We start from the raw sequence: 57,671 nt of genomic DNA, 5'->3' as shown, positions 1-57,671 counted from the left end.
TTCGGCCTCGGAGATTTCGCCGACGGCGTTGGTGAACGCCAGCGCGTGTTTGAAGTTCTTGAACAGGAAAACTTTTTCCAGCTGCATGATGCCGTCGCGTACTTCGATGTTCCAGTCAGGGATCTGCTTGATCAGGATCGGCAGTTCTTCATCGCTGACTTGTGGCGCATCGGCGCGGCAGGCTTCGCAGTGGGCTTGGTTCAAAGTCGACATGGTGTATTCCTGAAAACGAGTGTGTTTTTTATTAAAGCGCGTGTGCCGCCAATGCCGTCACGCTAAAGCAAAGTGGCGGCGACGGACAGACGCAATTGTCAGCAAAAGTCGCGGTTCAGGCGGCTTTGGGTTTCGGCGGAAATTTCGGCGCGTGCAAGCCCAACTGCATGCCCTGACGAACCATGGCCATGATGTCTTCATGGGCCACGTCGAACAGGCGCTTGAGATTGGGCAGGACGAAGTACAGCGGCTGCAGGATGTCGATGCGATACGGCGTGCGCATGGCTTCCAGGGGATCGAAAACCTGATGTTCGGGCTCGTCCGACAGGCAATAAACGGTTTCTTTCGGCGAGGACAGAATTCCGCCACCGTAGATGCGCTTGCCCTGCGGGGTGTCGACCAGACCGAATTCGATGGTCATCCAGTACAGCCGCGCCAGATACACGCGCTCTTCCTTGGTCGCTTGCAGGCCGAGCTTGCCGTAGGTGTGGGTGAATTCAGCGAAGTACGGGTTGGTCAGCAACGGGCAATGACCAAAGATCTCGTGAAAGATGTCCGGCTCTTGCAGGTAGTCGAGTTCTTCGCGGGTACGTATGAAGGTGGCGACGGGGAATTGCTTGCTGGCAAGCAACTCGAAAAACGTCTGGAAAGGAATCAGCGCCGGCACCCGGGCAACTTGCCAGCCGGTGGTCTCGCGGAGGACTTTATTGATCTCGGCCAGTTGCGGGATGCGGTCGTGGGGCAGACCGAGTTTTTCGATACCGTCCAGGTATTCCTGGCACGCACGACCTTCAATCACCTTCAACTGGCGAGTGATCAGCGTGTTCCATACCGCATGTTCTTCGGCGGGGTAGTCGATAAAACCTTGCGCATCGGGCTCGCGAGCCACGTATTGCGTCTGCTTCATGCTGCTCTCCTGCTAGGAAATTCGTTTTTGTTATGTCCAGCGATGGCTAAAGGAATAACCCAGAGTTTGAAGGCGTGCAGCATGTCGAGCCGCGCATGCGTAGGAAATTTCGTCGAGTTTCGTAAAGTTATTGTTACGCTTTGTCGGGTAATGCGCATTTACGGTGATTGGCGGGTTTGAAAAGGGCAGGGGCTGTCACATAATCTTGACAACTATCTGCGTGCCAAGACAGAAAACTCTGCCTCGGGCGCGCCACAAGATCCTGTGGGAGCGAGCCTGCTCGCGAAAGCGGCCTGTCTGACACATCGATACTGAATGTGCTGGCGCCTTCGCGAGCAAGCTCGCTCCCACACGGGCATTGGTCAATTTCCCAATCTTGTCGGGCCTTTTTTTATGCGCATCAAAGTTCACTGCCAGAACCGCATCGGCATCCTGCGCGACATTCTCAATCTGCTGGTGGCGTACGGGATCAACGTTGCCCGCGGTGAAGTTGGCGGTGAGCATGGCAATGCGATCTATCTGCACTGCCCGAACCTGATCAACATCCAGTTCCAGGCGTTGCGCCCCAAGTTCGAGGCGATCGGCGGGGTGTTTGGGGTCAAGCGCGTCGGGCTGATGCCCAGCGAACGCCGGCACATGGAACTGAATGCGTTGCTCGGCGCGCTGGAGTTTCCGGTGTTGTCGATCGACATGGGCGGCTCGATCGTTGCGGCCAACCGCGCGGCGGCGCAGTTGCTCGGCGTGCGTGTCGATGAGGTGCCGGGGATTCCGCTGTCGCGCTACGCCGAGGATTTCGACCTGCCGGAACTGGTGCGCGCCAACAAGTCGCGGATCAACGGCATGCGGGTCAAGGTCAAGGGCGACATCTTTCTCGCCGACATCGCGCCGCTGCAATCGGAGCACGATGACAGCGAGGCCATGGCCGGCGCCGTATTGACTCTGCACCGCGCCGATCGGGTCGGCGAGCGCATCTACAACGTGCGCAAACAGGAGCTGCGCGGCTTCGACAGTATCTTCCAGAGCTCGAAAGTCATGGCCGCTGTGGTCCGCGAAGCGCGACGCATGGCGCCGCTGGATGCACCGCTATTAATAGAAGGCGAAACCGGCACCGGCAAGGAACTGCTGGCGCGCGCCTGCCATCTCGCCAGCCCGCGTGGACAGTCACCGTTGATGGCGCTCAATTGCGCCGGGTTGCCGGAGTCGATGGCCGAGACCGAGCTGTTCGGCTACGGCCCCGGCGCTTTCGAAGGCGCTCGCGCTGAGGGCAAGCTTGGCCTGCTGGAGTTGACCGCTGGCGGCACGCTGTTTCTCGATGGCGTCGGCGAGATGAGCCCGCGCTTGCAGGTCAAATTGCTGCGCTTTCTTCAGGACGGTTGCTTCCGTCGCGTCGGCAGTGATGAAGAGGTCTATCTCGATGTGCGGGTGATCTGCGCGACCCAGGTGGACTTGTCCGAATTGTGCGCGCGCGGCGAGTTTCGCCAGGATCTCTATCACCGCTTGAACGTGCTGTCGCTGCACATTCCGCCGCTGCGCGAATGCCTCGACGGTCTGACGCCGCTGGTTGAACACTTTCTCGACCAGGCCAGCCGGCAGATCGGTTGTCCGCTGCCGAAACTGGCCCCGGCGGCGATGGATCGCCTCAGCCATTACCACTGGCCGGGCAACGTGCGGCAGCTGGAGAACGTGCTGTTCCAGGCGGTTTCCCTGTGCGACGGCGGCACGGTCAAGGCCGAACATATTCGCCTGCCGGATTACGGCGTGCGTCAGCCGCTTGGCGATTTCTCCCTCGACGGAAGTCTGGACGAGATCGTCGGGCGTTTCGAGAAAGCGGTGCTGGAGCGGTTGTATTCCGAGCACCCGAGCAGTCGGCAGTTGGGCAAGCGGCTGGGGGTTTCGCACACGACGATTGCCAACAAGTTGCGTGAGTATGAGGTTGGCAAAACCTCCGGAAGCTAAGTAGAGCCTTTGTGGCGAGGGGATTTATCCCCGATGGGCTGCGCAGCGGCCCCGCTTTTCCTTCACTGCGACCTCATTTGCAGGCTTGGCGACTGCTGCGCAGCCGAACGGGGATAAATCCCCTCGCCACAGGATCGCCATCCCCGCCGAACTCAGGATTGCCACTAACCGGCATGACACCGCCGGTTTTTCGTCTTCGACCCATTTCAGATTCCCCCTCCGATCCCCTCAAGTCCCCTGTTTGCCGGGCCTTCGCCCGCCAATAAAAAGTTGGTCTGCAAATTGCTTATGGCTGAGCAGTACAGCGGTGGGCGGCAAACGTCCGGCATGCAGAGGAAACACTGTGGACAAGTACCTTTATGTGGCAATGACCGGCGCCAGCCAGAACGCACTGGCGCAGCGGGCGCATGCCAACAACCTGGCGAACATTTCCACCAACGGCTTTCAGCGCGACCTCGAGCAGGCGCGTTCGATGCCGGTATTCGGCGACAGCTTTCCGGCGCGCGCGTTTGCCATGAGCGAACGTCCTGCCACCGACTTCACGCCGGGCTCGCTGGTGCAGACCGGTCGTGAACTCGACGTCGCGGTATCCGGCAACGGTTTCATCGCCGTGCAAAACCCCAGCGGTGGTGAAAGCTACGTGCGTACCGGCAGCCTCAACATCGACGCCCTCGGCGTACTGCGCGCCGGCAACGGCATGCCGGTGATCGGTAACGGCGGCCCGATCGCCGTGCCGCCCGAGCAGCAGGTGGAAGTCGGCGAAGACGGCACCATCAGCATTCGCGCAATGGGCGAAGGCCCGCGCGTCATGGCCGAAGTCGACCGGATCAAGCTGGTCAACCCGGACATCAAGAACATGAACAAAGGCCTCGACGGTTCGATTTACACCAAGGACGGCCAGCCGGCGCAAGCCGACGCCAACGTCAAACTGGTCTCGGGTTTCCTCGAGTCGAGCAACGTCAATGCCGTGGAAGAAATGACTTCGGTGCTGGCCCTGGCCAAGCAGTTCGAGTTGCACGTCAAGATGATGAACACCGCCAAAGACGACGACCAGGCCATGGCTCGGGTCTTGCAGATCAGCTAATTATCAGAACGTCGCGCCGTAAAACAGGCGCACGAGGAGAATCGAATGCTTCCGGCTCTATGGGTTGCCAAAACCGGTCTGTCCGCCCAGGACACCAACCTGACCACCATTTCCAACAACCTGGCGAACGTCTCGACCACGGGTTTCAAACGTGACCGTGCCGAGTTCCAGGACTTGCTCTATCAGATCAAGCGTCAGCCAGGCGCCCAGTCGACCCAGGACAGCGAACTGCCGTCGGGTCTGCAAGTGGGTACCGGTGTGCGCATTGTCGGCACCCAGAAAAACTTCACCGCCGGCAGCCTGCAAACCACCGAGCAGCCGCTGGACATGGCCATCGACGGTCGCGGTTTCTTCCAGATCCTGCAGCCGGACGGCACCACGTCCTACACCCGTGACGGTACTTTCCACCTCGACTCCAATGGCCAGATCGTCAACGCCAGCGGTTTCGCGCTGGAGCCGGCGATCATCATTCCGAACGATGCGCAGACCTTCACTGTCGGCCGTGACGGCACCGTGTCGATCACCATCGCCGGCAACCCGGCCTCGCAAGTGATCGGCAACCTGCAGACCGCCGACTTCATCAACCCGGCCGGCCTGCAAGCCGTGGGCAACAACCTGTTCCTGGAAACCGCTGCTTCCGGCGCGCCACAGATCGGCACCCCGGGCCTCAACGGTTTCGGTACCACGCTGCAGAACACCTTGGAAACGTCCAACGTCAGCACCGTTGAAGAGATGGTCAACATGATCACCACTCAACGCGCCTACGAGATGAACTCCAAGGTGATCTCCACCGCCGACCAGATGCTCTCGTTCGTAACGCAGAATCTGTAATCCAGTCTTTGGGGCGGCCTGAGGTCGCCAGCAACACCGTGAGGTAGGGTCATGAAGCGCTTTGTATCTGTTCTGGCATTGAGTGGGGTCGTCTCGCTCGCGGGCTGCGTCGCCCCGACGCCCAAGCCCAATGACCCTTACTACGCCCCGGTGTTGCCGCGCACACCGTTGCCGGCGGCGGCCAATAACGGCTCGATCTATCAGGCCGGCTTCGAGCAGAACCTGTACAGCGACCGCAAGGCGTTCCGGGTCGGTGACATCATCACCATCACCCTGAACGAGCGCACCCAGGCGAGCAAGAACGCCAACTCGCAGATGGACAAGAACAGCGATAACTCGATCGGTCTGACCTCGTTGTTCGGCTCCAGCCTGACCACCAACAACCCGATTGGTGGCGGTGACCTGAGCTTGAACGCTGGCTACAGCGCCGACCGTTCGACCAAGGGCGACGCCAAGTCCGGGCAGAGCAACAGCCTGACCGGTTCGATCACCGTGACCGTGGCCGACGTGCTGCCCAACGGCATCATCGCCGTGCGTGGCGAGAAGTGGCTGACGCTCAACACCGGTGACGAACTGGTGCGCATCGCCGGCATGGTCCGCGCCGATGACATCGCGACCGACAACACCGTGTCGTCGACCCGCGTCGCCGATGCGCGCATCACCTACTCGGGTACCGGCGCGTTTGCCGATACGAGTCAGCCAGGCTGGTTCGACCGTTTCTTCCTCAGCCCGCTGTTCCCTTTCTAGGTGGCGACTTTGAATTTCAAGAGCCTTATGGTGGCCGCGTTGTTGATGTCTGCGGCGTTCACCGCACACGCCGAGCGGCTGAAAGACATCGCCAGCATTTCCGGCGTGCGCTCCAACCAGTTGATCGGTTACGGCCTGGTGGTCGGGCTTAACGGCACCGGTGACCAGACGACGCAGACTCCGTTCACCCTGCAGACCTTCAACAACATGCTCTCGCAGTTCGGCATCAAGGTGCCGCCGGGATCAGGCAACGTGCAGTTGAAGAACGTCGCGGCGGTGTCGGTGAGTGCCGATCTGCCAGCGTTTGCCAAGCCAGGTCAGCAGGTCGACATCACCGTGTCTTCGATCGGTAACTCCAAGAGCCTGCGTGGCGGCACCTTGCTGCTGACGCCGCTCAAGGGTATCGACGGCAACGTCTATGCGATCGCTCAGGGCAACCTCGTGGTTGGCGGTTTCGACGCTGAAGGCCGTGATGGTTCGAAGATTACCGTCAACGTTCCGTCGGCCGGTCGCATCCCTGGCGGTGCGTCGGTGGAACGTGCGGTGCCGAGCGGTTTCAACCAGGGCAACAGCCTGACGCTGAACCTCAACCGTTCCGACTTCACCACCGCCAAGCGCATCGTCGACAAGGTCAACGACATGCTCGGCCCTGGCGTCGCCCAAGCCATCGACGGCGGTTCGGTGCGCGTGACTGCGCCACTGGATCCGAGCCAGCGCGTCGACTACCTGTCGATCCTGGAAAACCTCGAAATCGATCCGGGTCAGGCGGTGGCAAAAGTCATCATCAACTCGCGTACCGGCACCATCGTCATCGGCCAGAACGTGAAAGTGTCGCCAGCCGCCGTGACCCACGGCAGCCTGACCGTGACCATCACCGAAGACCCGATTGTCAGCCAGCCGGGCCCGCTGTCCAACGGCCAGACCGCTGTCGTACCGCGCTCGCGAGTGAATGCCGAACAGGAAGCCAAACCGATGTTCAAGTTCGGCCCGGGCACCACCCTCGACGAGATCGTCCGTGCGGTGAACCAGGTCGGCGCGGCACCGGGTGACCTGATGGCAATTCTCGAAGCTCTGAAGCAGGCCGGCGCATTGCAAGCCGACCTGATCGTGATCTGAGGCCGGCCACCATGGATATGCGCAAAAACGGTCTGGTCAGCAGCAGCGATTCGGGTTCCTACTCCGACCTCAATCGTCTGAACCAGCTCAAGGTCGGCGACAAGAACAGCGACGAAAACATGCGCAAGGTTGCGCAGGAATTCGAGTCGCTGTTCCTCGGCGAAATGCTCAAGTCGATGCGTTCGGCCACCGAAGCGCTCGGCCAGGACAACCCGCTGAACACGCCGGCGGCCAAGCAGTATCAGGAAATGTACGACCAGCAACTGGCGGTTTCCATGTCCCGCGAGGGCGGTGGTATCGGTCTGGCCGACGTGCTGATCCGCCAGATGTCGAAGAACAAACCGATGGCCCCGGGCGAGGCTGCAGCTGCGTCCGCCGCCAAGCAGCAGGAAGCGCTGGCCAAGGCCGCCGCCGTGCCGACGCCGATTGCCGCCGGCACCGCCGCCACCGGTCCGCTGTCCCGCGTCAACGGCGAGCGTCCGTTGTGGGCATCGCGCTCGGTGCATGCGCCGAACAACACCGATATTTCCCATCGCAACGACATGGCGCTGATCAACCAGCGGCGTCTGGCATTGCCGCCGAAACTGGCCGATCGCTTGCTCGCTGGTCTGGTGCCGTCGGCGCCGAGCGTGGCCAGTGCCACCACTGCGGCCGCAGCGACCAACGCCTTGCCGCAACGGGCTGCGACTACCGCCGTCACAGGCTCCGGCGCGTTGTACAACGGTGACTGGCTGGCCCGTGCCGAAGAGCAGAAAGCCGCTGGCGGGCAGATGCAGGTTTACGGCCGCGCCATGGCGCAGATTCCGTTGGCACCGGCGAAGAAGGCCTTCAGTTCCGCCGACGAATTCGTCAACACCATGCTGCCGATGGCCAAGGAAGCCGCTGACCGCATCGGCGTCGATCCGCGTTATCTGGTGGCGCAAGCGGCGCTGGAAACCGGTTGGGGCAAATCGGTCATGCGCGCCCAGGATGGCAGCAGCAGCCACAACCTGTTCGGCATCAAGGCGAGCAGCAACTGGAAGGGCGATTCGGCCCGCGCGATCACCAGCGAGTTCCGCAATGGCGCGATGGTCAAGGAGACGGCCGAGTTCCGTTCCTACGCCTCGTACAAGGACAGCTTCCACGATCTGGTGACGTTGCTGCAGAGCAACAATCGCTATCAAGAAGTGCTGAAGTCGGCCGATAACCCAGAACAGTTTGTACGCGAGTTGCAGAAGGCCGGTTACGCCACCGACCCGAACTACGCGACGAAGATTTCGCAAATTGCCAAGCAGATGAACAGTTTTGAAAACTACGCTGCGGCGGGTGTCTCCACCACGCCTTTATAAGGCACCAGGTAATAAGGTCTGAACCATGAGTTTGCTCAATATCGGGATGTCGGGACTGTCGGCCAGCCAGTCCTCTCTGGCTACGACAGGCAACAACATTGCCAACGTCGACACCGCCGGTTATTCACGTCAGCAAACCGTGCAGGGCACCAAGTCCTCGCAGCAGTACGGCAGCGTTTTCATCGGCACGGGCACGACCCTGGCCGACGTGCGCCGGGTGTACAACTCGTACCTGGAATCGCAGCTGCACACCGCGACTTCGCTGGACAGCGAATCGGCTGCGTTTCTCAAGCAGGCGACGCCGCTGGACGCCATGCTGTCGGACACCAACACCGGCCTGACCGGTGTGCTGCAGAAATTCTTCACCTCGATGCAGGGTGTATCGACGTCGGCCACCGATGACACTTCGCGTCAGTCGGTGCTGACCGGTGCACAGGCGCTGACCAGCCGCTTCAATACCCTGGCCAAGCAGCTCAACGACCAGAACACCACGATCAACGGCAGCCTCGGCGACATGACTGCCCAGGTGAACAAACTCGCCACGGCGATCGCCAATCTCAACCAGAAGATCGGTGAAATCTCCACCAGTGGCGGGGCGCCGAACGACCTGCTCGACAGCCGTAACGAAGCCGTGCGTCAGCTCTCCGAACTGACCGGTGCCCAGGTCGTCGAGCGCGGCACCAGCTTCGACATCTATGTCGGCAGCGGTCAGCCGCTGGTCATCGGCAATACCACCAACAGCCTGAGCATGGTCGCGAGCAAGACCGACCCGTCGCGCATGTCGATCCAGATGGATCGCGGTTCGAGCACCATCGACATCACTTCGGTGATCAGCGGTGGTGAAATCGGCGGTCTGCTGACCTATCGCAAGGAAGTCCTCGACCCGTCGCTCAACGAGCTCGGTCGCGTCGCTCTGGTGATTGCCGATCAGATCAACAGCCAGCAAGCCCAGGGCATCGACAAGAACGGTGACTTCGGCGCGGCGATTTTCAACAACATCAACAGTGCCGCCCTGATCAGTCAGCGCAGCATTGCGAAGGACGGCAACAGCGCCGGTTCGGGCAACCTCGATGTGACCATCAAGGACACCGGCAAGCTGACCACCAGCGATTATCAGGTGACCTTCACCAGCGCTACCGATTACACCGTCAAGCGTTCCGACGGCACCGATCTGGGCGCTTTCAGCACCACGACCAATCCGCCGCCAGTGATCGACGGCTTCACTCTGGCCTTGAATGGCGGCGCGTTGAGCGCGGGTGACTCGTTCAAAATCACGCCGACCCGCAACGCCGCGGCGAGCATTCAGACGGTCTTGACCGATCCGAAGAAAATCGCTGCGGCAGGTCCGCTGACTGGCGTCGCCAGCGCCAACGGTCTGGGCACTTACACCCAGCCGACGCTCAGCGACAAGATCGACATCTACAACCCGACCGCCCAGGCTGACATGCAGGCGGCGCTGAAGAATTCGACGCCGGTCAAACTGGTCTTCGGCGCGGCCAGCGGCGGCAGCCAGTCGTACAACCTGGTCGACGCCAAAGGCGCGACCATCGGCACCGGCACCATCGTCCCTGGCCAATCGAACACGCTGAACCTGAAAGTCGGCATCGTCGATGCCAGCGGCAACCCGGTGATGGACACTACCGTCACGCCGAACGTGCAGAAGACCTTCACCGTGCAGACCACCGTGGGCGGCACGCCGAAAACCGGCGAAACCTTCACGATGAACCTGACCGGCGCGGCGTCTTCGGACAACCGCAACGCCCAGGCACTGGTCGCGTTGCAAACGAAACAGACCGTGGACACCGGTTCGGCGAGCAAGGGCATCAGCCTGACCGACGCCTACAACACCCTGGTGACCAACGTCGGTACCAAGACCGCCCAAGGCAAGTCCGACAGCGCCGCGACCACGGCGATTCTGGAGAACGCCAAGGGTGCCCGCGATTCGCTTTCCGGGGTCAACCTGGACGAAGAAACCGGCAACCTGGTCAAGTACCAGCAGTACTACACAGCGTCTTCGCAGATCATCAAAGCTGCGCAGGAAACTTTCGCCACGCTGATCAACAGCCTTTAAGGAGTCGTAATTCATGCGCATTTCCACCGCCCAGTATTACGGAACGCAAGCTTCGGATTATCAGCGTAACTTCAACAAGGCCGTTGCCACCGCGAGCGAGGCGAGCAGCCTGCAGCGTATCAACACCGCCGCCGATGATCCGATCGGTGCCGGGCGCTTGCTGCAATTGGGCCAGCAGGCAGCGATGCTCGATCAGTACAAGACCAACGTCAACACCACCAAAAGTGCGTTGAACGTGCAGGAGTCCACGCTGGATTCGATCACCACGGCGTTGGCACGGGCCAAGGAACTTGCGCTGGCCGCGAACAACGGCACGATCACCGACAAGGACCGCCAGGCGTACGCCTCGGAGATGGGCGAGATCCAGCAACAAGTGCTGGGCCTGATGAACGCCAAGGATGCCAACGGCAACTATCTGTTCTCCGGTTCGAAAACCGATACCGCACCGTACTCGAAGAATTCTGACGGCACGTTCAGCTACAACGGCGACCAGACCACCATCGATCTGGGCATCGGCGACGGCATGACCGTGGGTACCAACACCACCGGTTGGGACGCGTTCCAGCAGACCATCAACACCGGCCGCACCAACACCAAAATGACCGCGCCAGCCGTCGATGACGGCCGTGTCGTGCTGTCCAACGGCACCGTCGGCACTGCCGCTACCTACGACGCCAAGTTCACTGCCGGGCAGCCGTACACCATCGATTTCGTCAGCAGCACCCAGCTGAAGATCACCGATGCTTTGGGCAACGACGTGACCGCCGAGGCCAGCCAAAATGGCCTGATCAGCAACAGCAGCGGCGCCAACCAGACTGTCAGTTTCCGCGGCGTCGACCTCAAGCTGAACGTCAACCTGAAGGCCGGCGATACCAATCCGGACGCCGTTATCACAGGGCACAGCTTCCAGCTGTCGGCCTCGCCGGACTCGTTCACCACCACGCGTAATCCGGGTAACCCGTCGACCAGCGTGATCACCGGTTCGACCATCACCGATCAGGCAGCCTACACCGCAGCTTTCCCGCAGGGCGGCGCGGTGCTCAAGTTCACCAGCGCCACCGATTTCGATCTGTATGCCGCGCCAGTGACCGCCGACAGCAAGCCGGTTTCCTCGGGCACGGTGGCCGGCGGTAACGCCACCGCTGCCGGTGTGACCTTCGCGCTGGGCAGCACGCCGGCCGCTGGCGATCAGTTCTCGATCCAGCCGAACAATCACCAGACCCAGAACGTGCTCGACACCCTGGGCCAGATGATCACCGCGCTGAATACGCCGGTTGACGGCGACCCGGTTGCCAAGCAGAAATTGCAGGGCGCGATGGAGGCGGGCCTCGGCAACATCGATGCTGCCGCCAATCAGATCGGCACCGCAGTCACCACCATTGGTGCCCGCGGCCAGGCGCTGGACATGCAGGCCATCACCAACGACAGCCTGACCACGGCGAACAGCACGACCCAGGGTTCGATCCGTGATTCCGATCCGGCTGAAGTCATGACCCGTCTGACCCTGCAACAGACCATGCTGCAAGCCGCGCAACTGGCGTTCAGCAAGATCAGTCAGTTGGGTCTGTTCAACAAGATCTGATGATTGGCGGGCGCGAGCGCGCCCGCCAACGTTGTGCCTCTGTTAATGATTTTTTGCGGTATCAAGGGCTCGTTTTTGCGAGCGGGCTCGTACCGCCTGTGAGCCCGCCGTGAATTCACTTCCTCTCGTCAGCATTGCCATCCCTGCGTTCAATCCGCGCTTTTTCGAGCGCACGCTGAACAGTGCCGTCAGCCAGACTTACAGCAATCTCGACATCGTCGTGTGCGATGACAGTCGTGGTGACGAGATCAAGGACATCGTCAGCCTGGTCATGGAGCAAACCGGGGCCCAGGTGCGCTACGTTCGCAATCCACAGACGCTGGGGCTGGTGGGCAACCTGAAAGCCTGCCTCGAACAGGCGCGCGGCGAGTTCATCAAATTCCTGTGTGACGATGACCTGCTGTATTCGGCCTGTATCGAACAGCAAGCCCATGAGTTACAGCGCGAAGAAGTCAGTCTGGTGATCGCTCAGCGGCTGCTGTGGGACGCCAACGACATCATTCTGCCGGCCCGTTTGGAAAACAGCTCGCTATCACCCGTAAGCGCCTTGCTCAAAGGTGACGATGTGCTGAGCATTTTCGAAAAATTCCCGGTCAACGTCCTCGGTGGCTTCAGCAGTGCGTTGTTCCGGCGTGCCGATGTCGCCGAACTGTTGCCCGCTCTGACTGAAGCAGGTGCATGCTTCGTCGCGACCCTGGATTTTGCCTTGTATGTGTGTCTGTTGCGGCGCGGCAACATGGTGACGTCGAACAATGTCCTGAGCGCCGAGCGACTTTACCCTGAGCGCCTGAGCGCGCAGCAACCGATGAAGGATGCTGCCGAGGTTGAGCGCGAGTGGCTTTCGCAAATGCTCAAAGTACGCAGCGGCGAGTCGGCGCCCGCAAAGGGCTGGGTTCGCTACGTGCGACTGACGAGCGCCGACGAGTCGCCTCGCGTTTGGGAAGAACTGCCGCTGAGCCGTACCCTTGGCACCAAGCAAAGCCGCCAGGAGCTGGGTGTGGGTGTCGACAGCTTCAGTTTCGGCGAGCTCTATGCGCAGTGGCTGGCGTGTCGGGTGCTGACCGAGACGCAGCGCCAATGGTTGCCGGAAACGCTTGCTGGCTGGCCGCAGCAGCCGAGGATCGTGCCGATCGTCATCGATGCGCAGGGTAGCCGCGACGGTCTCGAGCGCACCCTGCAAGCGCTCGCTGCACAGGACTATCCACCGGAGCTGGTGCTGGTACTGTCCGTAGCCTGTACCGAAGCAGTGTTGCAGGATCGCGTGTTCCACATGCCGTTGCAGGGTGACGGTCTGGAGCAGATCAATACGCTGTTGCCACAACTCGAAGGCGCCGACTGGTTCTATCTGCTGCAACCGGGAGACCGCCCGGTGGCACCGGCATTGCTGGTGATGGCCGATCGCATCGCGCATTCGCGGTCGCTGACGTGTCTGTACAGTGATGAAGGCAGCGTGCGCGCCGGCGAATCGGCGGAACCGGCGTTCAAACCGGACTTCAACCTCGACCTCATGCGCAGTTATCCATACGTCGGCCGAGCGCTGGCATTCCAGCGCGAACGCTTCCTCGCCCTCGGTGGATTTGCGCCAACGTTCGCCGAACTGGCGCCACACGACATGCTCTGGCGGATGGTCGAAAGCGATGGCCTGCAGGTTGTCGGTCATATCGCCGAGGTATTGCTGGAGTCGAAATTCGACCTGTCGCAATGGCTCACCGAGCCTGGCGTGGTGGAGCAAAGTCGGCGAATTCTCGAGGCGCATCTGCAGCGCCTCGGCATTGCTCATGAAATCCGCCAGAACGGGCTGCTCAATCGTGTCGACTACCGTCACGCGCAGCGCCCTCTGGTGTCGGTGATCATCGTCACTCAGGACCAGACTGCCGCCTTGCAGCGCTGTGTCGAAACGCTGCTGGAGAAAACCGCCTACACCGAGTACGAATTGCTCCTGGTCGATAACGGCAGCGAAAGCGCTGAAGCGCGGGCGTGGCTGGACGGCATGGCGCAGCTGGGCAGCGACCGGATTCGCGTGCTGCGGTATGCGCAAAAGGACAATGCCGCTGCTGTGCACAACTTCGCCGCGCGCCAGGCGCGCGGTGAGTACATGCTGATGCTCAATGCCTTTGCGGTGATTACTCAGGCCGACTGGCTCGACGAACTGCTCAATCACGCGCAACGTCCTGAAGTCGGGGTGGTTGGCGCCAAGCTGTTCAACCCGGACGGTGGCGTGCTGCACGCCGGTCTCATCCTGGGGCTGAATGGGCCGGCGGGACTGCCGTTCTACGGCCAGCCGATGCAGGCGGACGGGTATATGCACCGACTGCAAGCTGTGCATGATCTGAGCGCGGTCGGTGGCGACTGCATGATGATTCGCAAATCGGTATTCGAAGCGGCCGGCGGTCTTGATGAGCAGGATTTCAAGCAAACGCTCAGTGTCGTGGATCTGTGCCTGCGCATTGGTCGCGACGGTTATCTGGTGGTGATGAACCCGCACGCCGTGCTGGCGGTTGGTACGCAGCCAGTTATCGCGGCGACGGAGCAAGAGCAAGCGCAGCACGCCGAGGAGAAGGACACCTTCTATCAACGCTGGCTGCCACTGGTTGCGCGCGACCCGGCCTATAACGTCAACCTGACGTTGCAGGGCGTTGGCGCCAGCAACTTCAGCCTTGAACCGGGCCTGCGTACTGGCTGGAGCGCGTTCTCCAAGGCGCAACTGCCGAACGTGCTCGCGGTTCCGATCAATGCTTCTGCCATCGGTCACTACCGCATGAGTCAGCCAATGATCGAGCTGGAAGCGGCCAACCGGGTGGAGGGACGGGTCTGCTACGGCTTACCGTCGATCATCGATATCGAGCGTCAGTCCCCCGATGTGATCGTCCTGCAAGGGCGCTATTCGGAGCATGCCATTGATGAAATTCCGCCGCTGAAGAAGTTCTTCAATGCCCGACGGATTTTCGAACTCGACGACTATGTCATCGACGTTCCCCATCGCAATGCACATATCCGCAACATGCCGGGCAAGTCGGACATGGAGCGTATGGTGCGCCGAGCGATCGGCCTGTGCGATCGCGTGGTCGTTTCAACCGCGCCACTGGCCAACGCGCTGTCGGACATGCACCACGACATACGCGTGGTGCCGAACATGTTGGCTCAGGATTTGTGGGGACACCTGCGCAGCCAGCGTCGCACCTCGAAAAAGCCCCGTGTCGGCTGGGGGGGCGGCACCAGTCACCATGGCGATCTGGCAGTGATCGCCGACGTGGTGCGCGAACTGGCCAACGAAGTCGACTGGGTTTTCTTCGGCATGTGCCCGGATGATTTGCTGCCGTACATGCATGAGTTTCACGGAGTGATCCCGCTGGATGTCTATCCGGCAAAACTTGCCAGCCTGAACCTCGATCTGGCGCTGGCACCGCTGGAGTTCCACATCTTCAACGACTGCAAGAGCAATCTGCGGCTGCTCGAGTATGGCGCCTGTGGTTTTCCGGTGGTCTGCACCGATACCGAGGCCTATCGCGGCTACTTGCCGTGCACGCGGGTCAAGACCAACACGACCGATGAGTGGCTGCAAGCGATCCGCATGCATCTGGCTGACCCGGATGCCAGTTATCGCATGGGCGATGAACTGCGTGAGGTGGTGCTGCGAGACTATGTCTTGCGGGGGGATAACTTGCGCCATTGGGAGTATGGCTGGTTGGCGGATTGATCTTTCAGATGGGCGACCTATCGGGTCGCCTTTTTTTGGAGCCTTGGCGGCCTTTGGGCCGACCAGGCTTGGGGTTGTTTGGTGTGAATGTTCGGATGTTTCTCTGCGGCGGCTGGCGGTTTCGCGCTTACGGCGAGTCACCTTTTTCAAACGCCGGAGTGCCGGCCCAGCAAAAAGGTAACCCAAAACGCTTGCTCCTGCGTTCGGCCCTCGCAGGCTCGGGTCCCTTCGCTGCGGGATCGATCCGGGCGCAGCGGCTACGGTTTGCTTCGCTGCACCTCCTTCCGCTGTGTCTGGCTGCGCCAGACGGTCGCTGCGCTCCCACGCCCGGATCAATCCCTCCACTCAGCCTTCCGATGTAGCGGGTGACGCAAGATCAAGAGCACTCGAGCTGGCGCTCATTGTTGAGTGGTTAGAAGCGTCGCATGGCTTGGGATTTCGGTGGATTTGCCCCTCACCCCAGCCCTCTCCCCCTGGAGAGGGAGCCGATCTTTGGGCTTTTCAGAATTTGTGTTCGACTCGGTATTTCAGGTCGGCATAGCGCTCGCATCCACTGCGGTCAGTCCCCTCTCCCTCCGGGAGAGGGCTAGGGTGAGGGGCTTTTTTTTTTTGCTCCGGCCTGTTGTTCCTCGTTGTCAATGATTTTGAAGCTGGCGCGTTTCCTGCAAGTCCCCCTCAAATCGCCATAAAACGAGCGCTTGCGGTCATTGCACTTGCGCCCGGAACGGCAAAAGGTGTCGCCGCAAGGCCCGCAACGCTCAACAAAGCCATGCGCAGCCCGGTGAAGAACAAGAGGGGAGACGATGAAGGCAGTAATTTTGGCGGGTGGCCTCGGCACGCGGATCAGTGAAGAGTCGCACCTCAAGCCCAAGCCGATGATCGAGATCGGCGGCAAGCCAATTCTCTGGCACATCATGAAGCAGTATTCCGCCCATGGAATCCACGACTTCGTCATCTGCCTGGGCTACAAGGGCTATGCGATCAAGGACTTCTTCGCCAACTATTTCCTGCACACCTCCGACGTCACCTTCAACATGCGCGAGAACCGCATGGAGGTGCACCAGAATTACAGCGAGCCGTGGAGCGTCACGCTGGTCGACACCGGCGAAGAAACCATGACCGGTGGCCGGCTCTTGCGCACTGCGCCTTATCTCAAGGACGAGAAAGCCTTTTGTTTTACCTACGGCGACGGCGTCTCGGATATCGATATCGGCGCTTTGATCCGTTTTCATGAAGCGCACGGCAAGCTCGCGACCGTTACGGCCGTGCAGCCTCCAGGCCGTTACGGTGCGTTGCAACGCACAGGCCACCAAGTCATGGGCTTCACCGAGAAGCCGCGAGGTGACGGCGGCTGGATCAATGGCGGTTTTTTCGTCCTGTCACCGCAGGTGCTGCCTTACATCGCCGGCGATGCGACCAGTTGGGAAGCCGAGCCGTTGATGCAACTGGCTGAGTTGGAACAGCTGCATGCCTACGAACATTCCGGCTTTTGGCAGCCGATGGACACCCTGCGTGACAAGAACCATCTCGAAGCGCTGTGGCAGAGCGGGGAGGCCCCATGGAAGCAATGGGCCTGAGTGCGGAGTTCTGGCGTGGCAAACGCGTCCTGGTCACCGGACACACTGGATTCAAAGGCAGTTGGCTGACCCTGTGGCTGCAAAGCCTTGGTGCGCAAGTCAGCGGTTTTTCTCTGGATCCGTCGACCGAGCCAAGCCTGTTCGAACTGGCGCGCGTTCACGAAGGCATCAATGATCAACGCGGCGATCTGCGTGACCTCGGCGCCTTGCTGGAAATCATCGCCGAGACCGAGCCGGAAATAGTCCTGCATCTGGCGGCCCAGCCTCTGGTGCGCGAGGGCTATCGCGATCCACTCGGCACCTATTCAAGCAATGTCATGGGTACGCTGAACCTGCTAGAAGCGATTCGTCAGGTCGGCGGCGTGCGCGCCTGTGTGCTGGTCACCACCGACAAGGTCTACGCCAACAAGGAATGGCTGTGGCCGTACCGCGAAGATGAAGCCCTCGGTGGCCACGATCCTTACAGCAGCAGCAAAGCTTGCTGCGAATTGCTCGCGCAGTCCTATGCCGCGTCGTTCTTCCCGGTGGACAAACATGCCGAACACGGTCTGGCCCTGGCTACCGCACGCGCCGGCAATGTGCTGGGCGGTGGTGATTTTGCGCCAGAACGACTGATTCCCGACGTACTGAAAGCCTGGACCGCCGACGAGCCAGTGATCCTGCGTTACCCGCAAGCGGTGCGCCCGTGGCAGCACGCGCTGGAGCCGCTGGCCGGATATCTGCAACTGGCTGCTGCTCTCTACGAGTACGGCCCGGAATACGCCGGTGCGTGGAACTTCGGTCCCGGTGAGGCCGACATGTGCAGCGTCGGTGAAGTGGTCGAACTGCTCGCCAACCGTTGGCCGCAGGCCCGCGGTCTGCGCATCGAACCGAGTGAGCTGCACGAAGCCGGTCTGCTGCGTCTGGACAGCAGCCGCGCGCGGCAGGTGCTTGGATGGAAACCGCGCTGGACGCTGGAACAATGCCTGACGCAGACGCTTGGCTGGCATCTGGCGTGGCAACACGGCGATGACATGCGCGCCGTTACCTTGAACCAATTGAATTTGTACAGAGAGCGTTCATGAGCGATTACACCCTGCAGAAAACGCCATTGGAGGGCCTGTACCTCATCCAGCAGAAAGTCTTCTGCGATGAGCGCGGGCGGTTCGCCCGGCTGTTCTGCCAGAGTCGTCTGACCGTCCAGGGACGTCCTTTTGCGATCCGCCAGATCAATCATTCGCGCACGTTGGGCCAAGGTAGCGTACGCGGTCTGCATTTTCAGAAAGCCGGTTATGCCGAATCCAAGCTGATCACTTGTGTGCGTGGCGCGGTCTGGGATGTGGCGGTCGACCTGCGGCCGCAATCGCCAACGTATTTGCAGTGGCATGCGCAAGAACTGCGCGCCGATGATGGCCTCAGTTTTTTGATTCCCGCCGGTTTTGCCCACGGCTTCCAGTCACTGACCGATGAATCGGAAGTGCTGTACCTCACCGATGCCGATTACGCACCGGAGCATGAAGCGGGTTTGTCGGCCCTTGATCCGGCACTCGCGATCTCATGGCCGCTGCCCGTCAAGAATTTGTCAGCCAAGGATTCCAGTCATCCGCTGCTCGACAAACAGTTTCAGGGAGTCGAGCTTTGACGGCGACCACCACCACTGTGCTGGTCACTGGCGCCACCGGCTTCGTCGGTCGCCACTTGGTCAGCGCTTTGCTTTCCAAAGGCTTCAAAGTGCGTGCGGTTGCGCGCACCCTCGACTCGGCTCGCAGTTTGCCGTGGTTCGCGCAGGTGGAATTTGTCGCCGCCGATCTGCATGCGCCAGACTTTGATGTCGAGCGCTTGGTTGATGGCGTGGATGTCGTCGCGCATCTGGCCTGGAGCGGCTTGCCTAACTATCAGGCGCTGTTTCATTTCGAACGCAACCTGCCGGCCGATTACGCGTTTCTCAAGCGTGCGGTCGTGGCAGGGGTGAGCCAGGTGCTGGTCACCGGGACTTGCTTTGAATACGGCTTGCAAAGCGGCCCGTTGGCCGAGTCGGTCTTGCCCCAGCCTTGCACGCCTTACGGTCTGGCCAAGCACACCTTGCGCCTGTTCCTTGAAGCATTGCAGCGCGAGCAGGCGTTCACCCTGCAATGGGCGCGGTTGTTTTACCTTTATGGCGAAGGGCAGAACAGCAACAGCCTGCTGGCCAGCCTCGACCGCGCCATCGATGGCGGTGAGGCGCAGTTCAATATGTCGATGGGCGACCAGCTGCGTGATTATCTGCAGATTACCGAGGCGGCCGCGCAATTGGCTTCGCTGATCGGCCGGCCTGATGTCGACGGCGTCACCAACTGCTGCAGCGGCCAGCCGATTTCCGTACGCGCGCTGGTTGAACAGCGTGTCCGCGAACGCCAGTCGACGATCAAGTTGAACCTGGGCCATTACGGTTATTCCGCCCATGAGCCCATGGCGTTCTGGGGTGATGCTCAGCGAATCTCGCAACTGAAGGGGCAAGAACATGCTGCATGAGCTTTATCGCGCGACCGGACTGCCGGTATTGCAGAACCGCACGTTTGCCAGCGCCGAAGAGGCGCGGGCCTCTGGGTCTGCAGACATTGTTCTGGTACAGGACAGCCAAAGCGGGTTGATCTTCAACCAGGCCTTCGATGCCGACAAGCTGAGCTATGACGCCGACTATCAGAACGAACAGGCGCACTCGGTGCAGTTTCAGGCGCACCTCAATGCCGTCGAAGCGATCCTCGCCCGGCACTTCAAGGGCCAGACCCTGATTGAGGTCGGCTGCGGCAAAGGTTATTTCCTTGAGATGCTGCGGGGCAAAGATTACGCCATTACCGGGATCGACCCTTCGTATGAAGGTGACAATCCTGACGTGATCAAGGCACCCTTCACCCGCGAGCTGGGGTTGGCAGCGGATGCGATTGTGTTGCGCCATGTGTTGGAGCACATCAGCGATCCGTTGGCATTTCTCGCGCAAATGGCTGCAGCCAATCAGGGCGGGCAGATTTATATCGAAGTGCCGTGCTTTGACTGGATCGTCGAGCACAATGCCTGGTTCGACGTGTTCTATGAGCACGTCAATTACTTCCGTCTCGCCGACTTGCGCGCAATGTTCGGCACCGTGCTCGAGGCCGGGCATCTGTTCGGTGGCCAATACCTGTACATCGTTGCCGATCTCTCGACGCTGCAACGGGCGCCGGTCGAGACGCCGTCGTTGCTGAAGCTGTCGAACACCTTTACCGCCAGTCTCGATCGCGCCGTGCAGATCATTCAATCCGCGCCCGCACAGGGCTCGGCCATTTGGGGCGCTTCGTCCAAGGGCGTGATTTATTCATTGGCCTTGCAGCGCGCCGGCGTGGCGGTAGATCGCGTCGTCGACATCAACCCGGCCAAGCAGGGCCGTTACCTGCCCCTCAGTGGCGTGCGGGTGTCCTCGCCGCAAGAGGCCATGGATGCGCTGCCTGCAGGCGCCCATCTGTTTGTGATGAATTCCAACTACCTCGAAGAAATCAAGCGGATGACTGGCGCACGCTACGTCTATCACGCCGTCGACAGCGCTTCGTTTCAGTGACCCTTGAGATTATTAAGATGACCGAAAACAACATCCACAAAGCCTTCGAAGCCGAATGCCAACAAGAGATCGCGCGCCAGGGTGAGGACCAGAAAGTGGTAGCACTGGCCCGGGATTTCTTCAACGAATCGGCCCGCCATAAGTACAGCTACCACTTCTCCTGGATGGGCCGTCCGATCATCCAGTTGCCGCAAGACATGATGGCCATGCAAGAGATCATCTGGCAGGTCAAACCGGACCTGGTCATTGAATGCGGCATTGCCCACGGCGGTTCGATCATCTATTACGCCTCGCTGTTGGAGCTGCAGGGCCACGGCGAAGTGCTGGGCATCGACCTCGACATTCGCCCGCACAACCGTGAAGCCATCGAAAGCCACCCGATGGCCAAGCGCATCCAGATGATCGAAGGTTCGAGTATCGACGAGGCGACCGCGCAGAAAGTCCGTGCAATTGCCGAGGGCAAGAAAGTGATTCTGGTCCTCGATTCCAACCATACCCACGACCACGTACTCGAGGAGCTGCGCTTGTACGCGCCGCTGGTTTCGGTGGGCAGCTACTGCGTGGTGATGGACACCGTGGTTGAAGACATGCCGGCGGACTTTTTTCCGGATCGCCCGTGGGGTCATGGCGATAACCCGAAAACCGCCGTGTGGAAATACCTGGAAGAGAACAAGGATTTCGAGATCGATCGGCAGATGCAGAACAAACTGCTGATCACCGTGGCGCCGGACGGTTATCTGCGCCGCGTTCGTTAATTCGCAACATTACCCAGCGTTGTTTCGGCGAGTCGCCGGTTGTGGAGAGAAGTTATGCAAGGCAAGTACAGTTCTGAACTGACGCTACCGCTCAACGAGTTGTTGACGGTGGTGCTGATTACTCACAATCGGCCGGCGTTCCTGCGCCGTGCGGTGAAGTATTACAGCAGCTTGCCCTGCCGAATCATGGTGCTGGATTCCACGCCGGAACGTCCGGAAGGCGATTTCTCCTCCGTCGATTATCATCATGTACCGCAATTCGCCTACTGGGGGATGCAGGCCAAACTGGCCTATGGCGTCGAGCAACTGAGCACGCCATACATGGTGCTGGCGGCGGATGACGATTTCATTGTGTTCGATTCGCTCTGCGAGTCTGTCGGCTTTCTTCAGGCCAATCGTGACTATGGCATGTGCCACGGCTATTGCCTGATGTACCTGGCGAAGGCCGATGGCGTGAACTACTACCGCCGCGACAAGAAGGTTCAGGAAGACTATTCGTCCGAGCGGGCGCAGGATCGCGTCATTGACTACATGAGTCAGTACATCCCGCCGTTCTACGCGGTGACCCGTACCGACCTGATGAAAACCTGGCACTCGTCATTGCCGCCGGGGACCAATTTCCAATGGCAGGAAATCGGGCATGTGTATTTCCTGCTGGCGAGCGCCAAGGCACGGATCCTGCCGATTCCCTATGTGGTACGCGAGATCAACTACTGCGTTTCCGAACACAATACCGACGTGTATCACTCGCTGACCTATGTTGATGGCAAGTCGGTCGCCGAACGAGAGGCGTTTGCCGAATTCCTCGTCTCGCTGCCGACCGGTATCCAGAACCTCGATGCAGGGCAGGCCAAGGCATTTGTTCTGGAGAGTTTTGCGGCGATGGCCGAGAGTCTGGCGGTCCGCCGGGCGCTGACTGCCGAGTTGATTTTCGAGTCGACCTGGAATCAGCAATTGCGGCGGCCTGATCGGCGCTTCGGCCCACTGCAGTACGTTGAGATGCCGTTCTACAACCAGACGTTTTTCGACCTTCTGGAACAGTTTGAATTCATGATGCACACCCTGCCGGCGGGTCGCCTCCAGTTGGAAGGGCTGGAAGGCATTTGGACGCGTCAGGCGCATCTGCTCCAGGCGCGCAATAACGATACGCCGGAGAGCGTGGTCGACCGGTTGTGGCAGGCGCATGATCTGAATGCGTTCAACCAGGTGGTTGCCAAGCGTCTGGCTGCGCAGCTGCAAGTGCTCGGTGACGAGACGGCGGCACAAGCCATGCATGAATGGGTCGCCCGCCTCGAGGCGCTGACGGTCGACGATCATCAGGTCACGTTCGACAAGATGCAATCGGGACGTTTGTTGAATTGGCTGGCTGCACGTGCGCCTGCCATCGAGCAGCTCGAGTCGATCAGCCAACACGTGGCTGCCGAAGGTGGTGGTCAGCAGTTCGGTATCTTCCTGCTTGATCTGGACAACGACATCGACAAGTTGCAGGTGTCGCTCGACAGCCTGGTCGAGGGGCACTGCAAAGCGTTCAGGATTGTCGTGTTCACCACTGGTGAAGCGCCGGCAGCGACCACTGCGCAGAACACCCTGCACTTTGTCCGTGTCACGCCCGGCAATCTCGTCGACAAACTCAACCAGAGCGCTCAGCAGTCGCCAAGCGACTGGTTGATGTTGGCTCAGGCCGGTGATGAGTTCACCGCTAGCGGCCTGTTGCGCGCCAGCCTTGAACTGATGGGTGCCGAGAGTGTGCGTGCGGTCGCCACCGATGAAATCCAGCGCAAGGAAAACGGCGCACTGGTCGACGTATTCCGCCCCGGTTTCAACCTGGATCTGCTGCAAAGCGTGCCGTCGCTGATGGCGCGGCATTGGTTGATCCGTCGCCAGGTGCTGCTTGACGCTGGCGGTTATCAGGCCGACTTCAGCAAGGCGCTGGAATTCGATCTGTTGCTGCGCATCATCGAACAGGGCGGACTTGACGGTCTCGCGCATCTCGACGAGCCGCTGCTGATCACCGAGCAGGCGCCTCTGGAAGAAAACGCCCACGAGCGTCAGGCGTTGCTGCGTCACTTGGGCAATCGCGGCTACAAGGCCAAAGTCACTTCGGCGGCGCCGGGCACCTGGCAGATCGATTATCGCCACACTGAGCAGCCACTGGTTTCGATCATTGTGCCGGTCATCGATGATTTGCCGGCACTGCGCCGCTGCCTGGAGGGCGTGCTGCTCAAAACCCGTTACAGCCGCTACGAAGTGCTGCTGGCAGCCAACGGCAAGCAGTCGGCAGCGGTCAACGACTGGCTGGGAACGCTGCGCCACGCCAAGGTCAATGTACTGCGTGCCGACCAGCCGCTGAGCGAAGTCGCCTTGTTCAACGCCGCCAGTGAGCAGGCGCAAGGTGAATACCTGGTGCTGCTGGCCGCGGACAGCGAAGTGGTCAACCCGAACTGGATCGATTCGCTGCTCAACCATGCCCAGCGTCCTGAGGTCGGCATCGTCGGCGCCAAACTCGTCGATCGCGATGGCAAAGTCGCCAATGCCGGTCTGATTCTTGGTCTGAACGAAGGCGTGGGTTCGCCTTTCATCGGCGAGCAACACAAGGCCGTGGGCTACATGCAGCGGCTGGTTGTCGAGCAGAATTATTCGGCCGTCTCCAGGGTGTGCCTGATGGTTGGCAAAGAGCTGTTCAATGCCCTTGGCGGCCTCGACGAAGCGACCTTCGCTGACGGCTATGCCGATGTCGATCTGTGCCTGAAGGCCGGTCAGGCCGGTTACCTCACCGTGTGGACGCCACTGGTGCAGGTGCTGCACACCGGCGAGCTGCCACAGGCGCCAGCGGCATTGGCGGCATTGCGTGAAAAATGGCCCGACGCCTTTGCCCAGGATCCGGCGTACAACGCCAACCTGGCCCTGAGCGGCAAAGGTTTCACTCTGGGCGAAAACGCCTCGATCAATTGGGCGCAGTTGCTCGCCTGAGCAGGCCGACAGGAACTACAACATGTTCAACGGACAATCGATTTTCATCTCCGGCGGCACCGGCTCGTTCGGCCGCAATTTCATCCGTCGCTTGCTGGAGCAATACCAGCCCAAGCGTGTGGTGGTGTTCTCCCGCGACGAGCTCAAGCAATACGAAATGCAGCAGACCTTCAATGCACCGTGCATGCGTTATTTCATCGGTGATGTACGCGATGCCGAGCGCTTGCGTCAGGCGATGCGCGGCATCGATTACGTGGTGCATGCCGCCGCGTTGAAGCAGGTGCCGGCGGCGGAGTACAACCCGACCGAATGCATTCGCACCAACGTCAACGGCGCGGAAAACATCATCGCCGCAGCGATCGATAACGGTGTGAAGAAAGTCGTCGCGCTGTCCACCGACAAGGCGGCCAGCCCGATCAATCTGTACGGCGCGACCAAGTTGCTTTCGGACAAACTGTTCGTCGCAGCCAACAATATTGCCGGCGAGCAGCAGACCCGTTTCGCCGTGGTGCGCTATGGCAATGTCGCCGGTTCGCGCGGCTCTGTAGTGCCGTTTTTCAGCAAGCTGATTGCTGACGGCGCGCAGGAATTGCCGATCACCGACGAGCGCATGACGCGGTTCTGGATCACTCTCGACCACGGCGTGCAGTTCGTCCTCGACAGCTTCGCCCGCATGCACGGCGGTGAAGTGTTCGTGCCGAAGATCCCGTCGATCCGCATCGTCGATCTGGCGCGCGGCATGGCCGAGCATCTGCCGCACAAGAACGTCGGCATTCGTCCCGGCGAGAAGCTGCATGAGCTGATGGTGCCGCTGGACGATGCGCGCATGACCCTTGAGTTTGAAGACCATTACACGATTCAGCCGTCGATTCGTTTTACCAGCGTCGACGTCGATTTCGCGGTCGATAAACTCGGTGAACGTGGCCGTGCCGTGGGCGAGGATTTCGAGTATCGCTCGGACACCAACCCGCATTTCCTTTCAGTGGGGCAGATCGCCGATCTGCACGCGAAGCTGTCGGTATGATTCCTTACGGTCGGCAGAGCCTTGATCAGGCGGACATCGATGCGGTGGTCGGCGTTTTGCAGTCGGACTGGCTGACCCAGGGGCCGACCATCGAACGCTTCGAGCAGGCCATGGCCGAGCGCTGTCAGGCCGATTTCGCCGTGGCGGTGTGCAATGCCACGGCGGCGCTGCACATTGCTTGTCTGGCCGCTGACCTGGGGCCGGGCGATCGCTTGTGGACCTCGCCGAATACGTTTCTGGCTTCGGCCAACTGCGGGCGCTATTGCGGCGCCGAGGTTGATTTCATCGACATCGATCCATTGACCTGGAACCTCGATGCCTTTGCCCTTGAAGCCAAGCTGGAACAGGCCGAACGCGACGGCACGCTGCCGAAAGTCCTGGTCGCCGTCGCGTTCTCCGGGCAGAGCTGTGACATGCGGCGCATCGCCGAACTGGCCGAGCGCTACAACTTCACCGTGATCGAAGACGCCTCCCACGCAGTGGGCGCGAGCTACGCCGGGCGCCCGGTGGGTTGTGGCGAATTTGCGGCAATGACGGTGTTCAGTTTTCACCCGGTGAAAATCATCACCAGCGCCGAAGGCGGCATGATCCTGACCAATCGCCCGGTGCTGGCCGAACGTCTGCGACGCCTGCGCAGCCACGGCATGACCCGCGATCCCGAGCACATGACCGAGCCGAGCCACGGGGCGTGGTATTACCAGCAGATCGAGCTGGGTTTCAATTATCGGATCACCGATCTGCAAGCGGCGCTGGGCCTGTCGCAACTGGGCAAACTGGATGAGTTTGTCGCGCGTCGCCGGGAATTGGCGGCGCGCTATGATCGCTTGCTGGCGTATTTGCCGATGACGTTGCCGAGCCCGCAGGAAGAGGCGGAGTCGGCCTGGCACTTGTATGTGATTCGCTTGCAGACCGAGCGCATCAGCCTCAGTCATCGTCAGGTGTTTGAAGGTTTGCGCGCAGCCGGTATCGGCGTGAATCTGCACTACATTCCCGTGCATTTGCAGCCTTACTATCGGGATCTGGGGTTTGCCGAGGGTGATTTCCCCGAGGCCGAGCGCTATTACGCCGAGGCGATCAGCCTGCCGCTGTTCCCCTTGCTGACTGATGAGCAGCAGGATCATGTAGTCGAGCAACTGCGCCGACTGACCGAACGATGACCGCTGCGGCGGTAGACGAGACTGTGTATGCGCGATCTGAGCGAGCAGGAAAGATTCTGGCAGGGTGAGTTCGGCAACCATTACGTTGAGCGCAATGTCGGCCAGGCGCTGGTGGCGGGCAATCTAGGGTTTTTCGCCAAAGCGCTGAGCCGCGCGGGTCGCGTCGACAGTCTGCTGGAGCTGGGTACCAACGCCGGCAACAATTTGCAGGCATTGCGTCAGTTATTGCCGCGTTGCGAACTGTTCGGTGTCGAGATCAACGAAAGCGCGTGCGCGCAGGCGCAGGCGCTGGACATCGCGCAAATCTGGCACGGCTCGTTGTTCGATTTTCCTGTCGAGCGCCGCTACGATCTGACACTGAGCAAAGGCGTGCTGATCCATCTGGCTCCCGAGCTGTTGCCGCGTGCCTATGCGCAGATGTACGAGCTGAGCCAGCGCTACATCCTGATCGCCGAGTACTACAATCCGGCACCGATGGAAATCGCTTACCGCGGTAACAGCGGCAAGCTGTTCAAGCGCGATTTCGCCGGGGAAATGCTTGATCGCTATGCCGATTTGCAACTGCTCGACTATGGCTTCGTCTATCACCGTGATCGGCAATTTCCGGCCGATGACATCACCTGGTTCCTGTTGGAAAAACGCCCTTGAGCAACGTCGCAATCATCCCTGCCCGTGGCGGCAGCAAGCGTATCCCGCGCAAGAATCTCTTGCCGTTCGAGGGCGTGCCGATGATTGTCCGCTCGATCCGCACAGCGCTGGAATCAGGTTTGTTCGAGCAGGTAGTGGTCAGCACCGACGATGCCGAGATTGCCGACATCGCGAGGGCGCACGGTGCGCAGGTACCGTTCATGCGCCCGGCGGAACTTGCCGATGATTACACCGGCACTGCGGCGGTCATCGTGCACGCACTGCAGCAGTTGCCGTCCTTCGATTTCGCTTGCTGCATTTACGCCACTGCGCCGCTGTTGCAGGCACGTTATCTGCGTCAGGGTTTGGAGTTGCTGGAGCAGCATCCGCATCGATCATTTGCGTTCTCGGTTTGCGATTTCGCGTTTCCGGTACAGCGTGCACTGACGGTCGACGGGGACGGCGCCTTGACGGCGTTGTATCCCGAGTTTCGCAATACTCGTTCGCAGGACTTGCCCGAGGCGTTTCAGGATGCCGGGCAGTTTTACTGGGGCCGCAGCGCGGCGTGGTTGCGCGGTGATGTGCTGTATTCGCCAGCCAGCCTGCCGGTGATTCTGCCGCGTCATCTGGTCCAGGACATCGACACCCCCGAGGACTGGAAACGCGCCGAATACCTGTACGCCGCGCTCAAGGCCGGCGGAGAGCTGCAATGAGAGTGCTGATCCGCGCCGACGCCTCGCCAACCATTGGCAGCGGCCACATTGCCCGCTGCCTGACCCTGGCGCGGGTGCTGAAACAGCAGGGCAGTCATGTCGCATTTGCCTGTCGGCGTTTGCCCGGGCATCGACTGGATGCCCTGAATGCCGACGGCTTCGAGACCTTCGCGCTGCCCGAGCGCTATCGTGATGAAGACCCGCTGCAGGCTATCGAATCGATGTTGCCGTGGCAGTTCGATATTGATGCACTGGGCCTGCTGCTGGACGGGCAGGCACCGTTCGACTGGATCATCGCCGACCATTACGGCCTCGATCATCACTGGCAAACCGCTGCCCGGCGCTGGGCGCACCGAATCGCCGCCGTGGATGATCTGGCCACGCGGCGCTACAGCGTCGATCTGCTGCTCAATCAGAATCTGTCCGGTCTTAGCGAAAACTACGCGCCGCTGCTGCCCCCAGGCTGTCGCACCTTGCTCGGCCCGCGCTACGCCATGCTGCGCGAAGAATTCAACTGCGAGGCCATCGAGATCAAACCGAAGGCGAGCCGGGTGCTGGTGAATTTCGGCGGTTTCGACGCGGCGAGGCAGACCCATCACGCGATGCTCGCCTTGGCTGATTTCACTGAATTGCAGGTTGATTTCGTCGCTGGCGCCGACAACCCGGCGTGGACGCAGATGCAAGCGTTGGCCGAGACGCGACCGAACTGGCGCCTGCACAGTTTCGTCAGTGATTTCCATCAGCGCATGACTGAGGCCGACCTGTTTATCGGCGCTGGCGGTGGCACCAGTTGGGAGCGCGCGGCGTTGGGCTTGCCGACCATCTGCATCGCAGTGGCAAACAATCAACAGGCCAACGGCGAAGTCATGGCCGCTGCCGGTGCGCATGTGTTCATGGGCGCCCGCGAGCAGGTCAGCGTCGAGCAGTTGCGTGATGCGGTCGGCTTCGTCGTAAACAATCATTTTCTACGCCGCAGCCTTGCCGAGCGCTCGCGGCAACTGGTCGACGGGCGCGGTGCCGCACGCGTCGCGGCGGCGCTGGCCGGCGCGGTGCTGAAACTGCGCCCGGCGACGCTGGACGATGAGCAGTTGCTGTTCGATGGGCGCAATGCTGAAGCGGTACGGCGCTGGTCGCTGGAAACCGGTGTGATCGATTGGACTCAGCATCTGAACTGGCTGACAGCGACCCTGCGCAATCCGCAACGGTTGCTGTTGATTGCCGAGGCGGACGACGGCCCGGTCGGGGTGCTGCGCTACGACTTGCGCGGGTTTGAAGCCGAAGTGTCGATCTATCTGCTGGAGGGGCGTTTCGGCCTCGGTTGGGGCAGGGCAGTGCTCAGCCGTGGCGAGGCGTTTGTCGCTGCGCACTGGCCACAATTGACACGCATCACTGCGCGGGTCATGCCGGCCAATCAGTCTTCATTGAAAGTCTTCCGCGACGCCGGGTTCATCCAGGAAACCTGCGCGTTCAGCCGTGTTTTGAAGGATCACCCGCATGTCTAGTTTCAAGATTGGCCACCACACCATCGGTGCCGATGCGCCGCCGTTCATCATTGCCGAAATGAGCGGCAACCATAACCAGTCTCTCGACGTCGCTCTGCAAATCGTCGAGGCGGCGGCCAAGGCCGGGGCGCATGCCTTGAAGCTGCAAACCTACACCGCCGAAACCATGACCCTGGATTTGGCTGAAGGTGAATTCTTCATCAAGGATCCGGGCAGTCTGTGGGCCGGCACGTCGCTCTACGATCTCTACGAAAAAGCTCACACACCGTGGGAGTGGCACGCGCCGATTTTTGCTCGGGCCAAGGAGTTGGGGATGCTCGCGTTCTCGACGCCGTTCGATGACAGCGCGGTGGATTTTCTCGAAGGCCTCGAGGTGCCGGCGTACAAGATCGCCAGTTTCGAAAACACCGATCTGCCGTTGATCCGTCGAGTGGCAGCGACCGGCAAACCACTGATCATCTCCACCGGCATGGCCAGCATCGCCGAACTGGATGAGACCGTGCGTGCCGCACGCGAGGCCGGGTGCAAGAATCTGGTGTTGCTCAAGTGCACCAGCACCTATCCGGCCACGCCCCTCAACAGCAACGTGCGCACGATCCCGCATCTGCGTGAGTTGTTTGGATGCGAGGTGGGGCTGTCAGATCATTCGATGGGCGTTGGCGTGTCGGTGGCAGCGGTGGCGCTGGGCGCGACCGTGGTGGAGAAGCATTTCACCCTCGACCGTTCCGCCGGTGGCGTGGACGCGAGTTTCTCCCTGGAGCCTGCGGAGCTGGCCAGTCTGGTCGTCGAAACCGAACGAGCCTGGCAGGCGATGGGGCGTGTTCAGTACGGTCCGACCGAGGCCGAGCGCAAGTCGCTGGTCTATCGCCGCTCGCTGTATGTCACCGCTGACATGGCTGCCGGTGAAGCCTTTACCGGAGACAATCTGCGCGCCATTCGCCCCGGCCTCGGTCTGCCGCCCAAGCACACCGAAGCCGTCCTCGGAAGCCGTGCGCGCACCGCGATCAAGCGCGGTACGCCGCTGGACTGGTCGCTGGTCGAATAGGCCAATCTGCCATCGATTCGGCAAAATAGCGTGACCTGCGAGTCATAACGCGCATCTTCACTGTATTGTATTGACCGGGGAGATGGCGCCTGGCCCGTTTTGCGGTTCCAGTGATAGCCCTTTGCGCTTCCCGTGGCTGCCCGTTGTGGCGGCCGTTTTCTGTTTGTCGGCGCCCCTCGAATCCTTGCGAGCGGTGGTTTTGGGCTGTTTTTTATTGGGAAGCCGTAATGATTGGCATAAAAAGCATTGCGAGCTACGTTCCTGTAGCCGGCGTGGACAATTACGCACAAGGTGCAAAATTCGAAAAGGATGAAGAGTTCATCCTTGGCAAGATCGGTTCGGCGTTCCTGCCGCGCAAAGACGCTGAGCAGGAAACTTCCGATCTGTGCGTGGAAGCGGCCAATGCGCTGTTTGCCAGCAATCCTGAACTGAAGCGTGAATCGATCGACGCCTTGATTGTCGTCACTCAGAACGGTGACGAAGAAGGCTTGCCGCACACAGCAGCAATCGTCCAGGACAAACTCGGCCTGCCGACCAATGTCGCAGCGTTCGATATCTCTTTGGGCTGCTCCGGTTATGTTTACGGCATCTACGCGATCAAGGGCTTCATGGAAGCCGCCGGCCTGAAGAACGGCCTGCTGATCACTGCTGACCCATATTCGAAAATCGTTGACCCTGAAGACCGCAACACCACCATGCTGTTCGGCGATGCCGCCACCGCTACGTGGATGGGCGAAAATCCGACCTGGGCGCTGGGCAAGGCCAAGTTCGGCACCGACGGTTCCGGCGCACCCCACTTGAAAGTCAGCAACGGCGTGTTCTTCATGAACGGTCGTCAGGTGTTCAACTTCGCATTGCTGAAAGTCCCGGCGCACTTGCACGAGCTGCTCGACGATTCCAATCTCAAGGCCGATGACATCGATGCATTCTGCATTCACCAGGGCAGCGCGGCGATTGTCGACGCCGTGGCGCGACGCTTCGAAGGCGAACCGGAGAAGTTCATCAAGGACATGGTCGAGACCGGCAACACCGTGTCGTCGAGCATTCCGCTGCTGCTGGAAAAACACGTGCTTGATTCCGACTGGCAGCGAGTTGCACTGAGCGGTTTTGGCGTGGGCCTGTCATGGGGCTCGGCGATCATTTATCGCCCGTAAGCGCGAGCAAAAAGCACTGATACAAAAATAGCGTTCAAGGTTAACCTTGAACGCTATTTTTTTGCCCGAGAAGGAGCGCGAGGCGCCATGAGCGAGTTTTTCCAAGCCAATGCCGAGGTGTTGCAACGGCGCTGGCCGGCGCTGTTCGAGCGATTGATGGCTGAAGACAGCGCGTCCGTACAGGCCGAACTCGTGCAAGGGCTGGGCTCGACGCTGAGCGTTGATGGCATTCAGTTGACCAGTCGCCATGATCGTCTGCATGAGGCGCAGGTTCAGGCGGCAAGCCTGCCGGCAAAACCGCATCTGCATGTCTATGGCACCGGCCTGGGCGATTTGCCCGGCGTGCTGCTCGATCGCGCAGACCTGGAAAAACTGTACGTGCACATCCTCAACGGCGCGCTGTTCGCGCTGGTACTGCAACTGCTTGATCAGCGCCAATGGTTGGAGGATCCTCGGGTCGAGCTGTTATACGCCGGTGATCATCCTGACTTCTTCACGCCATTCTTTGCTTTGCCCGCCGAGATGCTGCTGGCCGATGACTTCAACGCGAAGATCCGCGACCGGCTGATCAATGAAGTGCACCTGACATTCAACAATCGCGATTTCGATCCGCAGTCGCCAGAAATCCAGCAACGCTTGCAGGACTGTCTGCCGGTGCTGCTTGGCGATGACGATGTCGCGCAGCTGTTCAGCAGTTGCGCTGGACGTGAAATCTACGTGATCGCCACCGGGCCGACACTGGAGCAGCATTTCGAACGTCTGGCGGCGATACGTCAGCGTGCCGAGCGGCCGTTGTTCATCTGTGTTGATACCGCTTATCGGCCGCTACGTGAGCACGGCATCGTGCCTGATCTGGTTGTGAGTATCGATCAGCGCATCGGCTTTCGGCATCTGCCCTTCGAGACGTCTGACGGCATTACCCTGGTGTACCTGCCGATGAGCGACCCGCAGGTATTGAAGGCATGGAAGGGCAAGCGCTATGGCGGCTATTCGGCCAGCCCGATCTATACCGAGCTGAAAGAACGGTATCCACGCGGCGAGCTGCACGTCGGCGGCAGCGTGATCCATCCGGCGGTGGATCTCGCGGTGAAGATGGGCTCCGAGCGAATCACCCTGTTTGGCGCTGACTTCGCTTTCCCGATGAACAAGACCCACGCCGGTTGGGACGACGGCGATCTGGGCCCGCCGCTGGCCCAAGCGCGGCACTGGGTGCGCGATGGCCACGGTCAGCGCGTCAGCACTCAGCTGAATTTTCGTGGCTATCTGTGTGTGCTGGAGCGGTATATCGCCGCGCATCCGCAGGTCGAGTTTCTCAACAGCAGCCGCGCCGGTGCATTGATTGCCGGGACCACTTTCAATCCGGAGTTCGTGCAATGAGTACGCTGAGTCAGTGTCAGGATCAGTGTCGTCAGTGTGCGGCGTTGTTTCGCCTTGGGCGTGACGTTGAGGCGGCACTGACGATGGTCGATGTATTCGAACAGGCCCAGCAATGTCTGGCGTCTGCCTCAGTGGATATCCAGCAGGCGTGGGCACAGGTGCTCACGCAAATGCTCGACTGTCAGGAGCGCCAGGACTGGTTGGGGCTGGCTGACTATATGGAATACGAACTGGTCGAATTGCTGGAAACTGCCAGGCGCTGAGCCGCTGCGCAGCGCTGGCCCGCGGCTTTGCGTTACAGGCGGTTTTATGACGTCATTTTTTCGCGCTGGATGTGCTGCTAAGTCTTTGTTTTCTCGGGGGTGGCGTGGTGATGGCAAAATTTTTTCAAAAAGCCCTCAAGCAACCTGCAATCCCGACGATAACTATTACGAAGGTTCTCTAGGCCATACCCGGCGGTTGCCAGGGCCGGAAGCCGCAGTACCCAACCAACGAGGAATTCGTCATGGCTTTAACAGTAAACACCAACACCACATCGTTGAACGTTCAGAAAAACCTGAACCGCGCTTCCGACGCTCTGTCCACTTCGATGCAGCGCCTGTCTTCCGGCCTGAAAATCAACAGCGCCAAAGACGACGCCGCTGGCCTGCAGATCTCCAACCGTATGTCCTCGCAGATCCGCGGTAACACTCAGGCCATCCAGAACGCCAACGACGGTATCTCCGTTGCCCAGACCGCTGAAGGCGCTCTGCAAGCTACTACCGACATCCTGCAGCGTATGCGTGAACTGGCTGTTAAAGCCCGTAACGGTACCAACGGCACTGCTGACCAGACCGCTACCAACGCTGAATTCGCTCAGATGTCCGACGAGATCACCCGTATCTCGGCTTCGACCAACCTGAACGGCAAAAACCTGCTGGACGGTTCGGCTGGCACTGTGACCCTGCAAGTGGGCGCAAACACCGGTTCGGCTAACCACATCGACCTGGTACTGAGCTCCAAGTTCGACGCCGTCAGCCTGTCGGTTGGCAGCGGCACTGTTGTACTGACTGGCGCCAGCCCTTCTGACGCTGCCGTCGCCATCGACAGCGCGATCACTGCAATCGACGCAGCTATCGCTAACATCGGTGCAACCCGCGCGAGCCTGGGTGCTTCGCAAAACCGTCTGACCAGCACCATCCAGAACCTGCAGAACATCACTGAAAACACCACCGCTGCTCAGGGTCGTGTACAGGACACCGACTTCGCCGCTGAAACTGCTAACCTGACCAAGCAGCAGACTCTGCAGCAAGCTTCGACCTCCGTACTGGCTCAAGCCAACCAACTGCCTTCCGCTGTACTGAAGCTGCTTCAGTAATTTCGGAATGAGTTTAAGCGGGGGAGTGCGCTTGTCGTGCTCTCTCGCTTTTTTACGTTAAGAGGTGATGGGCATGGACATGAGCGTAAAGCTTAACGTGTCTTATCCGGCTCCCAAGCCAGTGACACCGGTTGCTGACAAACCGTCAGAGCTGCCTAAAGTCCAAAAGACTGAAGCGCCGGTCGCTGCCAAGGATCAGGATGCGGACGGCGCCAAGTTGAAACTGGCGGTGCAAGAGATAGAAAAGTTCGTCCAGTCGATCAAGCGCAATCTGGAGTTCTCGATCGACGAGCATTCCGGCAAGGTCATCGTCAAGGTGATCGCGAGCGAGACGGGTGAAGTCGTTCGACAGATTCCTTCCGCCGAAGCCCTCAAACTGGCCGACAGCCTCGCCAATGCAAGTCATGTATTGTTCGACGCCAAAGTCTGATAAATGGCATGAATAGTGTTTGTTCGTTCTCAGGACGCGTGTAACGGTCAAAAGAATGGCAACAATCTGAAGGGAGATGCACATGGCAAGTCCAATTCTACCGGGTTCCGGACTGGGTTCCGGCCTGGACATCGGCGCGATCGTGACCGCGCTGGTCAACGCCGACAAGTCTGCCAAGCAGACGCAGATCGATACTGCGACCAAAACCAACAGCCTGAAGATCTCCGGTGTCGGTTCGCTGAAAAGTGCACTGGCTGCGTATCAGAAAGCCATGGGCGATCTGAACAAAGCTTCGAGTCCGGCGTTTGCCGGTTTTACCGCAACGTCTGACACCCCATCGGTTGTTGGTGCTACCTCGGATAAAACCGCCGTACCGGGTACTTACAGCGTCGTCGTGAAAAACCTGGCCACCGGCTCGAAAGTCGCCAGTGCCGCCTTCGCCGGCGGGGCCGCCAGTGCCATTCCGAGTGGTACTCTGAAAATCAGTCAGAATGGCATTGATTACAATGTCGCGATTCCGGCCAATGCCACCTTGCAGTCCACGCGCGATGCGATCAACACCGCACAGGCCAGCAACGGTATTTCGGCCAACATCGTGACCGACAGCACCGGTTCGTCGCGACTGGTGCTCAGCTCGAACAAGACGGGCGCCGGCATGGACCTGCAGGTCAGCGGTATCGCTGGTCTGGAGATCGATGGCACCCAGGAAATGGGCAGCAGCCCGGCGGCCGGTGCGTCCGGAGCCGTCGGTAAGCTGGCGATGGATGCCAGTCTGACCATCGACGGCCTGGCCGTTACCAGCAAGACCAATACCGTGACCGGTGCGATCAGCGGCATGACGCTTAACCTGACTGCCGCCAGTCCCTTGGTCAATGGCGTCGCAACGCCAGCGACCGTTTCGGTTGCGACCAATACCGCCGGCATCCAGACATCGTTGCAATCGTTCATCGATTCCTATAACACCCTGAAGAAAACCATCGACACCTTGTCCAAGGCAACGCCGGATGCCGACGGCAATCTGACCGTTTCGGCGGCGTTCACCGGTGACGCTCTGCCGCGTTCGTTGATGGCGGATGTGCGCGCTCAGTTGACAGATCCAGGGGCGGGCGGAGCGGGGCAATTGTCCGTGCTCTCGCAGATGGGCGTGTTGACCGATAGCAAAACCGGTTTGCTGACGCTCGACACTGCAGTGTTCAACAAGCGTATGGAAACTCCCGGCATGGCTGGCCAGGTTCAGCAGCTCTTCAGCGGCACCGATTCCAAGAATGGTCTGTTGGCGCGTATGACTGCGGCGGTTGATCCGTACGTCAAGACTGGTGGGCTGCTCGATCAGCGCAGTTCCAACCTGACTAATCTGACATCGAGCCTGCAAAAGCAGCAGGCGGCGCTGGATCTGCGGGTTGCCAACCTGACTACGACGTTGACCGCCAAGTACAACGCCATGGACTTGCTGGTAGGGCAGATGAAGGCAACGGCGAGCAACATCACGTCGTTCTTCAGCTCGCTGAACGCTCAGCAGTCGGCGAAGTAACAGTCAGTAACGACAAAAACCCGGCTACGCTTTATCGGCGTGCGCCGGGTTTTTGTCTTTTGATCTAAAGTTTTCGGACCGGTTGGCGATACACTGGTTATACGAGTCAACGTGGCAATGAGGTAGAACATGAACCCGATGTTAGCCCTTCGGCAGTACCAGAAAGTCGGCGCCCATGCGCAGACGTCCGAAGCGAGCCCGCACCGCCTGGTGCAAATGTTGATGGAAGGTGGCCTGGCCCGTATTGCTCAGGCCAAGGGCGCCATTGAGCGCAAGGACATTCCCGCCAAATGCACGGCGATCAGCAAGGCCATCGGCATTGTCAGTGGCCTGCGTGAAGGCCTCGATCTTGAGAACAACGCCGAGGCGCTGGCCGATCTGGATGGCCTGTACATCTACATGATGAAGCGCCTTGCCGAGGCGAACATCAGCAGCGACCCACGTGTACTCGACGAAGTCGCCGGCCTGCTGACAACGGTCAAAGAAGGTTGGGACGCCATCGCGCCCGTGCCGGCTCCGCAGTTCTGAAGGAGGTCACCATGAGTCTTGTATTGCAGCGAATAGCCGATACCCGTGAAGCGTTGGTCGGAGCATTGGCCGAACGAAACTGGGAAGCCATTGGTGAGTTGGATCTGGCTTGCCGTTCCTGCATGGAAGACGTCATGGCGGAAGCTTCGCTGGACGAAGTAGCACTGCGCGACAACCTTGAGGAGCTGCTATTTGTCTACAAAGAGCTTCTCGAGGTAGCAATGGGCGAGCGGCAGGCGATAGCCAACGAGATGTCGCAGATCACCCAAGCGCAAAAGGCTGCAAAGGTTTACCATCTGTTTGGTTGATTAACCGTCAGTTAAACCAGAGATGTGCGCCATAAATTTGACTGTGCACGGTTTTTTGACTTAACTAGTGGCTATTATCAGGTTTAGGGCGTCTACAGGCACATGGTGTCCTGCAAGCGTCTCGCTTGCCTTATTTTTCGGGCATTGAGTTGACTAGGGAAGTTGCTATTGCATGTGGCGTGAAACCAAAATTCTGCTGATCGATGACGATAGCGTCCGCCGCCGCGACCTGGCGGTGATTCTGAATTTTCTTGGCGAAGAAAATTTACCCTGCGGCAGCCATGACTGGCAGCAGGCAGTCGGCTCTTTGTCGTCTAGTCGTGAAGTCATTTGCGTACTGATCGGGACGGTTAATGCTCCTGGCGCGCTTTTGGGCTTGCTAAAGACACTCGCAACCTGGGATGAGTTCCTTCCGGTTTTGTTAATGGGCGATAATTCTTCCGTTGACCTGCCTGAAGACCAGCGTCGACGCGTCCTGTCGACCCTGGAAATGCCGCCCAGCTACAGCAAATTGCTCGATTCGCTGCACCGCGCCCAGGTCTATCGCGAGATGTACGATCAGGCCCGCGAACGCGGCCGTCATCGCGAGCCCAATCTATTCCGCAGCCTCGTCGGCACCAGCCGTGCGATTCAGCACGTGCGGCAGATGATGCAGCAAGTGGCCGACACCGACGCCAGCGTGCTGATCCTCGGCGAGTCCGGCACCGGCAAGGAAGTGGTCGCGCGCAACCTGCACTATCACTCCAAACGCCGCGACGCGCCATTCGTCCCGGTCAACTGCGGGGCGATCCCTGCAGAGCTGCTCGAAAGCGAACTGTTCGGCCACGAGAAGGGCGCTTTCACTGGCGCGATCACCAGCCGTGCCGGGCGCTTTGAGCTGGCCAACGGCGGCACGCTGTTCCTCGACGAAATCGGCGATATGCCGCTGCCGATGCAGGTCAAGCTGCTGCGCGTATTGCAAGAGCGCACCTTCGAACGCGTGGGCAGCAACAAGACCCAGAGCGTCGACGTGCGCATCATTGCCGCAACGCACAAGAATCTCGAAAGCATGATCGAGATCGGCTCGTTCCGTGAAGACCTCTACTATCGCCTGAACGTGTTCCCGATCGAAATGGCGCCACTGCGTGAGCGCGTCGAAGACATCCCGCTGCTGATGAACGAACTGATCTCGCGCATGGAGCACGAGAAGCGCGGTTCGATCCGTTTCAACTCGGCGGCGATCATGTCGCTGTGCCGTCACGGCTGGCCGGGCAACGTCCGCGAGCTGGCCAACCTGGTCGAGCGCATGGCGATCATGCACCCGTACGGGGTGATCGGCGTGGTCGAGTTGCCGAAAAAATTCCGCTACGTCGACGACGAAGACGAGCAGATGGTCGACAGCCTGCGCAGCGATCTGGAAGAGCGCGTGGCGATCAACGGCCATACGCCGGATTTCAGCGCCAGTGCACTGCTGCCGCCGGAAGGCCTCGATCTCAAGGACTACCTCGGTGGTCTGGAGCAGGGCCTGATTCAGCAAGCGCTGGACGATGCCAATGGCATCGTGGCACGGGCCGCTGAACGTCTGCGCATCCGTCGCACCACCCTGGTCGAAAAGATGCGCAAGTACGGCATGAGCCGGGCTGGAGGAGACGAACAGGCGGATGATTGACGCCTGTTTTTCAAGCGCTTCATTTATAAGCAGTTTTTTTTAGGCACGGGTATTGCTATAGCCCTCGCAACGTTCCGTTTCACTGACGGTCAGCCAAGCGAGAGAGCCCAATGCCCCAAGCCGCCCAGATCTCTTCTGCCTCCAATATCGTGGGGCAACCCTCGTCCGTAGAGCAGGCAAGTCGTCAGGGGCTTGAGCAGGCCTTCCAGCTGTTCAACCAGATGTCGAGCCAGCTGACCGACTCCTACAGCCTGCTCGAAGCGCGGGTCACCGAGCTCAAGGGTGAGCTGGCCGTGGTCAGCGCCCAGCGCATGCAGGAACTGGCGGAAAAAGAACGCTTGGCCAATCGCCTGCAAAACCTTCTCGACCTGTTGCCCGGCGGCGTCATCGTCATTGACGGCCACGGTCTGGTGCGCGAAGCCAACCCGGCCGCCATCGATCTGCTCGGCTCGCCACTCGAAGGCGAACTCTGGCGCCATGTGATCGCACGCTGCTTCGCTCCCCGTGAAGACGACGGTCACGAAATCTCCTTGAAAAACGGTCGACGTCTGTCGATTTCCACCCGCTCGCTGGACGCCGAGCCGGGGCAGTTGGTGCTGCTCAACGACTTGACCGAAACCCGGCATCTTCAGGATCAACTGGCACGGCATGAGCGTTTGTCGTCGCTGGGGCGCATGGTTGCGTCTCTGGCCCACCAGATTCGCACGCCGCTGTCCGCCGCTTTGCTCTACGCCAGTCATTTGACTGAACAGCAATTGCCGGTGGAAACCCAGCAACGCTTTGCCGGCCGCCTGAAAGAGCGTCTGCACGAACTGGAACATCAAGTGCGCGACATGCTGGTTTTTGCCCGTGGTGAATTGCCGCTGACCGACCGCATTACGCCCAATGCCTTGATGCAATCGCTGCAGGCAGCGGCGCTGACCCATGTGCAGGATCTGCCGATCCGCTGGCAGTGCGACAGCCATGCCGGTGAGCTGCTGTGCAACCGCGATACGCTGGTCGGCGCGCTGCTGAATCTGATTGAAAACGCCATTCAGGCCAGTGCCGGCGAAGCGCGCCTGAAAGTGCATTGCTACACCAGAGGCAACACCCTGCGTCTGTGTGTCAGCGACAGCGGCAGCGGCATTGAGCCGACAGTTTTGGCGCGCCTCGGCGAGCCTTTTTTTACTACCAAAGTCACCGGCACCGGCCTCGGCCTGACCGTGGTCAAAGCGGTGGCCCGTGCGCATCAGGGAGAATTGACCCTGCGTTCGCGAGTCGGGCGCGGCACTTGCGCGCAGGTCAGTCTGCCGCTGTTTTCCGCTGCACAAGGAGTTGAATAAACGTCATGGGCATCAAGGTGTTGCTGGTCGAGGATGACCGTTCGTTGCGCGAAGCGCTGGCCGATACGCTGCTGCTCGCCGGCCACGACTATCACGCCGTCGGCAGCGCCGAAGAAGCGTTGACGGCCGTCGCGCAGCAAGCCTTCAGCCTGGTGGTCAGCGACGTCAATATGCCAGGCATGGATGGCCACCAATTGCTCGCGTTGCTGCGCGCGCGCCAGCCGCAATTGCCGGTGCTGCTGATGACCGCCCACGGCGCCGTCGAGCGTGCGGTCGATGCGATGCGTCAAGGCGCGGCTGATTATCTGGTCAAGCCGTTCGAACCCAAAGCGCTGCTCGATCTGGTGGCGCGCCATGCGCTGGGCAGCATTGACGCTGGCGAGGCGGATGGCCCCGTCGCGGTAGAGCCGGCCAGTGCGCAACTGCTGGAACTGGCGGCACGGGTCGCGCGCAGTGACTCGACTGTGCTGATCTCCGGCGAGTCCGGTACCGGTAAAGAGGTGCTGGCGCGCTATATCCACCAGCAATCGCGGCGGGCGAGCCAGCCATTCATTGCGATTAACTGCGCGGCGATCCCCGACAACATGCTCGAAGCGACATTGTTCGGTCATGAGAAGGGTTCGTTCACCGGCGCCATCGCTTCGCAGGCCGGCAAGTTCGAGCAGGCGGACGGCGGCACCATTCTGCTCGATGAAATTTCCGAAATGCCCCTCGGCCTGCAAGCCAAGCTATTGCGCGTTCTGCAAGAGCGTGAAGTGGAGCGAGTGGGCGCGCGCAAGCCGATCAGTCTGGATATTCGCGTGGTCGCCACGACCAACCGCGATCTGGCCGGCGAAGTGGCGGCGGGGCGTTTTCGCGAAGACCTGTTTTACCGCTTGTCGGTTTTCCCTCTGGCCTGGCGTCCACTTCGCGAACGCACTGCCGATATCCTGCCGCTGGCGGAAAAGTTGTTGGCCAAACACGTCAATAAAATGAAGCACGCAGCAGCGAAGCTGTCCCCCGAAGCTCAAGCATGTCTGACCGCGTACCCGTGGCCGGGCAACGTGCGTGAACTGGACAACGCCATTCAGCGCGCGCTGATCCTGCAGCAGGGCGGTTTGATTCAGCCGCAGGATTTTTGCCTGAGCGGTGCGGTGACATTTGCGCCGTTGCCGGTCGCGGCACCAGTGATCCGCGAGGTGGAAATCGAGGCGGATTCTTCCGGCGCTCTGGGCGATGACCTGCGCCGCCGGGAGTTTCAGATGATCATCGACACCCTGCGCGCCGAGCGTGGCCGCCGTAAGGAGGCCGCCGAAAAACTCGGCATCAGCCCGCGCACCCTGCGCTACAAACTGGCGCAAATGCGCGATGCCGGGATGGATGTCGAAGGCTATCTGTTCGCCACCTGACCAATGCTGCAAAACATTCCAGATGCTTTTCTCAGAAGGGTGCCCACTAGCTGGCACCCTTGTTGCTAATACCTGTGTACCCGCCGAGTGAGTGTCAAAAAATTGCGGGCCGCCCAAGAGAGTAGACCATGAGCCAAGGTATTGAATTTAATCGGTTGATGATGGACATGCAGGCCATGAAAGTGGATGCCATGTCTGCGCGTAAATCGACTGCCGCTGTCCCTGAAATCGCGGGCAGCAGCTTTTCCGACATGCTCGGTCAGGCGATCAATAAAGTCAGCGATACCCAGCAGGCGTCGACTCAACTGGCCAACGCGTTCGAGATCGGCAAGAGCGGTGTCGACCTGACTGACGTCATGATTGCGTCGCAAAAAGCCAGCGTGTCGTTCCAGGCTCTGACCCAGGTGCGCAACAAGCTGGTCCAGGCTTACCAAGACATCATGCAGATGCCGGTTTAAGGGCGAAATAAGTCATGGCAGAAGCAGTCGCTGATAACGTTCCGGCCAAGGCCACCCCGATCGACGGCAAACCGCCGCTGTTCGGCCTGTCCTTTCTGGAAAACCTTTCCCAGATGACCGTGCTGCGTCAGGTCGGCCTGTTGGTCGGTCTGGCTGCGAGCGTGGCGATTGGCTTTGCCGTGGTGCTGTGGTCGCAGCAGCCGGATTACCGTCCACTGTATGGCAGCCTTGCCGGCATGGACGCCAAGCAGGTCATGGAAACCCTGGCCGCCGCTGACATCCCTTACAACGTAGAACCCAATTCCGGCGCCTTGCTGGTCAAGGCCGACGACCTGTCCCGTGCGCGGATGAAACTCGCTGCCGCTGGTGTCACTCCCAGCGACGGCAACATCGGTTTCGAAATCCTCGACAAGGAACAGGGTCTGGGCACCAGCCAGTTCATGGAAGCGACCCGTTATCGTCGCGGCCTCGAAGGCGAACTGGCGCGGACCATCTCCAGCCTGAACAACGTCAAGGGTGCCCGCGTGCACCTGGCGATTCCGAAGAGTTCGGTTTTCGTTCGTGACGAGCGCAAGCCAAGCGCTTCGGTACTGGTCGAGCTGTACAGCGGGCGTTCGCTGGAGCCGGGTCAGGTGGTGGCGATCATCAACCTGGTGGCGACTTCCGTGCCCGAGTTGAGCAAATCGCAGATCACCGTCGTCGATCAGAAGGGCAACCTGCTCTCCGATCAGGCGGAGAACTCGGAAATGACCATGGCCGGCAAGCAGTTCGATTACAGCCGCCGCATGGAAAGCATGCTCACCCAGCGCGTGCACAACATTCTGCAACCGGTACTGGGCAACGATCGCTACAAGGCTGAAGTCTCCGCCGACGTCGATTTCAGTGCCGTCGAATCGACCGCCGAGCAGTTCAACCCGGACCAACCGGCGTTGCGCAGCGAGCAGTCGGTCAACGAACAACGCACCGCCAGCAATGGCCCGCAAGGTGTGCCGGGTGCCCTGAGCAACCAGCCGCCGGCGCCTGCCTCGGCGCCGCAGACCACCGGTGGCACCGCCGCACCGGCCGGGATGATCCAGCCGGGTCAGCCACTGGTTGACGCCAACGGTCAGCAGATCATGGACCCGGCCACGGGCCAGCCGATGCTCGCACCGTACCCGGCGGACAAGCGTCAACAATCGACCAAGAACTTCGAGCTCGACCGTTCGATCAGCCACACCAAGCAGCAGCAGGGCCGTCTCAATCGCCTGTCGGTTTCGGTGGTGGTCGACGATCAGGTCAAGATCAACCCGGCCAACGGCGAAACCAGCCGTGCGCCGTGGAGCGCCGACGAATTGGCGCGCTTCACCCGTCTGGTGCAGGACGCGGTCGGTTTCGACGCCAGCCGTGGCGACAGCGTCAGCGTGATCAACATGCCGTTCTCCGCCGAGCGCGGCGAAGTGATTGCCGATATTCCGTTCTACTCCCAGCCATGGTTCTGGGACATCGTCAAACAAGTGCTGGGTGTGCTGTTCATCCTCGTACTGGTGTTTGGTGTGCTGCGTCCGGTGCTCAACAACATCACCGGCGGTGGCAAAGGCAAGGAGCTGGCCGGTCTGGGCAGCGACGTGGAACTTGGTGGCATGGGCGGCCTGGACGGCGAACTGGCCAACGACCGCGTGAGCCTCGGTGGTCCGCAGAGCATTCTGTTGCCGAGCCCGAGCGAGGGTTATGACGCGCAGCTGAATGCAATCAAGAGTCTGGTAGCTGAAGACCCGGGTCGCGTGGCTCAGGTCGTGAAAGAGTGGATTAACGCAGATGAGTGATAACCGAGCCGCCACCGTCAAACTGACCAAGGTCGACAAAGCCGCGATTCTGCTGCTGTCCCTGGGTTCGACCGATGCTGCGCAAGTGCTGCGCCACATGGGCCCCAAAGAGGTTCAGCGCGTCGGCGTGGCCATGGCACAGATGGGCAACGTCCATCGCGAACAGGTCGAGCAGGTGATGAGCGAGTTCGTCGACATCGTCGGCGATCAGACCAGCCTCGGCGTCGGATCCGACGACTACGTACGCAAGATGCTCACCCAGGCCCTGGGCGAAGACAAGGCCAACGGCCTGATCGACCGCATCCTGCTCGGTGGCAACACCAGCGGCCTCGACAGCCTGAAATGGATGGAGCCGCGCGCCGTCGCCGACGTCATCCGTTATGAACACCCGCAGATCCAGGCAATCGTGGTCGCGTACCTCGACCCGGATCAGGCCGGTGAAGTGCTCGGCAACTTCGACCATAAAGTGCGTCTGGACATCATCCTGCGCGTTTCGTCGTTGAACACCGTGCAACCGGCCGCCTTGAAAGAACTCAACCAGATTCTCGAGAAACAGTTCTCCGGCAACTCGAACGCCTCGCGCACCACCCTGGGTGGCATCAAGCGTGCGGCCGACATCATGAACTTCCTCGACAGCTCGATCGAAGGCCAGCTCATGGACTCGATCCGCGAAGTCGACGAAGACCTGTCCGGTCAGATCGAAGACCTCATGTTCGTGTTCAACAACCTTGCCGACGTCGACGACCGTGGCATCCAGGCGCTGTTGCGCGAAGTCTCTTCGGACGTGCTGGTACTGGCCCTCAAGGGTTCGGACGAAGGCGTCAAGGAAAAGATCTTCAAGAACATGTCCAAGCGTGCCGCCGAACTGTTGCGCGACGACCTCGAGGCGAAAGGCCCGGTGCGCGTCAGCGACGTCGAAACCGCGCAGAAGGAAATCCTCACCATTGCCCGTCGTATGGCCGAAGCCGGCGAGATCGTGCTCGGTGGCAAGGGCGGCGAGGAAATGATCTAAGCCCATGGATAAGCCTGACGAGTCTGTGACGGATCTGATCCGCGCCCGCGATGTTCGTGGTTTCGAATCCTGGGCGCTGCCCAGCTTCGACCCGCCGAAACCGGAACCCGAGCCTGAGCCGGAGCCTGAACCGCCGGAAATGGAAGAAGTGCCGCTGGAAGAAGTCCAGCCACTGACCCTGGAGGAACTCGAAAGCATCCGTCAGGAGGCTTACAACGAGGGCTTCGCCATCGGCGAAAAAGAAGGTTTTCACAGCACCACGCTGAAGGTGCGTCAGGAAGCTGAAACAGCGCTGGCGGCGAAAATCGCCAGCCTCGAGCTGTTGATGGCCAACCTGTTCGAACCGATCGCCGAGCAAGACACCCAGATTGAAAAGTCGCTGGTTGACCTCGTGCAACACATCACCAAGCAGGTGATCAAGCGCGAACTGGCCATCGATTCAACGCAGATCGAACACGTCATGCGCGATGCCCTCAAGCTATTGCCGCTGGGCGTGGAAAACGTGCGCCTGTACATCAATCCGCAGGATTTCGCCCAGGTCAAAGCCCTGCGCGAACGCCACGAAGAAACCTGGCGCATTGTTGAAGACGAGTCGCTGTTGCCGGGCGGCTGCCGGGTTGAAACCGAGCACAGCCGCATCGACGCCAGTGTCGAATCGCGGGTGACCCAGGTCATGGCCAAGCTGTTCGACCAGTTGCACGAGCAGGCCTTGCATCCGGCAGCGCCTGACTTGAGTCTGGACATTCCCGAAGACACCCCAGCGGCTGTCGACTCTGACGAGCCGCGCGCGGACGCCAGCGATGCGCCTTGAACGCACCAGCTTCGCCAAGCGCCTGAGCACCTACGCCGAGGCCACCGAGATTGCCGGCGCGCCGATCCTTGAAGGTCGGCTGCTGCGCATGGTCGGCCTGACCCTCGAAGCCGAAGGCTTGCGCGCCGCCATGGGCACCCGTTGCATGGTGATCAATGACGACAGCTACCACCCGTCCCAGGTGGAAGCGGAAGTCATGGGTTTTTCCGGCAGCAAAGTCTTTCTGATGCCGGTCGGCAGCGTCGCCGGGATTGCCCCGGGCGCCCGCGTGGTGCCCCTGGCCGATACCGGTCGTTTGCCGATGGGCATGAGCATGCTCGGCCGTGTCCTCGACGGCGCCGGCCGCGCGCTGGACGGCAAGGGCGGCATGAAGGCCGAAGACTGGGTGCCGATGGACGGCCCGACAATCAACCCGCTCAACCGTGATCCGATCAGCGTACCGCTGGACGTCGGCATCCGTTGCATCAACGGTTTGCTGACGGTCGGCCGTGGTCAGCGTCTGGGTCTGTTCGCCGGTACTGGTGTCGGTAAATCGGTGCTGTTGGGCATGATGACCCGCTTCACCGAGGCCGACATCATCGTCGTCGGCCTGATCGGTGAGCGTGGTCGCGAAGTTAAAGAATTCATCGAACACATTCTCGGTGAAGAAGGCCTCAAACGTTCGGTAGTGGTCGCCTCGCCAGCGGACGACGCACCGCTGATGCGTATGCGCGCGGCAATGTATTGCACGCGCATCGCCGAGTATTTCCGCGACAAGGGCAAGAACGTTCTGCTGCTGATGGACTCGCTGACCCGTTTCGCCCAGGCCCAGCGGGAAATCGCTCTGGCCATCGGTGAGCCGCCAGCAACCAAGGGTTATCCGCCCTCGGTGTTCGCCAAACTGCCGAAACTGGTGGAGCGCGCCGGTAACGCGGAGAAGGGCGGTGGCTCGATCACGGCGTTCTACACCGTACTGTCCGAAGGCGATGACCAGCAGGACCCGATTGCCGACTCGGCGCGTGGCGTGCTCGACGGCCACATCGTCCTGTCACGGCGCCTGGCCGAGGAAGGCCACTATCCGGCGATCGACATCGAAGCGTCCATCAGCCGGGTGATGCCGGCGGTGGTTTCGCCGGATCACATGCAGCGCGCGCAGTATTTCAAACAGCTTTGGTCGCGCTATCAGCAGAGCCGTGATTTGATCAGCGTCGGTGCCTACGTAGCCGGTGGCGATCGCGAGACCGATCTGGCGATTTCCCTGCAACCACAACTGGTCAGGTATCAGCGCCAGGGCCTCAACGACAAAATAAATCTGGGTGAGAGCCAGGCCTATCTGGAAACCCTGTTCGCCCCTGCGGCGGGCGGGTAACCGGCCATGGCCGTCAGCCGCGCCGCGCGCCTGGCACCGGTGGTGGACATGGCCGAAAAGGCCGAGAAAGCCGCCGTGCAGCGCCTCGCCTACTTTCAGGGCCAGGTCAAAGTTGCCGAAAGCAAACTGGCCGACCTCAATGCCTTTCGTCTGGATTACTCGCAGCAATGGATCGTGCGCGGCAGCACCGGCGTGACCGGGCAATGGCTGCTGGGTTTTCAGGGTTTCCTGGCGCAACTCGATACTGCCGTCGATCAGCAACGGCAGAGCCTGGTCTGGCACCAGAACAAGCTCGACAAGGCGCGTGAGGAATGGCAGCAGGCGTTTGCCCGCGTCGAGGGTTTGCGCAAACTGGTGCAGCGCTATCGTGATGAAGCACAACGCCTGGAAGACAAGCGCGAGCAGAAGCTGCTCGATGAATTGTCCCAGCGCTTGCCACGGCGTGATGCCTTCTAAACCACACCGCCAAACCCTGTGGGAGCGAGCTTGCTCGCGAAAGCGCCGTGTCAGTAAACCCTGTAGTCAACTGCCAGACCGCCATCGCGAGCAGGCTCGCTCCCACACTTGTTCCCCGTTGCGCCTTGCCCCAAGCCTATCCAGGTGCTACACCTTGTACAGGTTCGTCAATGACAAGGAAGCCAGTCAATGTCAGTCGTTACAGAAGTCTCTCCAGACCAGAAAAAGCTCACCATCGCCGTCAAAGGCCGGTTCGATTTCGGTCGCCATCAGGAATTTCGCGAGTCGTATGAACGGCTCCCACACAAACCCGAATCCATCGTGGTCGACCTCAAAGAGGCCACTTATCTCGACAGCTCAGCGCTGGGCATGCTGCTTTTGCTGCGTGATCACGCCGGTGGCGACGAGTCGGATATCCGTGTCGTCAACAGCAGCTCCGATGTGAAGAAAATCCTCGCGATTTCCAACTTCGACAAACTCTTCGACATCAGTTGACGCCCATGCAGGCGCAAGAGCCGCTGACCATTCTTATCGCCGAAGACAGCGCCGCCGACCGGCTGCTGCTGTCAACCATTGTCCGCCGTCAGGGCCATCAGGTGCTGACGGCGGCCAATGGTGCCGAAGCGGTCGAAACGTTCAAAGAGCAGCAGCCCGATCTGGTGTTGATGGACGCGCTGATGCCGGTGATGGACGGCTTCGAAGCGGCGCGGCGGATCAAGGCGCTGGCGGGTGAAGCGCTGGTGCCGATCATCTTCCTCACCTCGCTGACCGAGAGTGAAGCGCTGGCTCGGTGTCTGGAGGCTGGCGGTGACGATTTTCTGGCGAAGCCGTACAACCAAGTGATACTCGCCGCCAAAATCAAGGCGATGGATCGCTTGCGCCGCCTTCAGGCGACTGTCCTGCAGCAGCGCGATCTGATCGCCAGACATCACGACTATCTGCTCAACGAACAACGCGTGGCCAAAGCGGTGTTCGACAAAGTCGCGCATTCCGGTTGCCTGAGTGCGCCGAACATCCGATACCTGCAATCGCCTTACGCGCTGTTCAACGGTGACTTGTTGCTGGCGGCGTACACGCCGGCCGGTGACATGCACGTCATGCTCGGCGATTTCACCGGGCATGGTTTGCCGGCAGCGGTGGGGGCGATGCCGCTGGCCGAAGTGTTTTATGGGATGACCGCCAAGGGCTACGGCCTGGCCGAAACCCTGCGCGAGATGAACGCCAAGCTCAAGCGCATCCTGCCGGTAGACATGTTCTGCTGCGCTACGTTGCTCAGTCTGAGTTTCCAGAGCCGTTCGGTGGAGGTGTGGAACGGCGGCATGCCCGACGGTTACTTGCACCGCATGGCCAGTGGCGAGCGCGTGCCGTTGCCGGCGCGGCATTTGCCCCTGGGGATTCTCAGCGCGCAAGCCTTCGATGACCGTACGGATGTGTATCCGATGGCCGTCGATGATCGAGTGTTTCTGTTATCGGACGGGGTGATCGATACCTGCGATGCCAATGACCAGTTGTTCGGCGTCGAACGCTTGCAGCAGGTGTTTGCGGCGAACCGCGAGCCGGATCGGTTGTTCGAGGATATCGAACAGGCACTGCGCGATTTTCGCGGGCAGGCCCGCGACGATGTGAGCATGGTCGAGGTCAGTCTGCTTGAGTCGGCGCAGGCCCACGGCGCGGCGCCGGTGTATTCCGACAGCGGCCAGTCGTGCCCGCTGGACTGGTCGGCCAGTTTCGAATTTCGCGGCGCCACGCTCAGGCGTTTCAATCCGTTGCCGTTCCTCTTGCAGTTGCTGCTTGAGGTGCATGGCTTGCGCGCGCAAAGCGGAGCGCTGTACAGCGTGCTCGCCGAGTTGTATTCCAACGCGCTGGAGCATGGCGTGCTCGGGCTGGACTCGAGCCTCAAGCGTGATGCCACTGGTTTTGCCCGTTACTACGAAATGCGCGCGGCGCGACTGGAGGCGCTGCAAGACGGTTTCGTGCGCGTGCATTTGCAGGTCCAGCCGCAAGGCGAGGGCGGGCGGCTGGTCATTCGCGTCGAGGACAGCGGCAAGGGCTTTGATGTGGCGCGGGTCATGGAGCGGCCCGTGGATAACGTCCGCTTGTCGGGACGCGGCATCGGGCTGGTCCGGCAACTGGGGCGCAACGCCAGTTGGTCGGACCAGGGTCGTAGTGCCAGCGTGGAGTTTTTCTGGGAGATTGAGGCATAATCCGCCCATTCTTGATCAAGGAGTGAGCAAGTGACAGACACACATGTAGATCGCGAAGTCCTCGATACTTTGCGCGAGGTGATGGAGGACGGCTATACGGAATTGCTGGAGACTTTTCTGGCAGATTCGCAAAGCCGCCTGCACGAGTTGCAGGACAGCACCAGCGTCAAAGCGCTTTCCGATGTAGCCCATAGCTTCAAGGGCAGCGCGAGCAACATGGGCGCGGTTCGACTGGCTGAGTTGTGCCAGGACCTTGAGTCGAATGCCAAGGACAAAAGTCCGGAAGCGCTCGCTCAACTGGTGGCCGATATCCATTCCGAATTCGCCGAAGTACGCCCGGTGTACGAAAGCGAAAAGCACCACGCCCACATCCACTGAAGCTGCCGTCCGGCGCTTTTCGCAAGTGTCTGGCCAAACTGGCCCGGCACTTGCAGTCATCTTGCTCAACTGTACCTACGATCCCAGTGCAGCGGAGACCGTGTCATGCCTGCGACCCCCAACATTCTTCTTCAGACCGCCGCCCAGGCCAAGGCGCAAGCCGCCTCTGCCAAATCGTCGGCAATGGCCGCAGACGCCGGGGACAAGGCTTCCAGCTTCGCCAGAGTGTTTGCCGATCAGGCGCCGGCCAAGCCTGCCGTGGGCGCCGATAATTCAGTCAAGCCGGCACGCGACAAGGTCGCGGACAGCAGCGGCAAAAAGGATATCGGCAAAGACCAGTCTGCCGCGCCCGAGCCAGCAGTTGCCGATAGCGGCAAAGCGTTGCCTGCCGACAAACCGGCGACGAGCGACGACGCGACTGCCACTGCCGATGACACCACTGAAACCGTACAAACCCCTGTGGCCGATGCGGCGCCTGTAGACCCGGCGCTTGATCCGGCGCTGGTGCAAGTCGTCCAGCCACTGGTGCCAGCGCCTGTGGTGCAAACGCCAACAGTCGCAACGCCAGCCCAGCCGGAAACCGAAGCGCCTGCATTGGCGGTCGTGTCGGGCATGGTCAAAGATCCGGCGGCCACCGATAGCGATTTCGATCCATCGGCCGACCCGCTCGACTCGATGCCGGCCGTACGCATGGCGATGGAGCAGGGTGGGCATATTTCCGCCGCCAGTCAGGCGCAACCGAAAGCCACGCCTGCTCAAGCTCAGGCTGACGGCGAATTGACCGCCGCGCAGAACTTTGCCGCCGGCATGGCCAGCATGCTCGACGTGCAGGCCGACAAGGACAGCACCAGCCAAGGCGGCGAACAAGCTTTTAGCGGGCTGATCGACGATGGCCTGAAGGATCTGAAGTCCGCCACCAGCGACACCCGTGTCGACGACTTCGCCAACCGTCTGGCGGCACTGACCCAGGCCGCTACGCCGAAAACCGCCAATGCGCTGCCGGTGAATCAGCCGATCGCCATGCACCAGAGCGGCTGGACCGAAGAAGTGGTCAACCGCGTCATGTACCTGTCCAGCGTCAACCTGAAGGCCGCCGACATTCAGTTGCAGCCGGCGGAGCTGGGGCGCTTGGATATCCGCGTGAACATGGTTCCCGATCAGCAGACCCAGGTCACCTTCATGAGCGCGCACCCGAGCGTGCGTGAAGCGCTCGACAGCCAGATGCACCGCCTGCGCGACATGTTCAACCAGCAGGGCATGGGCCAGGTCGACGTCAATGTCGCCGACCAGAACCGTGGCTGGCAGGGGCAGCAAGGCCAGGAGCAGGCGCAGCATGGGCAGAGTGGCCGGACCAGCGCTGCGGGTGGCCGCTTGGATTCGGCGGATGAGGAATTGGCGCCGACCGCCATTGCTGAAACCGCCGCTCAAACCACCAGCGTGATCGGCAGCAGCGCGGTCGACTATTACGCTTGAGCAAAATCAAGAGCCCCTCACCCTAGCCCTCTCCCAGAGGGAGAGGGGACTGACTGGGGGATGCTCGCGAAGTACGCCGACCGGATACTTCTGCTGTGAATCCATAATCGACTCGGTCTTTCAGGTCGATGTTTGACGTCTGACACCTCGGTCAGCCCCCTCTCCCTCCGGGAGAGGGCTGGGGTGAGGGTGCTTTTGACTTTAGCGTCGTTCTCGACCTCCGACACTTCTGGCATAACACTTGCTCTTGCCTTGCCGTGCGACTGTGAAACCCCCGATTAGTGACGGATTATTGGCATGGCGAAGAGCGAAGCTGCAGCAGTAAAAGACCCCGCAACCAAAGGCAAACTCAAGCTGATCATCGTGATCGTGCTGGCGTTGCTGGTGGCCATTGGTGCATCCGTCGGGGCGACCTGGTTCTTCATGCACGGCGCGCAGAGCAAGCCTGCCGAGGCCGCTGACGCAGCGCCGGTCGGCAAGCAGGCGGCGATTTTCGAGCCGATGGCGCCGGCCTTCGTTGCCAACTACAACCAGAACGGCCGTCAGCGCTACATGCAGGTGAGCATCACCATGCTGGCGCGTAATCAGGCCGATCTGGACGCGCTCAAAGTGCACATGCCGGTTATCCGCAACAACCTGGTGATGCTCTTCTCCGGTCAGGATTTCGCCACACTGGCGACCCCGGTCGGCCAGGAGATGTTGCGCCAGAAGGCCACCGCCAGCGTCCAGGAAGTGGCGCAGAAAGAACTGGGCAAAGTGGTCATCGAACAGTTGCTTTTCACTAATTTCGTACTGCAGTAGGAACACGACATGGCCGTGCAGGATCTGCTGTCCCAGGATGAAATCGATGCGCTCTTGCATGGCGTCGATGATGGTCTGGTACAGACCGATAATGCTGCCGAACCCGGCAGTGTCAAAAGCTACGACCTGACCAGCCAGGATCGCATCGTCCGTGGACGCATGCCGACGCTGGAAATGATCAACGAGCGTTTCGCACGCTACACCCGCATCAGCATGTTCAACATGCTGCGCCGCTCGGCGGACGTGGCCGTCGGTGGCGTGCAGGTGATGAAGTTCGGCGAATACGTGCACTCGCTGTACGTGCCGACCAGCCTCAACCTGGTCAAGATCAAACCGCTGCGCGGCACCGCGCTGTTCATCCTCGACGCCAAACTGGTGTTCAAGCTGGTGGACAACTTCTTCGGTGGCGACGGCCGTCACGCCAAGATCGAAGGGCGGGAATTCACCCCGACCGAACTGCGCGTAGTGCGCATGGTGCTGGAGCAGGCGTTCGTCGATCTGAAAGAAGCCTGGCAAGCGATCATGGAAGTCAATTTCGAGTACATCAACTCGGAAGTGAACCCGGCCATGGCCAACATCGTCGGCCCGAGCGAAGCGATTGTGGTCTCCACCTTCCACATCGAACTCGATGGCGGTGGCGGCGATCTGCACGTGACCATGCCGTACTCAATGATCGAGCCGGTGCGCGAGATGCTCGACGCCGGTTTCCAGTCCGACCTCGACGATCAGGACGAGCGCTGGGTCAACGCCCTGCGCCAGGACGTGCTCGATGTCGACGTGCCGATCGGTGCCACCGTGGCCCGCCGCCAGTTGAAGCTGCGCGACATCCTGCACATGCAACCGGGGGATGTGATCCCGGTCGAGATGCCGGAAGACATGATCATGCGCGCCAACGGCGTGCCGGCCTTCAAGGTCAAGATGGGCTCGCACAAAGGCAACCTCGCGTTGCAGGTGATCGAGCCGATCGAGCGTCGCTGAGGCGGCGCTTTTCACCCCCGTATTTAACCGAATTGTTGCCCGCCGAGGACACATGATGAACGACGATATGAACGCGCAGGACGACCAGGCACTCGCCGATGAATGGGCTGCGGCCCTGGAAGAAACCGGTGATGCCGGCCAGGCTGACATCGATGCACTGCTGGCCGCCGACGCCGGCACTTCCAGCTCCAACCGTCTGCCGATGGAAGAGTTCGGCAGCGTGCCGAAGAACAACGATCCGGTGACCCTCGACGGTCCGAACCTGGACGTGATCCTCGACATTCCGGTGTCGATCTCGATGGAAGTCGGCAGTACCGACATCAACATCCGCAACCTGCTGCAACTCAACCAGGGTTCGGTCATCGAGCTCGATCGTCTGGCCGGTGAGCCGCTCGACGTGCTGGTCAACGGCACCTTGATCGCCCACGGCGAAGTAGTGGTGGTCAACGAGAAGTTCGGCATCCGCCTGACTGACGTGATCAGCCCAAGCGAACGCATCAAGAAGCTGCGCTGAGTGAAAAGGTTTCTCTGGGTGCTGCTGGCATGGCCGTTGAGCGTGCTGGCTGCCGAACCGGGCGCAACCACTGCCGCGCCTGCCGCCACCGCGCCGATGGTCAACAGCGGCGTGGCCGGTCAGTTGACGCAACTGGTGTTCGGTTTGCTGCTGGTGCTGGGCTTGATCTTCTTCCTCGCCTGGCTGCTGCGCCGCGTGCAACAGGCGGGGCCGGCGGGCAAGGGCCAGGTGATCGAGTTGATCGGTTCACGCGCGCTCGGCCCGCGTGACCGCTTGATGCTGGTGCAGGTCGGCAACGAGCAGATTCTGCTCGGCCTCAGCCCCGGCACCATCACCGCGCTGCACGTGCTCAAAGAGCCGGTCGAAGTCCCCACCGCCAGTGAAAAAGCGACGCCGGAATTTGCTCAGCATCTGCTGAAGATTCTTGGCAAGGACCAGAAGGATACGAAGTAATGGGTGCGCTCCGCATCGTCTTGACGCTGGTCCTGTTGCTGGCCGCGCCGCTGGCGTTCGCCGCCGATCCGTTGTCTATCCCGGCGATCACGCTGGGCACCAATGCCGACGGCGCGCAGGAATATTCGGTCAGTCTGCAGATCCTGCTGATCATGACCGCGCTGAGCTTTATTCCAGCGGCGGTCATTCTGATGACCAGCTTCACGCGGATCATCATCGTCTTCTCGATCCTGCGTCAGGCCCTCGGCCTGCAACAGACGCCGTCGAACCAGATCCTCACCGGCATGGCGCTGTTCCTGACGCTGTTCATCATGGCGCCGGTGTTCGACCGGGTGAACAACGACGCGCTGCAACCGTATCTTGCGGAAACCCTCACCGCCCAGCAGGCGGTGGAAAAGGCTCAGGTGCCGATCAAGGACTTCATGCTCGCGCAGACCCGCACCAGCGATCTGGAGTTGTTCATGCGCCTGTCCAAGCGCACCGACATCGCCAGCCCGGATCAGGCGCCGTTGACCATTCTGGTGCCGGCGTTTGTAACCTCCGAGCTTAAAACCGCCTTCCAGATCGGCTTCATGATCTTCATTCCGTTCCTGATCATCGACCTCGTGGTAGCGAGCGTGCTGATGGCCATGGGTATGATGATGCTCTCGCCGCTGATCATTTCGCTGCCGTTCAAGATCATGCTGTTCGTGCTCGTCGATGGCTGGGCGCTGATCATCGGTACTCTGGCCAGCAGTTTTGGAGGTGTTTCGCCATGACGCCGGAAGTCGCGGTCGATATCTTTCGTGAAGCCCTGTGGCTGACCACCATGATGGTTGCCATCCTGGTGGTGCCGAGCCTTCTGGTCGGCCTGCTGGTGTCGATGTTCCAGGCTGCCACGCAGATCAACGAACAGACCCTGAGCTTCCTGCCGCGTCTGCTGGTGATGCTGGTGACCCTGATCATTGGCGGTCCGTGGATCGTGCAGACGTTCATGGAATACATTATCCAGCTGTACAAAAACATTCCGATGGTCATCGGCTAAGCCATGCAATCGCTGCTTCAGCTGACCGACACCCAGATCAGCACCTGGGTGGCGTCATTCATGTTGCCGCTGTTTCGCGTGGCCTCGATGCTGATGGTCATGCCGGTGTTCGGCACCACCCTGATTCCGCGGCGCGTGCGCCTGTATTTCGCCGTGGCGATCACCGTGGTCATCACCCCGGCGCTGCCGCCGATGCCCGCCGTCAGCCCGCTGGATCTCAGCGGCCTGCTGCTGATCGGTGAGCAGATTCTGGTTGGCGCCGTGCTCGGCTTTTCCCTGCAACTGTTCTTCCAGGCCTTCGCCGTCGCCGGGCAGATTGTCGCGGTGCAGATGGGCATGGGCTTCGCCTCGATGATCGACCCTACCAACGGCGTTTCGGTGGCGGTGATCGGGCAGTTCTTCACCATGCTGGTGACGTTGCTGTTCCTGTCAATGAACGGCCATCTGGTGGTGTTCGAAGTCCTCACTGAAAGCTTCACCACGCTGCCGGTCGGCGGTGGTTTGATGGTTGCGCATTACTGGGAATTGGCCGGCAAGCTCGGTTGGGTCCTAGGCGCCGCATTGCTGCTGGTGTTGCCGGCCGTCACCGCACTGTTGGTAGTCAACATCGCCTTCGGCGTGATGACCCGCGCCGCGCCGCAACTGAACATCTTCTCGATCGGTTTTCCGCTGACCCTGGTGCTCGGCCTGTTCATCGTCTGGGTGGGCCTGGCGGACATTCTCAACCAGTATCAACCCTTGGCCAGCGAGGCCTTGCAGTTGCTACGCGAACTGGCACGGGCGCGCTGAGTCATGGCAGAGAGCGAGAGCGGTCAGGACAAAACAGAAGACCCCACGGAGAAACGCAAAAAGGACTCCCGTGAGAAAGGCGAGATTGCCCGTTCGAAAGAGCTCAACACCCTTGCGGTGATGATGGCCGGCGCCGCTGCGCTGCTGATCTTCGGCGGCATGCTCGCGCAAGAACTGATGGACGTGATGCGCCTGAACTTCACCCTGTCGCGCGAAGTGGTGATGGACCAGGGCGCGATGGGCCGGTTCTTGCTGGAGTCGGGCCTGATCGCCTTGCTGGCGATTCAGCCGGTGATGATCACCCTGTTGCTCGCCGCCATCATCGGGCCGATCTCCCTCGGTGGCTGGCTGTTCGCGGCAAGTTCGCTGGCACCCAAATTCAGTCGGATGAACCCGGCCGCCGGGCTCAAACGGATGTTCTCGTTCAAGGCTGTGGTCGAACTGCTCAAAGCCCTGGCGAAGTTTTTGATTACTCTGGGTGTGGCACTGTTGGTGCTGTCCGCCGACGTCGATGACTTGCTGCGCATCGCCCACGAACCACTGGACATGGCGATCATTCACAGCGTTTTGCTGGTGGGCTGGAGCACGTTGTGGCTGGCCTGCGGCCTGATCATCATCGCCGCCGTCGACGTGCCGGTGCAGCTCTGGGAAGCGCACAAGAAGCTGCTGATGACCAAGCAGGAAGTGCGCGACGAACACAAGGACCAGGAAGGTCGCCCAGAGGTCAAGCAACGCATCCGCCAGACCCAGCGCGAAATGTCCCAGCGCCGGATGATGGCCGCAATCCCCGAAGCCGACGTGGTCATCACCAACCCGACCCACTACGCGGTCGCGCTCAAATACGACTCGGAGAAGGGCGGCGCGCCGGTGCTGCTGGCCAAGGGCAGCGACTTCATCGCTCTGAAAATCCGCGAAATCGCAGTGGCCAACAACGTCATGCTGCTCGAGTCGCCCGCGCTGGCGCGCTCGATCTATTACTCAACTGAGCTCGAGCAGGAAATTCCCGGTGGGTTGTATCTGGCGGTGGCGCAGGTATTGGCCTACGTCTACCAGATCCGCCAACACCAGGCGGGCAAGGGCAAGCGCCCGGATCCGCTGAAGGATGATTTGCCGATTCCGCCGGATTTGCGTCGGGATTCTTGATGGTGCTGCGCAGCCATTGGTCTGAGATCTCCCCTTACTGTCAACTCTGACAGGTGCGCTCGTCGTGATTTTGCAGTTTGATGCAAGGTGCTGCCGCGAACCTGGCGCGGTTATGCGGACGAGTGCAGGGAGCAAGGCAATGAAAGGTATTTTCAGCAGCTATGACGAAAAAACTGGAAGAGGCACCATCACGCCGAAGCAATCGGGACGATCGCTTTCCTTTGCCGAAGCCACGGGGTTTTTTCTGACCGCCAAAGAATACCGATTCAACATTCCATTGACCGATGCCCAGCAGGCGAACGTCAAAGTGGGCGGAGAGGTCGAGTTCGAATTATCCAAGAGCAAGAATGGAAAAGTGAAAATCCTTCGGTATTGAACAATTGATTGCAAAACCGCTGAAAACAGGGCGGCGGTTTTTATTATCGTTCCCACGCTCTGCGTGGGAATGCAGCCCGGGACGCTCCGCGTCCCTTCGAAAGCCGAACGCGGAGCGTCCGTTGAGGCATTCCCACGCAGGAGCGTGGGAACGATC

General features: G+C 60.5%; 54 protein-coding genes (1 of these 54 running past the window's edge). 52 read left to right on the top strand and 2 right to left on the bottom strand.

What is annotated here, in order from left to right; all coding sequences use genetic code 11:
• Both D8U70_RS20005 and phhA read right to left on the bottom strand, forming a co-directional pair.
• A protein-coding gene (locus tag D8U70_RS20005; protein WP_016771115.1) for a 4a-hydroxytetrahydrobiopterin dehydratase crosses the window boundary here: on the bottom strand, positions 1–213 show its 5' portion. The gene continues 144 nt to the left of window position 1, outside the view; 213 of the gene's 357 nt are visible here — the first part of the coding sequence; the start codon lies at positions 211–213; its stop codon lies beyond the left edge, outside the window.
• A 115-nt stretch (positions 214–328) separates the two neighbouring features.
• The gene (gene phhA / locus D8U70_RS20000; protein ID WP_130929580.1) at positions 329–1,120 is read right to left on the bottom strand and encodes a phenylalanine 4-monooxygenase; all 792 of its coding nucleotides are present in this window, start codon (positions 1,118–1,120) and stop codon (positions 329–331) included.
• 393 nt (positions 1,121–1,513) lie between these two features.
• Here phhA and D8U70_RS19995 point away from each other — a divergent pair, with 393 nt between their 5' ends.
• From D8U70_RS19995 to D8U70_RS19740, 52 genes are all read left to right on the top strand, one after another.
• Entirely contained in the window at positions 1,514–3,076 is a 1,563-nt protein-coding gene (locus tag D8U70_RS19995; protein ID WP_130929579.1) for a sigma-54-dependent transcriptional regulator, read from the top strand.
• Positions 3,077–3,419: 343 nt separating this feature from the next.
• On the top strand, positions 3,420–4,160 hold the full coding sequence (locus tag D8U70_RS19990; protein ID WP_016771112.1) for a flagellar basal body rod protein FlgF: 741 nt from the start codon (positions 3,420–3,422) through the stop codon (positions 4,158–4,160).
• A 45-nt stretch (positions 4,161–4,205) separates the two neighbouring features.
• Entirely contained in the window at positions 4,206–4,991 is a 786-nt protein-coding gene (flgG, locus tag D8U70_RS19985; protein ID WP_016771111.1) for a flagellar basal-body rod protein FlgG, read from the top strand.
• A 51-nt stretch (positions 4,992–5,042) separates the two neighbouring features.
• Complete coding sequence (gene flgH, locus D8U70_RS19980; RefSeq protein ID WP_016771110.1) at positions 5,043–5,738, top strand: flagellar basal body L-ring protein FlgH; 696 nt, start codon at positions 5,043–5,045, stop codon at positions 5,736–5,738.
• A 27-nt stretch (positions 5,739–5,765) separates the two neighbouring features.
• Positions 5,766–6,854, top strand: coding sequence for a flagellar basal body P-ring protein FlgI (locus D8U70_RS19975; RefSeq protein WP_024012083.1), 1,089 nt, complete (start codon positions 5,766–5,768; stop codon positions 6,852–6,854).
• A gap of 11 nt (positions 6,855–6,865) precedes the next feature.
• Complete coding sequence (gene flgJ, locus D8U70_RS19970; protein WP_130929578.1) at positions 6,866–8,182, top strand: flagellar assembly peptidoglycan hydrolase FlgJ; 1,317 nt, start codon at positions 6,866–6,868, stop codon at positions 8,180–8,182.
• 25 nt (positions 8,183–8,207) lie between these two features.
• Complete coding sequence (gene flgK, locus D8U70_RS19965; protein ID WP_071171415.1) at positions 8,208–10,253, top strand: flagellar hook-associated protein FlgK; 2,046 nt, start codon at positions 8,208–8,210, stop codon at positions 10,251–10,253.
• 13 nt (positions 10,254–10,266) lie between these two features.
• Positions 10,267–11,835, top strand: coding sequence for a flagellar hook-associated protein 3 (locus D8U70_RS19960; protein WP_130929577.1), 1,569 nt, complete (start codon positions 10,267–10,269; stop codon positions 11,833–11,835).
• 109 nt (positions 11,836–11,944) lie between these two features.
• Complete coding sequence (locus D8U70_RS19955; RefSeq protein ID WP_130929576.1) at positions 11,945–15,532, top strand: glycosyltransferase; 3,588 nt, start codon at positions 11,945–11,947, stop codon at positions 15,530–15,532.
• A gap of 803 nt (positions 15,533–16,335) precedes the next feature.
• The gene (gene rfbF / locus D8U70_RS19950) at positions 16,336–17,109 is read left to right on the top strand and encodes a glucose-1-phosphate cytidylyltransferase (protein WP_039761130.1); all 774 of its coding nucleotides are present in this window, start codon (positions 16,336–16,338) and stop codon (positions 17,107–17,109) included.
• Positions 17,091–18,173, top strand: coding sequence for a CDP-glucose 4,6-dehydratase (gene rfbG, locus D8U70_RS19945; protein ID WP_073472807.1), 1,083 nt, complete (start codon positions 17,091–17,093; stop codon positions 18,171–18,173). Before rfbF ends, rfbG begins: the two co-directional genes overlap by 19 nt.
• Entirely contained in the window at positions 18,170–18,730 is a 561-nt protein-coding gene (gene rfbC, locus D8U70_RS19940) for a dTDP-4-dehydrorhamnose 3,5-epimerase (RefSeq protein WP_073472805.1), read from the top strand. The genes rfbG and rfbC overlap by 4 nt, the downstream gene beginning before the upstream one ends.
• Positions 18,727–19,599, top strand: coding sequence for an NAD(P)-dependent oxidoreductase (locus D8U70_RS19935; RefSeq protein WP_241089665.1), 873 nt, complete (start codon positions 18,727–18,729; stop codon positions 19,597–19,599). Before rfbC ends, D8U70_RS19935 begins: the two co-directional genes overlap by 4 nt.
• Positions 19,589–20,659 (top strand): class I SAM-dependent methyltransferase, encoded by a 1,071-nt coding sequence (locus D8U70_RS19930; protein ID WP_130929575.1) that lies wholly within the window; start codon positions 19,589–19,591, stop codon positions 20,657–20,659. Before D8U70_RS19935 ends, D8U70_RS19930 begins: the two co-directional genes overlap by 11 nt.
• Positions 20,660–20,676: 17 nt before the next feature.
• Positions 20,677–21,414, top strand: coding sequence for a cephalosporin hydroxylase family protein (locus D8U70_RS19925; protein ID WP_125925352.1), 738 nt, complete (start codon positions 20,677–20,679; stop codon positions 21,412–21,414).
• A gap of 54 nt (positions 21,415–21,468) precedes the next feature.
• Complete coding sequence (locus tag D8U70_RS19920) at positions 21,469–24,384, top strand: TIGR00180 family glycosyltransferase (RefSeq protein WP_130929574.1); 2,916 nt, start codon at positions 21,469–21,471, stop codon at positions 24,382–24,384.
• A gap of 22 nt (positions 24,385–24,406) precedes the next feature.
• Positions 24,407–25,408 (top strand): UDP-N-acetylglucosamine 4,6-dehydratase (inverting), encoded by a 1,002-nt coding sequence (gene pseB / locus D8U70_RS19915; protein WP_130901151.1) that lies wholly within the window; start codon positions 24,407–24,409, stop codon positions 25,406–25,408.
• Complete coding sequence (gene pseC / locus D8U70_RS19910; protein WP_130929573.1) at positions 25,405–26,565, top strand: UDP-4-amino-4,6-dideoxy-N-acetyl-beta-L-altrosamine transaminase; 1,161 nt, start codon at positions 25,405–25,407, stop codon at positions 26,563–26,565. Before pseB ends, pseC begins: the two co-directional genes overlap by 4 nt.
• 27 nt (positions 26,566–26,592) lie before the next feature.
• Entirely contained in the window at positions 26,593–27,213 is a 621-nt protein-coding gene (locus tag D8U70_RS19905; RefSeq protein WP_122611588.1) for a pseudaminic acid biosynthesis-associated methylase, read from the top strand.
• A complete protein-coding gene (gene pseF, locus D8U70_RS19900) occupies positions 27,210–27,905 on the top strand; it encodes a pseudaminic acid cytidylyltransferase (protein ID WP_130929572.1) in 696 nt (231 codons plus the stop codon). Before D8U70_RS19905 ends, pseF begins: the two co-directional genes overlap by 4 nt.
• Positions 27,902–29,407, top strand: coding sequence for a UDP-2,4-diacetamido-2,4,6-trideoxy-beta-L-altropyranose hydrolase (pseG, locus tag D8U70_RS19895; protein ID WP_130929571.1), 1,506 nt, complete (start codon positions 27,902–27,904; stop codon positions 29,405–29,407). Before pseF ends, pseG begins: the two co-directional genes overlap by 4 nt.
• Positions 29,400–30,452: a pseudaminic acid synthase gene (gene pseI / locus D8U70_RS19890; RefSeq protein ID WP_130929570.1), complete on the top strand. Its 1,053-nt coding sequence runs from the start codon at positions 29,400–29,402 to the stop codon at positions 30,450–30,452. Before pseG ends, pseI begins: the two co-directional genes overlap by 8 nt.
• 227 nt (positions 30,453–30,679) lie before the next feature.
• Positions 30,680–31,606, top strand: a complete 927-nt coding sequence (locus tag D8U70_RS19885) for a ketoacyl-ACP synthase III (RefSeq protein WP_016771093.1) — start codon at positions 30,680–30,682, stop codon at positions 31,604–31,606.
• A gap of 87 nt (positions 31,607–31,693) precedes the next feature.
• On the top strand, positions 31,694–32,983 hold the full coding sequence (locus D8U70_RS19880; RefSeq protein ID WP_130929569.1) for a 6-hydroxymethylpterin diphosphokinase MptE-like protein: 1,290 nt from the start codon (positions 31,694–31,696) through the stop codon (positions 32,981–32,983).
• Positions 32,980–33,246 (top strand): hypothetical protein, encoded by a 267-nt coding sequence (locus tag D8U70_RS19875; RefSeq protein WP_073472784.1) that lies wholly within the window; start codon positions 32,980–32,982, stop codon positions 33,244–33,246. The genes D8U70_RS19880 and D8U70_RS19875 overlap by 4 nt, the downstream gene beginning before the upstream one ends.
• 242 nt (positions 33,247–33,488) lie before the next feature.
• Positions 33,489–34,340: a flagellin domain-containing protein gene (locus D8U70_RS19870; protein ID WP_073472782.1), complete on the top strand. Its 852-nt coding sequence runs from the start codon at positions 33,489–33,491 to the stop codon at positions 34,338–34,340.
• A 73-nt stretch (positions 34,341–34,413) separates the two neighbouring features.
• Positions 34,414–34,770 carry a flagellar protein FlaG gene (locus D8U70_RS19865; RefSeq protein ID WP_039761159.1) on the top strand — a complete coding sequence of 119 codons (357 nt, stop codon included), beginning with the start codon at positions 34,414–34,416 and terminating at the stop codon, positions 34,768–34,770.
• Between the two features lie 82 nt (positions 34,771–34,852).
• Positions 34,853–36,301: a flagellar filament capping protein FliD gene (gene fliD, locus D8U70_RS19860; RefSeq protein ID WP_110645065.1), complete on the top strand. Its 1,449-nt coding sequence runs from the start codon at positions 34,853–34,855 to the stop codon at positions 36,299–36,301.
• A 129-nt stretch (positions 36,302–36,430) separates the two neighbouring features.
• The gene (gene fliS / locus D8U70_RS19855) at positions 36,431–36,829 is read left to right on the top strand and encodes a flagellar export chaperone FliS (RefSeq protein WP_024012101.1); all 399 of its coding nucleotides are present in this window, start codon (positions 36,431–36,433) and stop codon (positions 36,827–36,829) included.
• 11 nt (positions 36,830–36,840) lie between these two features.
• Positions 36,841–37,137 (top strand): hypothetical protein, encoded by a 297-nt coding sequence (locus D8U70_RS19850; RefSeq protein ID WP_016771085.1) that lies wholly within the window; start codon positions 36,841–36,843, stop codon positions 37,135–37,137.
• A 172-nt stretch (positions 37,138–37,309) separates the two neighbouring features.
• A complete protein-coding gene (locus tag D8U70_RS19845) occupies positions 37,310–38,785 on the top strand; it encodes a sigma-54 dependent transcriptional regulator (protein ID WP_016771084.1) in 1,476 nt (491 codons plus the stop codon).
• Between the two features lie 110 nt (positions 38,786–38,895).
• Positions 38,896–40,107: an ATP-binding protein gene (locus tag D8U70_RS19840; RefSeq protein ID WP_024012102.1), complete on the top strand. Its 1,212-nt coding sequence runs from the start codon at positions 38,896–38,898 to the stop codon at positions 40,105–40,107.
• 5 nt (positions 40,108–40,112) lie between these two features.
• A complete protein-coding gene (locus tag D8U70_RS19835) occupies positions 40,113–41,495 on the top strand; it encodes a sigma-54 dependent transcriptional regulator (RefSeq protein ID WP_071171438.1) in 1,383 nt (460 codons plus the stop codon).
• Between the two features lie 128 nt (positions 41,496–41,623).
• Complete coding sequence (gene fliE / locus D8U70_RS19830) at positions 41,624–41,953, top strand: flagellar hook-basal body complex protein FliE (protein WP_016771081.1); 330 nt, start codon at positions 41,624–41,626, stop codon at positions 41,951–41,953.
• A gap of 14 nt (positions 41,954–41,967) precedes the next feature.
• On the top strand, positions 41,968–43,755 hold the full coding sequence (fliF, locus tag D8U70_RS19825; protein ID WP_071171439.1) for a flagellar basal-body MS-ring/collar protein FliF: 1,788 nt from the start codon (positions 41,968–41,970) through the stop codon (positions 43,753–43,755).
• Positions 43,748–44,767: a flagellar motor switch protein FliG gene (gene fliG / locus D8U70_RS19820; protein WP_016771079.1), complete on the top strand. Its 1,020-nt coding sequence runs from the start codon at positions 43,748–43,750 to the stop codon at positions 44,765–44,767. The genes fliF and fliG overlap by 8 nt, the downstream gene beginning before the upstream one ends.
• A gap of 4 nt (positions 44,768–44,771) precedes the next feature.
• Positions 44,772–45,578, top strand: coding sequence for a flagellar assembly protein FliH (fliH, locus tag D8U70_RS19815; protein WP_130929568.1), 807 nt, complete (start codon positions 44,772–44,774; stop codon positions 45,576–45,578).
• On the top strand, positions 45,568–46,926 hold the full coding sequence (gene fliI, locus D8U70_RS19810; RefSeq protein WP_016771077.1) for a flagellar protein export ATPase FliI: 1,359 nt from the start codon (positions 45,568–45,570) through the stop codon (positions 46,924–46,926). The genes fliH and fliI overlap by 11 nt, the downstream gene beginning before the upstream one ends.
• A gap of 6 nt (positions 46,927–46,932) precedes the next feature.
• Positions 46,933–47,382, top strand: a complete 450-nt coding sequence (gene fliJ, locus D8U70_RS19805) for a flagellar export protein FliJ (RefSeq protein WP_016771076.1) — start codon at positions 46,933–46,935, stop codon at positions 47,380–47,382.
• Between the two features lie 189 nt (positions 47,383–47,571).
• On the top strand, positions 47,572–47,877 hold the full coding sequence (locus D8U70_RS19800) for an STAS domain-containing protein (protein WP_016771075.1): 306 nt from the start codon (positions 47,572–47,574) through the stop codon (positions 47,875–47,877).
• Between the two features lie 5 nt (positions 47,878–47,882).
• Positions 47,883–49,586: a fused response regulator/phosphatase gene (locus tag D8U70_RS19795; protein ID WP_130929567.1), complete on the top strand. Its 1,704-nt coding sequence runs from the start codon at positions 47,883–47,885 to the stop codon at positions 49,584–49,586.
• A 30-nt stretch (positions 49,587–49,616) separates the two neighbouring features.
• Positions 49,617–49,964: an Hpt domain-containing protein gene (locus D8U70_RS19790; RefSeq protein WP_110645069.1), complete on the top strand. Its 348-nt coding sequence runs from the start codon at positions 49,617–49,619 to the stop codon at positions 49,962–49,964.
• 105 nt (positions 49,965–50,069) lie between these two features.
• Positions 50,070–51,437, top strand: a complete 1,368-nt coding sequence (locus D8U70_RS19785) for a flagellar hook-length control protein FliK (protein ID WP_130929566.1) — start codon at positions 50,070–50,072, stop codon at positions 51,435–51,437.
• A 297-nt stretch (positions 51,438–51,734) separates the two neighbouring features.
• Complete coding sequence (gene fliL, locus D8U70_RS19780) at positions 51,735–52,238, top strand: flagellar basal body-associated protein FliL (RefSeq protein ID WP_110645071.1); 504 nt, start codon at positions 51,735–51,737, stop codon at positions 52,236–52,238.
• Positions 52,239–52,247: 9 nt separating this feature from the next.
• Positions 52,248–53,216 (top strand): flagellar motor switch protein FliM, encoded by a 969-nt coding sequence (fliM, locus tag D8U70_RS19775; RefSeq protein WP_003222890.1) that lies wholly within the window; start codon positions 52,248–52,250, stop codon positions 53,214–53,216.
• A gap of 52 nt (positions 53,217–53,268) precedes the next feature.
• Positions 53,269–53,730 (top strand): flagellar motor switch protein FliN, encoded by a 462-nt coding sequence (gene fliN, locus D8U70_RS19770; protein WP_162999812.1) that lies wholly within the window; start codon positions 53,269–53,271, stop codon positions 53,728–53,730.
• Entirely contained in the window at positions 53,731–54,183 is a 453-nt protein-coding gene (gene fliO / locus D8U70_RS19765) for a flagellar biosynthetic protein FliO (RefSeq protein ID WP_016771069.1), read from the top strand.
• Positions 54,183–54,941, top strand: a complete 759-nt coding sequence (gene fliP / locus D8U70_RS19760; protein ID WP_016771068.1) for a flagellar type III secretion system pore protein FliP — start codon at positions 54,183–54,185, stop codon at positions 54,939–54,941. The genes fliO and fliP overlap by 1 nt, the downstream gene beginning before the upstream one ends.
• The gene (fliQ, locus tag D8U70_RS19755) at positions 54,938–55,207 is read left to right on the top strand and encodes a flagellar biosynthesis protein FliQ (protein ID WP_016771067.1); all 270 of its coding nucleotides are present in this window, start codon (positions 54,938–54,940) and stop codon (positions 55,205–55,207) included. The genes fliP and fliQ overlap by 4 nt, the downstream gene beginning before the upstream one ends.
• Before the next feature lie 3 nt (positions 55,208–55,210).
• Complete coding sequence (gene fliR, locus D8U70_RS19750; protein ID WP_073472764.1) at positions 55,211–55,996, top strand: flagellar biosynthetic protein FliR; 786 nt, start codon at positions 55,211–55,213, stop codon at positions 55,994–55,996.
• Between the two features lie 3 nt (positions 55,997–55,999).
• Complete coding sequence (flhB, locus tag D8U70_RS19745; RefSeq protein WP_130929565.1) at positions 56,000–57,139, top strand: flagellar biosynthesis protein FlhB; 1,140 nt, start codon at positions 56,000–56,002, stop codon at positions 57,137–57,139.
• A 139-nt stretch (positions 57,140–57,278) separates the two neighbouring features.
• Entirely contained in the window at positions 57,279–57,515 is a 237-nt protein-coding gene (locus tag D8U70_RS19740) for a hypothetical protein (RefSeq protein ID WP_110645073.1), read from the top strand.
• The last annotated feature ends 156 nt before the right edge of the window (positions 57,516–57,671 follow it).

The sequence above is a fragment of the Pseudomonas sp. Sample_20 genome, assembly GCF_004307585.1.
Classification (GTDB): domain Bacteria; phylum Pseudomonadota; class Gammaproteobacteria; order Pseudomonadales; family Pseudomonadaceae; genus Aquipseudomonas; species Aquipseudomonas atacamensis.
Note: the sequence above shows the minus strand (reverse complement) of the source record. Positions and strands in the feature narration are given on the sequence as shown.

Bases quoted from the DNA above. Each gene is read 5' to 3' on its own strand.
- D8U70_RS19930 (WP_130929575.1), top strand. From the start codon at position 19,589: ATGCTGCATGAGCTTTATCGCGCGACCGGACTGCCGGTATTGCAGAAC.
- fliF (WP_071171439.1), top strand. From the start codon at position 41,968: ATGGCAGAAGCAGTCGCTGATAACGTTCCGGCCAAGGCCACCCCGATC.
- pseC (WP_130929573.1), top strand. From the start codon at position 25,405: ATGATTCCTTACGGTCGGCAGAGCCTTGATCAGGCGGACATCGATGCG.
- fliS (WP_024012101.1), top strand. From the start codon at position 36,431: ATGAACCCGATGTTAGCCCTTCGGCAGTACCAGAAAGTCGGCGCCCAT.
- fliI (WP_016771077.1), top strand. From the start codon at position 45,568: ATGCGCCTTGAACGCACCAGCTTCGCCAAGCGCCTGAGCACCTACGCC.
- D8U70_RS19835 (WP_071171438.1), top strand. From the start codon at position 40,113: ATGGGCATCAAGGTGTTGCTGGTCGAGGATGACCGTTCGTTGCGCGAA.
- D8U70_RS19975 (WP_024012083.1), top strand. From the start codon at position 5,766: ATGGTGGCCGCGTTGTTGATGTCTGCGGCGTTCACCGCACACGCCGAG.
- D8U70_RS19870 (WP_073472782.1), top strand. From the start codon at position 33,489: ATGGCTTTAACAGTAAACACCAACACCACATCGTTGAACGTTCAGAAA.
- D8U70_RS19840 (WP_024012102.1), top strand. From the start codon at position 38,896: ATGCCCCAAGCCGCCCAGATCTCTTCTGCCTCCAATATCGTGGGGCAA.
- pseG (WP_130929571.1), top strand. From the start codon at position 27,902: ATGAGAGTGCTGATCCGCGCCGACGCCTCGCCAACCATTGGCAGCGGC.
- D8U70_RS19740 (WP_110645073.1), top strand. From the start codon at position 57,279: ATGAAAGGTATTTTCAGCAGCTATGACGAAAAAACTGGAAGAGGCACC.
- D8U70_RS19800 (WP_016771075.1), top strand. From the start codon at position 47,572: ATGTCAGTCGTTACAGAAGTCTCTCCAGACCAGAAAAAGCTCACCATC.
- flgG (WP_016771111.1), top strand. From the start codon at position 4,206: ATGCTTCCGGCTCTATGGGTTGCCAAAACCGGTCTGTCCGCCCAGGAC.
- D8U70_RS19920 (WP_130929574.1), top strand. From the start codon at position 21,469: ATGCAAGGCAAGTACAGTTCTGAACTGACGCTACCGCTCAACGAGTTG.
- D8U70_RS19995 (WP_130929579.1), top strand. From the start codon at position 1,514: ATGCGCATCAAAGTTCACTGCCAGAACCGCATCGGCATCCTGCGCGAC.
- D8U70_RS19850 (WP_016771085.1), top strand. From the start codon at position 36,841: ATGAGTCTTGTATTGCAGCGAATAGCCGATACCCGTGAAGCGTTGGTC.
- flgJ (WP_130929578.1), top strand. From the start codon at position 6,866: ATGGATATGCGCAAAAACGGTCTGGTCAGCAGCAGCGATTCGGGTTCC.
- flgK (WP_071171415.1), top strand. From the start codon at position 8,208: ATGAGTTTGCTCAATATCGGGATGTCGGGACTGTCGGCCAGCCAGTCC.
- D8U70_RS19905 (WP_122611588.1), top strand. From the start codon at position 26,593: ATGCGCGATCTGAGCGAGCAGGAAAGATTCTGGCAGGGTGAGTTCGGC.
- fliM (WP_003222890.1), top strand. From the start codon at position 52,248: ATGGCCGTGCAGGATCTGCTGTCCCAGGATGAAATCGATGCGCTCTTG.
- fliN (WP_162999812.1), top strand. From the start codon at position 53,269: ATGATGAACGACGATATGAACGCGCAGGACGACCAGGCACTCGCCGAT.
- pseB (WP_130901151.1), top strand. From the start codon at position 24,407: ATGTTCAACGGACAATCGATTTTCATCTCCGGCGGCACCGGCTCGTTC.
- D8U70_RS19885 (WP_016771093.1), top strand. From the start codon at position 30,680: ATGATTGGCATAAAAAGCATTGCGAGCTACGTTCCTGTAGCCGGCGTG.
- rfbC (WP_073472805.1), top strand. From the start codon at position 18,170: ATGAGCGATTACACCCTGCAGAAAACGCCATTGGAGGGCCTGTACCTC.
- flgH (WP_016771110.1), top strand. From the start codon at position 5,043: ATGAAGCGCTTTGTATCTGTTCTGGCATTGAGTGGGGTCGTCTCGCTC.
- D8U70_RS19845 (WP_016771084.1), top strand. From the start codon at position 37,310: ATGTGGCGTGAAACCAAAATTCTGCTGATCGATGACGATAGCGTCCGC.
- fliJ (WP_016771076.1), top strand. From the start codon at position 46,933: ATGGCCGTCAGCCGCGCCGCGCGCCTGGCACCGGTGGTGGACATGGCC.
- fliE (WP_016771081.1), top strand. From the start codon at position 41,624: ATGAGCCAAGGTATTGAATTTAATCGGTTGATGATGGACATGCAGGCC.
- D8U70_RS19880 (WP_130929569.1), top strand. From the start codon at position 31,694: ATGAGCGAGTTTTTCCAAGCCAATGCCGAGGTGTTGCAACGGCGCTGG.
- fliG (WP_016771079.1), top strand. From the start codon at position 43,748: ATGAGTGATAACCGAGCCGCCACCGTCAAACTGACCAAGGTCGACAAA.
- rfbF (WP_039761130.1), top strand. From the start codon at position 16,336: ATGAAGGCAGTAATTTTGGCGGGTGGCCTCGGCACGCGGATCAGTGAA.
- rfbG (WP_073472807.1), top strand. From the start codon at position 17,091: ATGGAAGCAATGGGCCTGAGTGCGGAGTTCTGGCGTGGCAAACGCGTC.
- D8U70_RS19925 (WP_125925352.1), top strand. From the start codon at position 20,677: ATGACCGAAAACAACATCCACAAAGCCTTCGAAGCCGAATGCCAACAA.
- fliH (WP_130929568.1), top strand. From the start codon at position 44,772: ATGGATAAGCCTGACGAGTCTGTGACGGATCTGATCCGCGCCCGCGAT.
- fliQ (WP_016771067.1), top strand. From the start codon at position 54,938: ATGACGCCGGAAGTCGCGGTCGATATCTTTCGTGAAGCCCTGTGGCTG.
- D8U70_RS19960 (WP_130929577.1), top strand. From the start codon at position 10,267: ATGCGCATTTCCACCGCCCAGTATTACGGAACGCAAGCTTCGGATTAT.
- D8U70_RS19795 (WP_130929567.1), top strand. From the start codon at position 47,883: ATGCAGGCGCAAGAGCCGCTGACCATTCTTATCGCCGAAGACAGCGCC.
- fliD (WP_110645065.1), top strand. From the start codon at position 34,853: ATGGCAAGTCCAATTCTACCGGGTTCCGGACTGGGTTCCGGCCTGGAC.
- D8U70_RS19865 (WP_039761159.1), top strand. From the start codon at position 34,414: ATGGACATGAGCGTAAAGCTTAACGTGTCTTATCCGGCTCCCAAGCCA.
- phhA (WP_130929580.1), bottom strand. From the start codon at position 1,120: ATGAAGCAGACGCAATACGTGGCTCGCGAGCCCGATGCGCAAGGTTTT.
- fliP (WP_016771068.1), top strand. From the start codon at position 54,183: ATGGGTGCGCTCCGCATCGTCTTGACGCTGGTCCTGTTGCTGGCCGCG.
- D8U70_RS19785 (WP_130929566.1), top strand. From the start codon at position 50,070: ATGCCTGCGACCCCCAACATTCTTCTTCAGACCGCCGCCCAGGCCAAG.
- D8U70_RS19875 (WP_073472784.1), top strand. From the start codon at position 32,980: ATGAGTACGCTGAGTCAGTGTCAGGATCAGTGTCGTCAGTGTGCGGCG.
- fliL (WP_110645071.1), top strand. From the start codon at position 51,735: ATGGCGAAGAGCGAAGCTGCAGCAGTAAAAGACCCCGCAACCAAAGGC.
- pseI (WP_130929570.1), top strand. From the start codon at position 29,400: ATGTCTAGTTTCAAGATTGGCCACCACACCATCGGTGCCGATGCGCCG.
- flhB (WP_130929565.1), top strand. From the start codon at position 56,000: ATGGCAGAGAGCGAGAGCGGTCAGGACAAAACAGAAGACCCCACGGAG.
- fliR (WP_073472764.1), top strand. From the start codon at position 55,211: ATGCAATCGCTGCTTCAGCTGACCGACACCCAGATCAGCACCTGGGTG.